17 protein-coding genes (1 of these 17 running past the window's edge) are annotated in these 57,671 nt (G+C 74.8%); 11 read left to right on the top strand and 6 right to left on the bottom strand.

Annotated elements, in window-relative coordinates; translation table 11 throughout:
• The 10 genes from ABFY07_RS35805 to rfbB all read left to right on the top strand — a co-directional run.
• Positions 1-3,573, top strand: a 3,573-nt coding sequence (locus tag ABFY07_RS35805) for an SDR family NAD(P)-dependent oxidoreductase (protein ID WP_346178504.1), incomplete at its 5' end; no start/stop codon positions are given.
• An 11-nt stretch (positions 3,574-3,584) separates the two neighbouring features.
• On the top strand, positions 3,585-10,157 hold the full coding sequence (locus tag ABFY07_RS35810; protein ID WP_346178505.1) for an SDR family NAD(P)-dependent oxidoreductase: 6,573 nt from the start codon (positions 3,585-3,587) through the stop codon (positions 10,155-10,157).
• A 27-nt stretch (positions 10,158-10,184) separates the two neighbouring features.
• Complete coding sequence (locus ABFY07_RS35815) at positions 10,185-12,566, top strand: type I polyketide synthase (RefSeq protein WP_346178506.1); 2,382 nt, start codon at positions 10,185-10,187, stop codon at positions 12,564-12,566.
• A gap of 14 nt (positions 12,567-12,580) precedes the next feature.
• Positions 12,581-13,522: a nuclear transport factor 2 family protein gene (locus ABFY07_RS35820; RefSeq protein WP_346178507.1), complete on the top strand. Its 942-nt coding sequence runs from the start codon at positions 12,581-12,583 to the stop codon at positions 13,520-13,522.
• A gap of 64 nt (positions 13,523-13,586) precedes the next feature.
• Positions 13,587-15,023, top strand: a complete 1,437-nt coding sequence (locus ABFY07_RS35825) for an NAD(P)/FAD-dependent oxidoreductase (RefSeq protein ID WP_346178508.1) — start codon at positions 13,587-13,589, stop codon at positions 15,021-15,023.
• 62 nt (positions 15,024-15,085) lie between these two features.
• The gene (locus ABFY07_RS35830; protein WP_346178509.1) at positions 15,086-15,400 is read left to right on the top strand and encodes an acyl carrier protein; all 315 of its coding nucleotides are present in this window, start codon (positions 15,086-15,088) and stop codon (positions 15,398-15,400) included.
• 69 nt (positions 15,401-15,469) lie between these two features.
• Positions 15,470-16,348, top strand: coding sequence for an alpha/beta fold hydrolase (locus ABFY07_RS35835; RefSeq protein ID WP_346178510.1), 879 nt, complete (start codon positions 15,470-15,472; stop codon positions 16,346-16,348).
• 1 nt (position 16,349) lies between these two features.
• Positions 16,350-21,311 (top strand): type I polyketide synthase, encoded by a 4,962-nt coding sequence (locus ABFY07_RS35840; RefSeq protein ID WP_346178511.1) that lies wholly within the window; start codon positions 16,350-16,352, stop codon positions 21,309-21,311.
• A complete protein-coding gene (gene rfbA / locus ABFY07_RS35845) occupies positions 21,312-22,220 on the top strand; it encodes a glucose-1-phosphate thymidylyltransferase RfbA (protein ID WP_065957879.1) in 909 nt (302 codons plus the stop codon).
• The gene (rfbB, locus tag ABFY07_RS35850; protein ID WP_346178512.1) at positions 22,217-23,212 is read left to right on the top strand and encodes a dTDP-glucose 4,6-dehydratase; all 996 of its coding nucleotides are present in this window, start codon (positions 22,217-22,219) and stop codon (positions 23,210-23,212) included. Before rfbA ends, rfbB begins: the two co-directional genes overlap by 4 nt.
• Here rfbB and rfbH read toward each other — a convergent pair.
• Genes rfbH through ABFY07_RS35865 form a run of 3 tightly spaced genes read right to left on the bottom strand, consistent with a single transcriptional unit; the run spans position 23,193 to position 26,476 of the window.
• Complete coding sequence (gene rfbH / locus ABFY07_RS35855; RefSeq protein WP_346178513.1) at positions 23,193-24,497, bottom strand: lipopolysaccharide biosynthesis protein RfbH; 1,305 nt, start codon at positions 24,495-24,497, stop codon at positions 23,193-23,195. The genes rfbB and rfbH overlap by 20 nt on opposite strands.
• A complete protein-coding gene (locus ABFY07_RS35860; protein ID WP_346178514.1) occupies positions 24,494-25,534 on the bottom strand; it encodes an NAD-dependent epimerase/dehydratase family protein in 1,041 nt (346 codons plus the stop codon). The genes rfbH and ABFY07_RS35860 overlap by 4 nt, the downstream gene beginning before the upstream one ends.
• Positions 25,535-25,558: 24 nt before the next feature.
• Entirely contained in the window at positions 25,559-26,476 is a 918-nt protein-coding gene (locus ABFY07_RS35865; RefSeq protein WP_346178515.1) for a putative sugar O-methyltransferase, read from the bottom strand.
• A gap of 215 nt (positions 26,477-26,691) precedes the next feature.
• Here ABFY07_RS35865 and ABFY07_RS35870 point away from each other — a divergent pair, with 215 nt between their 5' ends.
• The gene (locus ABFY07_RS35870; protein WP_346178516.1) at positions 26,692-27,993 is read left to right on the top strand and encodes an activator-dependent family glycosyltransferase; all 1,302 of its coding nucleotides are present in this window, start codon (positions 26,692-26,694) and stop codon (positions 27,991-27,993) included.
• Positions 27,994-28,055: 62 nt separating this feature from the next.
• Here the strand turns inward: ABFY07_RS35870 and ABFY07_RS35875 are convergent, their stop codons facing one another.
• The 3 genes in view from ABFY07_RS35875 to ABFY07_RS35885 are tightly spaced (at most 45 nt apart) and all read right to left on the bottom strand, a layout consistent with a single transcriptional unit that may run on beyond the window.
• On the bottom strand, positions 28,056-38,504 hold the full coding sequence (locus tag ABFY07_RS35875) for a type I polyketide synthase (protein WP_346178517.1): 10,449 nt from the start codon (positions 38,502-38,504) through the stop codon (positions 28,056-28,058).
• 45 nt (positions 38,505-38,549) lie between these two features.
• Positions 38,550-50,384 carry an SDR family NAD(P)-dependent oxidoreductase gene (locus ABFY07_RS35880; RefSeq protein WP_346178518.1) on the bottom strand — a complete coding sequence of 3,945 codons (11,835 nt, stop codon included), beginning with the start codon at positions 50,382-50,384 and terminating at the stop codon, positions 38,550-38,552.
• A 22-nt stretch (positions 50,385-50,406) separates the two neighbouring features.
• Positions 50,407-57,671 carry the 3' portion of an SDR family NAD(P)-dependent oxidoreductase gene (locus ABFY07_RS35885; protein WP_346178519.1) on the bottom strand. Its footprint extends 4,747 nt past the window's final position, so only the last 7,265 of its 12,012 coding nucleotides appear in the window; the start codon falls outside the window, past its right edge — the gene reads right to left on this strand; the stop codon is at positions 50,407-50,409.

The raw sequence follows: 57,671 nt of genomic DNA on the forward strand, positions 1-57,671 counted from the left end.
GCCTTCACCGCGGGCCTGTCCGTGGACTGGAAGGCCTGGTACGGCGTGGACCCCGCCCCCGACGCACTGACCGGGGCCACCACCCCGGCCCCGCCCGTGCTCGACCTGCCCACCTACGCGTTCCAACGCCGGCACTACTGGATCGACCCCTCCACCATCGGCGGCCAGGGCGACCCCCACAGCCTCGGCCTCGCCTCCGCCGACCACCCGCTGCTCGGCGCCGCCGTCCGGGTCGCCGAGAGCGAGGAGGTGGTGCTGACGGGCCGGATCTCGACCGCCGGACACTCCTGGCTGGCCGACCACGCGGTGGCCGGCTCGGTGTTCCTGCCCGGCACGGCGTTCGTCGACCTCGCCGTGCGGGCGGGGGACGAGGTGGGCTGCGACCGCGTCGAGGAACTGGTCCTGGAAACCCCCCTCGTCCTCCCCGAGGAAGGGGCGCTCCAGCTCCAGCTCGTCGTCTCCGCGCCACGCCAGGACGGCGGCCGCGGCTTCACCGTCCACGCGCGCGCCGACGGCCCCGACGACACCGACCGGCCGTGGACCCGGCATGCGAGCGGCACCCTCACCACGGGTGCCCGGCCGGACGACTTCGACTTCACCCAGTGGCCCCCGGCCGACGCCGAGCCGCTGTCCCTGGACGGTCTCTACGCCGGCCTCGCCGAGGCGGGCTACGGCTACGGGCCGGCGTTCCGCGGTCTGAAGGCCGCCTGGCGCCGCGGGGACGAGGTGTTCGCCGAGGCCGCGCTCGCCGGTGAACTGCACGGGGAGGCCGGACGGTTCGGCCTGCACCCCGCCCTGCTGGACACCGCGCTGCAAGCCGGCGGCATCGGACAGGGCGGCCCGCCCGACGGGCGGATGCTGCTCCCGTTCACCTGGAACGGCGTGTCGCTGTACGCCACCGGCGCCTCGGCGCTGCGTGTCCGTATGGTCCCCAACGAGACGGCCGACGGGGTGTCGCTGAGTGTCGCGGACCCCTCGGGCCGTCAGGTCGCCTCCGCCGACGCGGTGGTCTTCCGCCCGGTCTCCCTGGAGCAGCTGAGCCGGGGCGGTTCCGAGCCCGACTCGCTCTACCGCGTCGAGTGGATCTCCGTCGAGCCCGGGCCGGAGGCGCTCGCCGACCGCGCCTGGGAGGTGGTGGGCGCCGACGGCCTCGGCATCACGGACGCGCTGGAACGCGCCGGACACGCCGTGCGCGCCACCACGGACCTCGAGGAGGCGGCGCGGTACGTCGACGACGGCGCCCCCGCGCCCGACCTGATGGTGCTGCCCTGCGCACCCCTCGCCGACAGAGCGACCGCCCTCGACCCCGGCCTCGCCACCGCGGTCCACGACGAGACCGCGCGGCTTCTCGGGGTCGTGCAACGCTGGCTCGCGGACGAGCGGTTCGCCGTCTCCCGGCTGGTGGTGGTCACCCGTGGCGCCCAGTCGACCAGCGGCGACGAAGGGGTCACCGACCTGGTGCACTCCGCCCTCTGGGGTCTGGTGCGCTCCGCACAGCTGGAGAACATCGACCGGTTCGTCCTGGTCGACCTGGACGGCACCGACCCGGACGCGGCGGCGCTGCTGCCCGGCGCCCTCTCCGCCGCCCTCGGGGCGGGCGAGCCGCAGGTGGCGGTGCGCCAGGGCGGAGTCGTCTGCCCGCGGCTGGCCCGCACCGGCCAGGACACCGCCCTCACCCCGCCGGACCTGCCCGCCTGGCGTCTGGACACCACCGACGCCGACGGCCCGGAAGGCCTCGCCCTGGTGCCCCACCCCGAGGCGGCGGCGCCGCTGGAGAAGGGCCAGGTCCGCATCGCCGTGCGGGCCGCGGGCCTGAACCTCCACGACCTCCGCACCGGCCCGGACACGCGTCCCGACCGCGGCGCCCCGGTCGGCGAGGGGGCCGGGGTGGTCGTCGAGACCGGGCCCGAGGTCACCGGGCTCGCCCCCGGCGACCGTGTGATGGGAGTCTTCCCCCGTGCGTTCGGCCCGCTGGCCGTCGCCGACCGGGACAGCGTCGTACCCCTGCCCGCCGGCTGGTCGTACGCCGACGCCGCCACCATGCTGGCCTCGACCGAGGTGGCCCCCGGGCGCGTCGGCGAGATCCTCACCGAGGTCGTGGACCTCATGGAGCGCGGCGTCCCGCGGCCCCTCCCGGCGAGGACCTGGGACCTGCGCCACGCCCCCGACGCGTTCCGGTACCTCGGCCGGGCCCGGCGTCCCGACAAGGTCGTGCTGACCCTCCCGGCGCCCCTCGACCCCGAGGGCACCGTACTGATCACCGGCGGCACCGGCACGATCGGCGGCGTGGTCGCCCGCCATCTGGTCACCACGCGGGGCGCCCGTCACCTGCTGCTGACGAGCCGCCGGGGCGCCGAAGCGCCCGGCGCCGCCGCGCTGCGCGACGAACTGACCGCCCTGGGCGCCGAGGTGACGGTTGCCGCCTGCGACGCCGCCGACCGCGACGCCCTGACGGAGCTGCTGGCGGACATCCCCGCGGCGCATCCGCTGACCGGCGTCATCCACGCCGCCGGCGTGATCGACGACGGCACCATCCCCTCCCTCACCGGCGAGCGGCTGCGCGCGGTGCTGCGGCCCAAGGTGGACGCGGCGGTCAACCTGCACCAGCTGACCCGGGAGAAGGACCTCGCGGTCTTCGTGCTGTTCTCGTCGACCGGCGGCGTGACCGGCGTCGGCGGCCAGGGCAACTACACGGCGTCCAACGCCTTCCTGGACGCGCTCGCCCAGGACCGCCGCGCCGCCGGGCTCCCCGGCCAGTCGCTCTCCTGGGGGTACTGGGAGCAGACCAGCGGCATCACCGGCACCCTGGACGAGCGCGACATCGCGCGCATGGAGCGCTCCGGTATCCGGGCGATGTCGTCCGAGCAGGGCCTGGCCCTGTTCGACGCGGCCGAGCGCCGGCCCGAAAGCCTGCTGGTGCCCGCCCGCCTCGACCCGGAAGCGCTGCGGGACCTCGCCGACGCCCATGTCCTGCCCCGCGTCCTCAGCGGCCTGGTGAGGCAGCCACCCGCCCGGCGCGCCGCCGCGGCGGGGCAGGCCGCCACCGGGGACGGCCCGACGATGGCGGAGCGCCTGGCGGGCCTCTCGGCGGCCGAGCAGGGCCGCACCCTGCTGGAGCTGGTGCGGCGCAATGTGGCGGCCGTGCTCGGACTCGGCGATGTCCTCGCGGTCGATCCGACACGGCCCTTCAAGGAGATCGGTTTCGATTCACTGACCGCGGTGGAGCTGCGCAACCGGCTCAGCCGGGCCACCGACACCACGCTGCCCTCCACCCTCGTCTTCGACATCCCCACCCCCGCGCTGCTCGCCGAGCACCTGCGGGAGCAACTGGTCTCCGAGGGGCTGAGCGGGTCGGAGGCCCTGATCCAGGAACTCGACCGGCTGGAGGACCACGTCGACCTGCTCCTCGACGACGGGGAACGGGACGCCGTGACGGCCCGCCTCGAAGCGCTGCTGGCGCGGTGCCGCCAGAAACCCACGGCTGCGGAGGGCCACGGCGTCGCGGAGCGGCTCCAGGACGCCTCGGCCGACGAAGTACTCCAGTTCATCGACTCCCACCTGGGAAGGGCCTGAAAGAGGACGCCATGGCGAACCAGGAACAGCTGGTCGACTACCTCAAACGGGTGGCGACCGACCTGCATGACACTCAGCAGCGCCTCCGCGAGGTGGAGGCCCGGGACCGCCGGCCGATCGCGATCGTCGGCATGGCCTGCCGGTTCCCCGGTGGCGCGGACACGCCGGAGGCCCTGTGGGAGCTGGTGTCCGAGGGCCGCGACGTGATCTCCCCCATGCCCGACGACCGGGGCTGGGACCCCGGCATGTTCAACGACTCGGGCGAGACCGGCACCAGTTATGTGCGCGAGGGCGGATTCGTCCACGACATCGCCGACTTCGACGCCGACTTCTTCGACATCAACCCGCGCGAGGCGCTGGCCATGGACCCCCAGCAGCGCCTGCTGCTGGAGACCTCCTGGGAGGCCATCGAGCGCGCCCGCATCGACCTGACCTCGCTGCGCGGCAGCAAGACCGGGGTCTTCGTCGGCGGCAGCACCGTCTACTACGCGGGGAACGCCGCGGGCGTGCCGCAGGACGTCGCCGGGTACCTGGCCACCGGGCTGGCCGCCAGCTCGATGTCCGGCCGCATCTCCTACACCTTCGGCTTCGAGGGCCCCTCCTTCACGGTGGACACCGCCTGCTCCTCGTCCGGGGTGGCCCTGCACCTGGCGGTGCAGGCCCTGCGCAGGGGAGAGTGCTCCCTCGCGCTGGCCGGCGGGGTGTGCGTGATGGCGACCCCCGGCACCTACCTGGAGTTCAGCAAGCTGAACGGGCTCGCGGCCGACGGCCGGTGCAAGGCGTTCGCGGCGGCGGCCGACGGCTTCGGGCCCGCCGAGGGGGTGGGCGTTCTGCTGGTGGAACGGCTCGCGGACGCCGAGCGCCTCGGGCACCCCGTGCTCGCCGTGATCCGCGGCTCCGCGATCAACCAGGACGGCGCCTCCAACGGCCTCACCGCGCCCCATGGCCCCGCCCAGGAACGCGTCATCCGCGCGGCGCTGGCCGACGCCCAGCTGTCCCCCCGGGACATCGACGTGGTGGAGGCGCACGGCACCGGCACCTCGCTGGGCGACCCCATCGAGGCACAGGCGCTGATCGCCGCCTACGGCCGGCGGCGCGCCGACGGCGGCCCGCTGTGGCTGGGCTCGGTCAAGTCCAACATCGGGCACACCCAGGCCGCCGCCGGCATGGCCGGGGTGATCAAGATGGTGCACGCGTTGCGCGAGGGCCTCCTGCCGCGCACCCTGCACGTGGACGAACCCACCCCTCAGGTGGACTGGTCCGAGGGCACCGTGCGGCTGCTCACCGAGGCGCGGCCGTGGCCCGAGACCGGCGGTCCACGCCGGGCCGGCGTGTCCTCCTTCGGCATGAGCGGCACCAACACCCACGTCATCCTCGAACAGGCCCCGCCGGCCGAGGAGCCCGCCCCCGCCGCCGAGTTGCCGGTCGTCCCGTGGCTGGTGTCCGGGCGTGGCGAGGCGGCGCTGCGCGCCCAGGCCGCCCGGCTGCGGGACTTCCTCGCCGAGCGGCCGGAGGCGAGCCCCACCCGCGTCGGGATCGCCCTGGCCGGCTCGCGCGCCGCGCAGTCGCACCGCGCCGCCGTGGTCGCCGCCGACCGCGGCGCCCTCCTGGCCGGGCTGGGCTCGCTGGCCGAGGGAACCCCCGCCGGCCACGTCGTCACGGGCGCGGTGAACCCCGGCGCGACGGCGTTCGTCTTCCCCGGCCAGGGCTCGCAGTGGGCCGGCATGGCCCTCGCCCTGGCCGACGCCTCACCGGTGTTCGCCGAACACTTCCGCCGCTGCGCCGAAGCGGTCGAACGGCACACCGACTACACCGTGGAGTCGGTGCTGCGAGCCGATCCCGGCGCCCCCTCGCTGGAGCGGGTGGACGTGGTCCAGCCCGTGCTGTGGGCCGTGATGGTGGCCCTCGCCGAGCTGTGGCGTTCCCACGGAGTGGAGCCCGCGGCCGTGGTGGGCCACTCCCAGGGCGAGATCGCGGCGGCGTGCGTCGCGGGCGTCCTGTCGGTGGACGACGCCGCCCGCGTCGTGGTGCTGCGCTCCCAGGTGCTTCCCGAGCTGTCCGGCCGTGGCGGCATGGCCTCCGTGGCGCAGCCCGTCGAGCTGGTGGAGAAACACCTGGAGCGCTGGGACGGGCGGCTGAGCGTGGCCGCCGTCAACGGCCCCTCCTCGACCGTGGTCTCCGGCGACGCCGACGCCCTCGAGGAACTGCTGGAGGGCTACGAGGCCGACGGCGTGCGCGCCCGGCGCGTCCCGGTGGACTACGCCTCGCACTGCGCCCACGTCGACGCGCTGCGCGACCCGCTGCTCGAGGCCCTGGCGGGCATCGAGCCGAAGGCCGGCACCGTCCCGCTGTACTCGACCGTCACCGGGCGGCGTATCGACGGCACCACCATGGGCGCCGACTACTGGTACACCAACCTCCGCCGGCAGGTGAGGTTCCAGGAGGCCACCGAGGCGCTTCTGGCCGACGGGCACGGCGTGTTCATCGAGTGCAGCCCGCATCCGGTCCTCACCATCGGCGTGCAGGAAACCATGGACCAGTCGGGGGCCAACGCCACGGCCCTCGGCACCCTGCGCCGGGACGAGGGGGGCTGGGACCGCTTCCTCCTCGCGCTGGGCCAGGCCCACGCCCATGGCGCCACGGTGGACTGGAGCGCGGTGTTCCCGGACGGGACCAGCCCCGCCGACCTGCCCACCTACGCGTTCCAGCGGCGGCGCTACTGGCTGGACGCCACCGCCGGCGCGGCGGGCGACCCCACGAGCCTCGGCCTCGCGCCGGCCGACCACCCGCTGCTGGGAGCCGTCACCGTCCTCGCCGAGGGCGACGAGGTGGTCCTGACCGGCCGGCTCGGCCTGGACACCCATCCGTGGCTGGCCGACCACGCGGTGGCCGGCGCGGTGCTGGTGCCCGGCGCCGTGTTCGTGGAACTGGCCGTCAGGGCCGGTGACGAGGTGGGCTGCGACCGCCTCGAGGAAATGGTGCTGGCGAGCCCGCTGGTCCTCCCCGAGCAGGGCGGCTTCGACCTCCAACTCGTGGTGGGCGGCCCCGACGAGGACGGCCGCCGCACGCTCGGAGTGTACGCCCGCCCGTCCGGGTCCGACCGGCCGTGGAGCCGGCACGTCACCGGCGTCCTGGCGGCCGGCGGGGCCGCCCGGCCGTTCGACCTCGCCCAGTGGCCGCCCGAAGGTGCCCAGCCCGTGCCCGTGGAGGGCTGCTACGACCAGCTCGCCGAGGGCGGCTACCGCTACGGCCCCGCCTTCCGCTCGCTGCGCGCCGTGTACCGGCGCGAGACGGAGGTGTTCGCCGAGGTCGTCCTCCCGGAGGAGCAGCGCGGGAAGGCCGCCGCGTTCGGCATCCACCCCGCTCTGCTGGACGGCGCGCTGCACGCCAGCGGACTGAGCGCGGTGCGCGGCGACAGCGAAGGCCGGATGGCGCTGCCGTTCGCCTGGAACGGCGTGTCGCTGGCCGCCACCGGCGCCGAGTTGCTGCGCGTCAGACTCGCGCCGGTCGGCGACGACGGCATGTCCGTCCAGGCCACCGACGCCTCGGGACACCCGGTGATCTCCATCGAGGCCCTGGTGACGCGGCCGTTCACGGCCGAGCAACTCCCGGGCGGCGGCGAGGACACCGGGGACACGCTCCTCCGGGTGGCGTACACCCCCCTGACCGGCCCCCGGACCGGCGCCCCCACCGACGACTGGGCCGCGATCGCCACCGGCACCGAGCCCACCCACCACGGAGTGCGCCGCTACGAGGACCTCGACGCGCTCGCCGCCGCGGTGGACGGCGGCCTGCCCGCCCCGCCGGCGGCCCTGCTGCCCTGCGAACCGGTGCCGGACGACGGGGACCTCCCCGGCACGCTGCGCCGCCGGCTGGGCGAGGTGCTGCACACCGTCCAGCGCTGGCTCGCCGACGAGCGGTTCGCCGCCTCCCGGCTGGTGGTGGTCACCCGCGGCGCGGTCGCCGCCGCCGAGGGCGAGGACGTCACCGACCTCGTCCACGCCCCGGTGTGGGGCCTGATCCGCTCCGCGCAGTCCGAGCATCCGGACCGGCTGGTCCTGGTGGACCTGGAGGGGCCCGAGCTGCCGGAGGCGGTCGCCGCGGCGGTGGCCGCCGGCGAGCAGCGGATCGTCGTCCGCGACGGGACGGTGCGGGTCGCCGGCCTGGTCCCCGCGGCCTCCGGCGGCGCGCTGACGCTGCCGGAAGACCCCGACTGGCGGCTGGACATCGCCGGGCCCGCCACGCTGGAGAACCTGGGCCTGGTGGCGGCGGAGGAACCCGGGCCGCTCGCCCCCGGCCGGATCCGCGTCCGGGTCCGCGCCGCCGGCGTCAACTTCCGGGACGTGCTGATCGCGCTCGGGATGTACCCGGGCGACGGGGCGTTCCGCGGCAGCGAGGGCGCGGGGGTGGTGGTCGAGGCGGCCCCGGACGTCACGTCGGTGGCCGTCGGCGACCGCGTGATGGGCATGTTCCAGGGGGCCTTCGGCTCGACCGCCGTGGCGGACGCCCGCTCCGTCGTGCCCGTCCCGGCGGGCTGGACCGACGAGCAGGCGGCGGCCGTGCCGATCGCGTTCGTGACCGCCTGGTACGGGCTGGTGGACCTCGCCGGGCTCAAGGCGGGCGAGTCGGTCCTCGTCCACGCCGCCACCGGCGGCGTGGGCACGGCGGCCGTGCAGATCGCCCGCCACCTGGGCGCCGAGATCTACGCCACCGCCGGCCCGGGCAAACACGCCGTGCTGGAGGCGATGGGCATCGACGAGGCCCACCGCGCCTCCTCCCGCGACCTGGACTTCGAGGACACCTTCCGCGCCGCCACCGGCGGCCGCGGCGTCGACGTGGTCCTCAACAGCCTCACCGGCGAGCACACCGACGCGTCCCTGCGCCTGCTGGCCGAGAAGGGCCGGTTCGTGGAGCTGGGCATGACCGACGTCCGCGACCCCGAGCAGCTCGCCGGGCCGTACCCCGGCGTCCGCTACCGCGTCCTCGACCTGAGGGAGCCGGGAGAGGACGGCATCGGCCGCATGCTGACCGGGATCCTCGGCCGGTTCGCGCGCGGCGAGCTGACCCACCCCGCGGTCCGCGCCTTCGACATCCGCCGGGCGCGCGACGCGTTCCGGCTGATGAGCCGCGCCGCTCACATCGGCAAGATCGTGCTGACGCTGCCGAGGCCGCTCGACCCGGAGGGCACGGTCCTGGTCACCGGTGGCACCGGCACCCTGGGCGGCCTGATCGCCCGCCACCTGGTGACCCGTCACGGGGTGCGGCACCTGCTGCTGACCAGCCGCCGGGGCCCCGAGGCACCCGGCGCCCCCGCCCTGCGCGAGGAGCTCGCCGCGCTGGGCGCCACCGTGACCGTCACGGCCTGCGACGCCGGCGACCGCGAGCGGCTCGCCGAGGTGCTGGCCGCCGTCCCCGACGCCCACCCGCTGACCGGGGTGGTGCACTGCGCCGGCGTGCTCGACGACGGCATGGTCGAGGCGCTGACCCCCGAGCAACTGGCCCGGGTGCTGCGGCCGAAGGCCGAGGCCGCGCTGCATCTGCACGAGCTCACCCAGGGCGCCGACCTGGCGCTGTTCGTGCTGTTCTCCTCCATCGTCGGGGTGTACGGCAACCCCTCGCAGGCCAACTACGCCGCCGCCAGCACCTTCCTGGACGCCCTGGCCCACCACCGCCGGGCCCACGGGCTGCCCGCGCAGTCCCTGGCCTGGGGGATGTGGGAGGAGACCAGCGCGCTCACCGGCGAGCTGGACGACGGCACCCGGCAGCGCATCCGCCAGGCCGGTATGGATCCGCTGCCCACCGAACAGGCCCTGGCGCTGTTCGACCGGTCGTACGCCGCGGGCGACGCGCTGCTGGTCCCGGTCCGGCAGTCCGCGGCGGCCTCGCGTGGCGGCCCGGCCGCCGGCCGCGGCAGGGCACGGCGGGTCGCGGACAGCGGCGTGGCGGGCAGCGGCGGCCCGTCGCTGGCGGACCGGGTCGCCGCGCTGCCGGAGGCGGAACGCGACCGCTGTGTGCTGGAGGCGGTGCGCGCGCACATGGCGGCCGTCCTCGGCCACGGCTCGGCCGGCGAGATCGCCCCCGACCGGACGTTCAAGGAGCTGGGCTTCGACTCGCTGACCGCCGTCGAGCTGCGCAACCGGCTCTCGGCCGCCACCGGCCTGCGCCTGCCCGCCACGCTCGTCTTCGACTTCGCCGACCCCGTGGCGCTGGCCGAGCACCTGCGCGAGCGGATCGCCCCGCCCACCGAGCTGGGCCCGCCCACCGAGCTGGGCCCGCCCACCGGTCCGAGCGCCCCCGCCGACCCGAGCCCGCCCCCCGGCCTGCCGGAGGGCCCGTCCACCGATCCGCGCGAGAGCCGGGTCCGGCAGGTGCTGGCCGCCGTCCCGCTGCGCCGGCTGGAGGAATCCGGCCTGCTGGAGGCACTGCTGCGGCTGGGCGACGAGGGGCCCGGGGAAGCGGACACCACGGGGGCGCGACCCGCGGACGGACCCCGCGACGACACCCTCGCCCCCGATTCCGCGGACATCGCCTCCATGGACCTCGAGGAACTGGTGAACGCGGCCTTGCGCAACGACGAGTCCTGACGTGTGCCGTCCCTTCGGAGGAATGTCATGACAGTGGCCGACGCCAAGGTCGTCGAGGCCCTGCGCACCTCGCTCCTGGAGGCCGAGCGGCTGCGCAGGGAGAACGAGCGGCTGCGCGCGGCACCCCGGGAGCCCGTCGCCATCACCGGGATGGCCTGCCGCTACCCCGGGGGTGTCGAGTCGCCGGACGACCTGTGGACACTGCTGACCGAGGAGCGGGACGCGATCGGCGCCTTTCCCACCGACCGGGGCTGGGACCTGGACGGCCTGTGCGGGCCGGACGCCCACCCGGATGTGCGCAGCGCGGTCGGGGAGGGAGGCTTCCTCGGCGACGCCGGCGTGTTCGACCCGGCGCCGTTCGGGATCTCCCCGGGCGAGGCCGCGGTGATGGACCCTCAGCAGCGGCTGCTGCTGGAGACCACCTGGGAGGCGTTCGAACGGGCCGGGATCGACCCGCGGTCGGTCCGCGGCGGGCGCTGCGGCGTCTTCGTGGGCACCACCGGCCAGGATTACACCCCGCACCTGAAGGACGTCCCCGACGAGCTGCTCGGCCACCTCGCCTCCGGCGGGTCGCGCGCCGTGCTCTCCGGCCGCCTCGCCTCCGTCTTCGGCCTCGAAGGGCCCACCGCCACCCTCGACACCGCCTGTTCCGGTTCCCTGGTGGCGCTGCACCTGGCCTGCCAGTCGCTGCGCGGTGGCGAGTGTTCCATGGCCCTGGCCGGCGGAGTCACCGTGATGTCCAGCCCGGAGACGTTCATCGGGACCGGCCGGGGGATAGGGCTGCCCGCCGCCACCCGCTGCCGCTCGTTCGCCGACGGGGCCGAGGGGATCGCCTTCGCCGAGGGGGTGGGCGTGGTGCTCCTGGAGCGCCTCTCCACCGCCCGCGCGCACGGGCGGCCCGTGCTCGCCGTCATCCGCGGCAGCGCGATCGGCCAGGAAGGCACCAACAACGGCGTGAGCGCGTCGAACGGCCCCGCCCAGCAGCGGCTGATCAGACAGGCGCTGGCCGCCGCGGGGCTCCAGCCGCACGAGATCGACGCCGTCGAGGGTCAGGGCACCGGCGGCCTGCTCAGTGACGCGGTGGAGGCCCAGGCGCTGGCGTCCGTCTACGGAGCGGACCGCCCGGCCGACCGCCCGCTGCTGCTGGGGGCGGTGAAGTCCAACCTCGGCCACACGCAGGGGGCCAGCGGCATGGCCGGGGTGATCAAGACGGTCCAGGCCATGCGCCACGGCGTCCTGCCGCGCACCCTGCACACCGAGGTGCCCTCACCGCACATCTCCTGGAAGCGGGGCCGGATCCGGCTGCTCACCGCCGCCACGCCCTGGCCCGGGACCGGCCGGCCACGGCGGGCCGGGGTGTCCGCGTTCGGATTCGGCGGCACCAACGCACACGTCATCCTCGAACAGGCGCCGCACGAAGACGAGCCGTCCCCGGCACCCGAAGCGGAAGGAGGGCCGGGGAGCGCCGGCGTGGTGCTCTGGCCGCTCTCCGGCTGCGACCCCGACGCGCTGCGCGCCCAGGCGGCCCGGCTGCTGGCCCACCTCGACGAGCGGCCCGGCCTCCGGCCGGACGACGTCGGACTGTCGCTGGGGACGTCCCGGGCCGCGCTGGAACACCGCGGCGTGGTCGTCGGCGAGAGCCGCCAGGAGCTGCTGGACGGACTGCGGGCCCTGGCCGAGGGAACACCCGCGCCCCACGTCACGCGGGACGTGATCGGACGCCGGCCCCGGCTCGTCGTCCTGTTCACGGGCCACGCCCCCGCGCCCGGCACCGGCAAGCAGCTGTACGACGCCTTCCCGGCGTTCGCCGGCGCGTTCGACACGGTCTGCGCCGCGCTCGACGCCCACCTGGGCTTCCCCGCCCGGGACGCGATGCTCACCGGCGCGGATCCCATCTCGGTGGCCGTCCCCGGCCCGGCCCGGGCCTTCGCGATCCAGGTGGCGCTGTTCCGGCTGGTCGAGTCGTGGGGGACGCGGCCCGGCGCGGTGCGCGGCCACGGCATCGGCCGCCTCGCCGAGGAGCACGTCAGCGGGCGGCTGCCACTGCCCGACGCCTGCGCGGCGCTGACCGGCCCGCACGAGGACCCGGGCCCGCCGCGGGACTTCGCCGGCCAGGTCCGCGACCTGGCCGGAGACGGCACGGTCTACCTGGAACTGGGCGGCCACGAGGTGGCCGGACTCCTCGACGGCGCGGGGGCGCACGCGGTGGCCGCGCTGCGGCCCGGCGTCGCGGAGGTCACCTCCGCTGCCGCCGCCCTCGCCCGGGCGCACGCCCGCGGCGCCGCCGTGGACTGGCGGGCGGTGTTCGGGCCCGGCGCCCGCCGCGTCGAGCTGCCCACCTACGCCTTCCGGCGCGGACGGTACTGGCGCGCCGTGTTCGACATGAGCCTGGTACGGCCCGACCGGTAAGCAGAGGAGACACGGTGCTCAACGAGCGCACCCGAAAGAAGATCGCACGCGAACACAGCCGGCGCCTCAGCGAGGGCGACATCGACGGGCTTCTCGGCCTGTACGCCGAGGACGTCACGTTCGAGGCCCCCGTCGGGGCCGGCCGCCTGGCCGGCCACGAGGCGCTCCGCGCGCACTTCGAGAGCGCCGTCGCCGGAAACGTCGACGAGACGATCGTGGAGTCGGTCGTGGGACAGGACGGCACACACGTGCTGTCCCGGATCACCGCGGTCATGGACTACCGGCCCAGCGGCCCGCTGTACGCCGACCGCGGCTGGCTGCCCGCGCCCGAGGGCGCGGAGCCGACCGCCCTGCGCTGCCACTACGCGTTGCTGCTGCGCGTCGGCGAGTCCGGCCTCATCGAGGACATGCGAGCGTACTGGGGCAAACCCGACCTGGAGACCTCGGTCGACGGCAGGTCGGGGCCGTTCGCCGGGCCTTCGGTGATCGACCCCGACGAGGCGGCCCTCAGGGAGCTGCCCCACAACTACCTCCGGCTGCTGCAGAAAGGGGACGTGGAAGGGACCGTCGCCCTGTTCACCGACGACATCGTCTTCGAGGACCCGGTGGGCGGCCTCTTGCTGCGCGGCAAGGACGCCCTGCGCGAGCACGCGTTCCGGGGCTCCGAGGGCAAGGTGCACGAGATGCTGGGCCGGCTCGTCACGTCGATGGACGGACGGTTCGTGGTGGTCCTGGGGGACGCCCGGGTCTACGTCCCGGCCCGGATGCGCATGCGCATGATCACCATCTGTGAGGTCAACGAGGACCGCCTGGGCGCGCACATCCAGGGGTTCTGGGGCCTCACCGACATGACGATCGGGATCCCCGACGACGACACCGCACCGGAGCCGGCGCCGGACACCGCGCGGCGGCCGGAACGGAAAGACGCACTTAAGCCGTTCGGGACACCCTCGTAATGGGCGCCCTGGGCGAAAGGCCAGTGTCCGCGCAGACGAGCCCGCTCCGAGAGGACTTGGTGCCATGACCACACCGACACGTGCCGTTGTGCTGGGCGGCGGATGGGCCGGCATGCTCACCGCCCATGTGCTGGCCCGCCACCTGGAATCCGTGACCGTGGTGGAGCGTGACATCCTGCCCGACGGGCCGCACCACCGTAAGGGGCAGCCCCAGGCCCGCCACGTCCACGTCCTGTGGTCCAGCGGCGCGGGCATCGTCGAGAACCTGCTGCCGGGCACCTCCGAACGGCTGATGGCGGCCGGCGCCCGCCGGATCGGCTTCCAGCGCGACCTGGTGACCCTGACGGCCTGGGGCTGGCAGTACCGCTTCCCCGCGACCGCGTACGCCATGATGTGCACCCGCCCCCTGCTCGACTGGGTGGTGCGCGACCAGATCCTCTCCGGCGGCCGGATCGAGGTGGAGCACGGCACCGAGGCCGTCGAGCTGGCCGGGGACCGCTCCCGGGTCACCGGGGTGCGGGTTCGGGACACGGGCGGCGGCGAGCCCAGGCTGCTGGAGGCCGACCTGGTGGTGGACGCCACGGGGCGCGCCTCGCGCCTCGGCCACTGGCTGGCGGCCCTCGGCCTGCCGGCCGTCGAGCAGGACGTGGTCGACGCCGGCATCGGCTACGCCACCCGCATGTTCAAGGCGCCCGAGGGCGCGGACGGAAACTTCCCCGCGGTCCAGGTCGCAGCCGATCCCCTCACCCGGCAACCGGGCCGCTTCGGCGTGGTCTACCCGCAGGAGGGCGGTCGCTGGCTGGTCACCCTGACCAGCACGCGCGGTGCTCCGCTGCCCAGCGACGAGGACGAGTTCACCGGCTACGCCAAGGTGTTGCGGCACTCGATCGTCAGCGACCTCATGAGCGTCGCCGAGCCCATCAGCCCCATCTTCCAGTCGCACTCGGGAGCCAACCGGCGCATGTATCCCGAGCGGATGCCGCGGTGGCCGGAGGGCCTGCTGATCCTCGGCGACTCGCTGGCGGCGTTCAACCCGGTCTACGGCCACGGCATGAGCGCGGCCGCCCGCGCCGCCGAGGCCCTGGACAAGCAGCTGGCCCGCGACGGCTTCGGCGAGGGCGGCACCCGGCAGGTCCAGCGCGCGCTCAGCGAGGTGGTCGACGACCCCTGGATCATGGCCGGGCTCAACGACATCCAGTACGTCAACTGCCGCAACCTCTCCAGCGACCCGCGGCTGACCGGCCCGGACGTCGCCGAGCGGCTCAGGTTCTCGGACTTCCTCTCCGGCAAGTCGATCCGCTCGCCGAAGGTGTGCGAGGTCACCACCGGCGTGCTGAGCCTGAACGCGCCGCAGAAGGCCCTCGGCGACTCCCGCTTCCTGTCGCTGCTGCGCACCGACACCAGCTACCCGGAGCTGGTCGAACCGCCGTTCCACCCCGAGGAGCTGGAGATGGTCGGGCTCAAGCCGTCCGGCATCGCCGCGAAGGGCGCCCTCGGCTAGCCCACCGCACCAGACCACGACGTACTCCCGCCAGCCCGATACGACACCGAGAGGGTGCAGCCATGGAACCCCACGAGGAAGCCACTCACGACGAGCAGTTCGCCGCGCGTCTCGCGTCCGCGACACCGGAGGAACGCCAGCGGCTGCTGGCCGGGCAGGTGCTCCACCGGGCCTCCGAGGTCCTCGACGTCCCCGCGCTGGACGAGGAGAGCAACTTCCTGGAGAACGGCCTGAGCTCGCTGAGCGCCGTGCAACTGGCCAAGAGCCTGATGAGCGACACCGGCCTCGAGGTCCCCCTCGTCGCGATCGTCGAGCACCCCACCTCCACCCTGCTCGGCAAGTACCTCGCGGAGACCTACGAGGCGGATGCGGCCTAGCCCGCGCCGCGATACCGCTCGACCGGTCACCGTCTCAACCCCTCTCCCAGCAGGCAAGGGATCCCCGCCATGAAGCTGTCCGTCCCGGTAGACCACGCAGTGCATGTGAACGTGCGGCACCGGCCGGGCCGCGACGGTCGGCCGTTCCTGCTGCTCCACGGGCTGGGGTCCAACGCCCGGCTGTGGGACGAGGTCGCCGACCTGCTCGCGGCCGCCGGCCATCCCGTCTACGCGCTCGACATGCGCGGACACGGTGACTCCGACCTGCCGGAGCACGGGTACGACAACGCCACCGCCGTGGCGGACCTGGTGGCCGTCTGCCGCGAGCTGCGGCTGACCGGAGCCCTGTTCGCCGGCCACTCCTGGGGCGGAAACCTCGCGGTGCGGCTCGCGGCCCAGCACCCCGAGCTGGCCGCGGGCCTCGCGCTGGTGGACGGCGGCTGGATCGGCTTCGTCGACACCTCCCGTTACGCCCCCACCCGGGAGAAGAGCGTGGAGCTCGCCGGATGGTGGCGCGACGTCACCGGAACCACCGAGGAGACCATGCGGGAACTCCTGCGGGGCCTCCACCCGAGGTGGTCGGAGACCGCCGTCTCGGCGAGCCTCGCCGACATGGTGCGAGGGCCGGACGGGCTGCTCGTGCAGCGGCTGCCGCTGGAGCACTACATGTCGCTCGCGGACAGCATGTGGCAGGACCCGCCCGCCCGCTGGTACCCCGACATCACGGTGCCCGTCCTGCTGCTCGTCGCCCTGCCCGCCCACGCCGCGTCCTGGGGCAGCTACGCCCGGAAGTGGGTGGCGGAGGCCGAGGCGGCCATCCCGCGGGCGGAGTCCCGCTGGTACGTCGACACCGACCACAACCTCCACGTGGAAGAACCCGAGCGGGTGGCCGGTGACCTGCTCGACCTGGCGCGCCTCGTGGACAAGCCGGCGCGGGAACGGCCCTGACATGGCGAACGACGAGAAGAAGCTCCTCGACTACCTCAAGCGCGTGACGGCCGATCTGCGCGAGACCCAGCGCCGGCTGAAGGACGTCGAGTACGCCCGCCACGAACCCGTCGCGATCATCGGCATCGGCTGCCGGTTCCCCGGCGGTGTGGAGTCCCCCGAGGACCTGTGGGACATGGTCGCCGCCGGCCGCGAGGGCACCGGCGGCCTGCCCGCCGACCGGGGCTGGGACCTCGAAACGCTCTACGACCCCGAACCCGGGCACCCGGGCACCAGCTATGTCCGAGCGGGCGGCTTCCTCCGCGACGCCGACCGGTTCGACGCCGCGTTCTTCGGGATCAGCCCGAACGAGGCGGTCACCATGGCCCCCCAGCAGCGGCTGGCGCTGGAGCTGGCCTGGGAGGCCGTCGAACACGCCCGCATCGACCCGCACACCCTGCGCGGGAGCGCCACCGGCACCTACCTCGGCTGCGACGGCCTCGACTACTTCCTCAACTCCTTCCAGGTGCCCGAGGGCGCGGCGGGCCAGCTGACGACCGGCAACTCGCCGAGCGTGGTCGCCGGACGCGTGGCGTACACCCTCGGCCTGGAGGGCGCCGCGGTGACGCTGGACACCGCCTGCTCCTCGGCGCTGGTCGCCATCCACCTGGCGTGCCAGGCGCTGCGGGAGGAAGAGGTGACGCTGGCGCTGGCCGGCGGGGTGTACGTGATGTCCTCACCGGCACCGCTGATCGGATTCAGCGAGCTGCGCGCCCTGGCCCCCGACGGCCGTGCCAAGCCCTTCTCGGCGGACGCCGACGGCATGAACCTCGCCGAGGGAGCCGGCGTCGTGCTGCTGGAGCGGCTGTCCGACGCCCGCCGCAACGGACACGAGGTGCTCGCGGTCATCCGCGGCTCCGCCGTCAACGAGGACGGTGCCAGCAACGGTCTGACCGCGCCGAACGGGCCCTCACAGCAGCGCGTCATCCAGCAGGCGCTGGCCAACGCCCGGCTCTCGCCGGCGGACGTGGACGCGGTGGAGGCACACGGGACGGGCACCGGCCTCGGCGATCCGATCGAGGCCCAGGCGCTGCTGGCCACCTACGGCCAGGAGCGGCCCGCGGAGCGGCCGCTGTGGCTGGGGTCGGTCAAGTCGAACATCGGGCACACCCAGATCGCCGCCGGCGCCGCGGGCGTCATCAAGATGGTCATGGCGCTGCGCCACGCCACGTTGCCGCGCTCCCTGCACATCGGCACGCCCACCCCGCACGTGGCCTGGGACTTCGGCGCGGTGCGGCTGCTCGACGAGGCCGTCGGGTGGCCCCGCGCCGAGCGGCCCCGGCGGGCGGGCGTGTCCGCCTTCGGTTTCTCGGGGACCAACGCGCACCTGATCCTGGAAGAGGCACCCTCGGACTCACCCCCCGCCGCTGAACCCGCCGCGCCCGCGGAGGGACACGCCGGGATCGTCACGCCCTGGGTGCTGTCCGCGCGCAGCGCGTCCGCACTGCGCGGCCAGGCCCGGCGGCTGCTCGACGCGGCGGCCGACGCCGACCCGCGGGCGGTGGGCTGGTCACTGGTGTCCACGCGCTCGGTGTTCGAGCACAGGGCGGTCGTCACCGGATCCGACACCGGGACGCTGCGGGAGCGGCTCGGCGCGCTGGCGGCGGGGGAGCCGGCGCCCGGAGTGGTGACCGGCGCGGCGGGCGCGCCGGGCGCCGGAGTGGTGCTGGTGTTCCCCGGCCAGGGCTCCCAGTGGCCCGGGATGGGCGCCGAACTGCTCGCCTCCGCACCGGTGTTCGCCGCCCGCATCGCGGAGTGCGAGGCGGCGCTCGCCCCGTATGTGGACTGGTCCCTGACGGATGTGCTGCGGGGCGCGGACGGCGCCGCCGACCTCGGCCGCGTCGATGTGGTCCAGCCGGTGCTGTGGGCCTCGATGGTGTCCCTGGCCTCCCTGTGGGCCCACCACGGCGTCACACCCGCGGCGGTCGTCGGGCACTCCCAGGGCGAGATCGCGGCCGCGTGCGTCGCGGGCGCGATGTCGCTCCAGGAGGGCGCCCGGGTGGTGGCCCTGCGCTCGCAGGCGCTGCGGGCGCTGGCCGGCCGAGGCGCGATGGCCTCCCTCGGCGTGGACCCGGACACGGCCGACCGGCTCGTCGCCGACCTGGGCGACGCGGCGTCCGGCGTGGGCGTGGCGGCGCTCAACAGCCCGTCCTCCACCGTGGTGTCCGGCCCGCCCGACGCGGTGGCGGCCGTCGTCTCCGCCTGCGAGGCCACCGGCGCGCGGGCCCGCGCCATCGACGTGGACTACGCCTCGCACGGCCCCCAGGTGGACGAGATCGCCGACGATGTGAGGTCCCGCCTCGCCGGGGTCCGCGGACAGGCCACGGACGTCGTGTTCCATTCGACCGTGACCGGCGGCCCCCTGGACACCACCACCCTGGACGCCGACTACTGGCTGAGGAACCTGCGCCGGCCCGTCCGGCTCACCGAGGCGGTCGACGCGGCTCTGGCCGCGGGACACCGGATGTTCATCGAAGTCAGCACCCACCCCGTGGTCCTCCCGGCGCTCCAGCAGTGCTTCGAGTCCGCGCAGGCCGCCGCCGTGGCGCTGGGCACCCTGCGGCGCGACCAGGGCGGCCCGGAACAGCTGGCCACCGCGCTCGGCCAGGCGTTCACCGCCGGAGCGCCCGTCGACTGGCGACCCTGGTTCGCCGGCCCGCCCGCCCCCCGGACCGTGGCCCTGCCCACCTACGCGTTCGACCGCGAGCGCTACTGGCTCCCCCCGGCCCGTGCCACCCGCGGCGACGGCACCCAGGACCCCGCCGAGGCAGAGCTGTGGGGCGCCATCGAGGACCACGACATCGAGGCGCTGAAGCGGCTGCTGGAGCCGGACGGCGGCGCCGGCGACGCCGAGGACGTCACGGAGGACATCGAGGCGCTGCGCCCCGCCCTGCCGGTGCTGTCCACCTGGCGCCGCCGCCACCGCGAACGCGTCACCCTGGCGTCATGGCGCCACCGGATCCGGTGGACGACGCTGCCCGAGCCCTCCGGGCCGGCGCCGAGCGGCACCTGGCTGCTGCTCGTCCCCGCCGGTCACGAGGAGCATCCGGCGGTGCGGACGGTGACCCGGGCCCTGACCGAGCACGCCGCCGACGCCGCCACCTGCCTCCTGGACCCCCTCGCCACCGGCCGCCCGGAACTCGCCGAACGGCTGGCCGCCCTGGCCTTGGACCACGCCCCCGCCGGGGTGCTCAGCCTGCTCGCGCTCGACGAGCGCACCCGCCCCGAGCACCCGGCCCTGCCCGCCGGGCTCGCCGCCACCGTGACGGCCGTCCAGGCGCTCGGCGACGCGGGGATCACCGTGCCGCTGTGGTGCGTGACCCAGGGCGCGGTGTCCACCGGCCACGACGACGTGCTGTCGCACCCCCTCCAGGCCCAGACCTGGGGCCTGGGCCGGGTGGCCGCGCTGGAACACCCCGACCGGTGGGGCGGCCTGGTGGATCTGCCGGCCGAGCCCGACGAGCGGACCGAGGCACGGCTGGCGGCCCTGCTGGCCGGCCCGCCGGCGGACGGCCGGGCCGAGGACCAGGTGGCGATCCGGGCCGGCGGGGCGCTGGCGCGCCGCCTCGTCCAGGCGCCCCCCGGGCGGCCCGCCGACCGGGCGTGGCAGCCCCGCGGCAGTGTGCTGATCACCGGCGGCACCGGAGGCGTCGGCGCGCTGCTGGCCCGCTGGGCGGCCGAACGCGGGGCAGCGCACCTCGTCCTCACCAGCCGGCGGGGCCCCGACGCGCCCGGCGCCGGGGAACTGGCCGCCGAACTGCGCGGCCTGGGCGCCACGGTGACCCTCGCGGCCTGCGACGCGGCCGACCGGGACGCCATGCGGGGCGTACTGGACGCGATCCCCGCCGAACACCCGCTGTCCGCCGTCATCCACGCCGCCGGGGTCAGCGAGCAGAACCTCATCGCCGACGTGGACGACGAACACCTGAGCCGCACGCTCGCCCCCAAGGCGCTCGCGGCCCGGCACCTCCACGAGCTCACCCGGCACCTCGACCTCTCCGCGTTCATCCTGTTCTCCTCGGTCTCCGCGGCCTGGGGCAGCGGGCAGCAGGCCGCCTACGCCGCCGCCAACGCCTACCTGGACGCCCTCGCCGAGCACCGCCGCGGCCTCGGCCTGCCCACCACCTCAGTGGCCTGGGGGCTGTGGGGCGAGGTGGGCATGGCCACCGCGCCCGAGGAGGTCGACGCCTTCCGCCGCCGCGGCATCCACCCCCTCGACCCCGCCCTGGCCGTCGCCTCCCTCCAACAGGCGGTCGAACGCCGGGAGACCAGCGCCGTGATCGCGGCGGTCGACTGGCGGCGCTTCCTCACGGGCTTCACCGCGCTGCGCCCCAGCCCCCTGCTGTCCGACCTCCCCGAAGCCGCCGAGGCGCGCGCCGGGGAAGCGGGCCCGGCGAAGGAGGAGGCCGATCCGCTGCGGCGCAAGCTCGTCGGCCGCACACCGGCCGAGCAGCACCACATCCTCGTACGGCATGTGCAGGCACACGCGGCCGGCACCCTCGGCCACGCCTCGGCGGACGCCGTACCGCCCACCAAGCCGTTCCAGGAGCTGGGCTTCGACTCGATCACCGCCGTCCAGCTGCGCGACCGGCTGGGCGCCGGCACCGGGCTGCGGCTGCCCACCACGGTGCTGTTCGACTACCCGACGGCCGAGGAACTCGCCCGCCACCTGTACGACCTGCTCACCGCCGACGCGGCCTCCGGCGAAGAGCGGATCATGGCGCAGCTGGACGGCTGGGACGCCGCCGGCGCGCCGGACGCCGTCGACGAGGCCGCCCGCTCCCGGATCGCCGCCCGACTGCGGCTCCTGGCCGACAAGTGGAGCGACACCGCCGACGGCGCCACCGGGTCCCACGACGACCTGGAATCGGCGTCGGCGGAAGAGATATTCGACCTGATCGCCACCGAATTCGGGAAGCACTAGATGAAGGGCATCATTCTCGCGGGCGGAAACGGAACACGGCTTCAGCCCCTGACCCTGGCGGGGTCGAAGCAGCTCGTGCCCGTTTACGACAAGCCCATGATCTACTATCCGCTGTCCGTCCTCATGTTCGCGGGCATCCGCGACGTCCTGATCATCAGCCGCCCCACCGAACTGCCCCAGTTCCGCCAGCTCTTCGGCGACGGCCGACACCTGGGGCTGAACATTTCCTATGCCGTCCAGGAAAAGCCGCGGGGAATCGCCGACGCCTTCCGGGTCGGCGCGGATCACATTCGCGGTGAGGAGTGCGCGCTGATTCTGGGCGACAACCTCTTCCACGGCGCGAATCTGCCCGCGCTGCTCCGCAGAAGCGTGCAGCGGCTGCGCGGATGTGTGCTGTTCGGGCACGAGGTCGCCGATCCCCGGCAGTTCGGCGTCGCCGAAATCGACGACCGCGGCAGGTTGCTGTCCATCGAGGAGAAGCCGGAGCGGCCCCGGTCGAACCTGGCCATTCCCGGCCTGTACTTCTTCGACGGCGGTGTCGTCGACGTGGCCAAGCGCCTGGTCCCCTCGGCCCGGGGCGAACTGGAGATCACCGATGTGCTGCGGGCCTATCTGGAGGAGGGCAGGGCCGACCTGGTGTGGCTCGGCAGGGGCGTCACCTGGCTGGACACCGGCACCCACGAGACCCTCCTGGACGCGGGCCGCATGGTGCGCGACGTACAGCACTACCAGGGCACCCGGCTCGGCTGTGTCGAGGAGATCGCCATGTACATGGGATTCATCGAACCCGACGACTGTCACGCGCTCGGCGCCGAGATGAGCAACTCGCCCTACGGCCAGTACGTCATGGACCGTGCGCGCTCGTACCGGGACGGCCTGCCGCCCCTGCGGTTCCTGGAGGAAATATGAGGCTTCTCGTCACCGGCGCCGCGGGGTTCATCGGCTCCACCTACGTGCGCGGGCTCCTGGCGCGGGGCGGTGCCGGGCGGGGCCCCGCCGTCTCCCATGTCACGGTGCTGGACAAGCTCACCTACGCCGGGACGCTGAGCAACCTCGAGACCGCCGACCCCCGGCTGACGTTCGTCCACGGCGACATCTGCGACGCCGAGCTGGTCGACACGCTCATGAAACAGGCCGGTCAGGTGGTCCACTTCGCCGCCGAATCCCATGTGGACCGCTCCATCACCGGCGCCGACGCGTTCGTGCGCACCAATGTCGAAGGCACCCATACGCTTCTGGAGGCGGCCCTGCGGCACGGTGTGGAGCGTTTCGTCCACGTCTCTACCGACGAGGTCTACGGCTCGGTCGAGACCGGGACCAGCCCCGAGACCGCGCCCCTGGACCCCAATTCGCCCTACGCCGCCTCCAAGGCCGCCTCGGACCTGATCGCCCTCTCCTACCACCGCACCCACGGGCTGGATGTGCGGGTCACCCGGTGCAGCAACAACTACGGGCCCCACCAGTTCCCCGAGAAGATCATCCCGCTGTTCATCACCAACCTGCTGGACGGCGAGGACCTGCCGCTGTACGGCGACGGGCTCAATGTGCGCGACTGGCTGCACGTCGAGGACCACTGCCACGGCGTGGACCTGGTGCGCACCAAGGGACGTCCCGGCGAGATCTACAACATCGGCGGCGGCACCGCGCTGACCAACCGGGAGCTGACCGGCCGGCTGCTGGAGGCCTGCGGCGCCGACTGGAGCCGCGTACGCCACGTCGCGGACCGCAAGGGACACGACCGGCGCTACGCGGTCCGGGACGACAAGGCCAGGGAGGAACTCGGCTACCGCCCGCGGCACGACTTCGCGGCCGGGCTGGCCGAGACGGTCGCCTGGTACCGGGACAACCGCTCCTGGTGGGAGCCGCTCAAACGCTCCGCGCTCACCGGTGGCTCCCGATGAACTCGGTGATGGAGGAGACCATGAAGTCGATCATCTCCTCGGTCAGCCCCGGATAGACGCCCACCCAGAACGTGTGCTCGGTGACGATGTCGCTGTTCGCCAGATCGCCGCACACCCGGTGCGGCGCTTCGGCGTGCGCGGGGTGGCGCGTCAGGTTCCCGGCGAACAGCCGGCGGGTGCCGATCTTGCGGGACTCCAGGAAGTCGACCAGCTCGGCGCGGCTGAACGGGGCCCGCGGATCGACGGTCAGGACGAACCCGAACCAGCTCGGATCGGAGCGCGGCGTCGCCTCCGGCAGGATCAGCCACGGCAGCCCGTCCAGCCCCTCGCGCAGCCGCCGCCAGTTGCTCCGCCGGGCCGAGCAGAACGCGTCGAGCTTGTCGAGCTGGGTCAGCCCGAGCGCCGCCTGGAGGTCGGTCGACTTCAGGTTGTACCCGACGTGGGAGAAGATGTACTTGTGGTCGTAGCCGGCCGGCAGGGTGCCCATCTGGTACCCGAACCGCTTGCGGCAGGTGTCGCTCTCGCCCGGCTCGCACCAGCAGTCCCGGCCCCAGTCCCGCAGCGACTCCACGATCCGCGCCAGGACCAGGTTCGAGGTCAGCACACAGCCGCCCTCCCCCATGGTCAGATGGTGTGCGGGGTAGAAGCTGACGGTCGTCAGATCGCCGAACGTCCCCGCCGGCCGCCCGTCGTAGGTGGAACCCACGGCGTCGCAGGTGTCCTCGATCAGGACCAGGTCGTGGTCCTGGGCCAGCCGGGCCATCTCCGTGGCCTCGAAGGGGTTGCCCAGCGTGTGCGCCATCATGATCGCCCGGGTGCGCGGCCCGATCGCCTCCGCCACCCGCTCGGCCGTGGCGTTGTACGTCCCCAACTCGACGTCCACATAGACCGGGACAAGCCCGTTCTGCAGGATCGGATTGACGGTGGTGGGGAAGCTCGCCGCCACCGTGACGACCTCGTCGCCCGGGCGTAACCGGCGGTCGCCCAGCAGATGGGAGGTGAGCGAGGAGAGCGCCAGGAGGTTCGCGGACGACCCGGAGTTCGTCAGGTGCGCCTTGCGGCGCTTCATCCGGCGCGCGAAGGCCGACTCGAACTTCCGGGAGAGCTTGCCCGCGGCGATCCGCATCTCCAGCGCGGCCCGCACCAGCGCGACCCGGTCCTCCTCGTCGAGCACCGCGCCGGAGGGCCAGATCTCGGTGACCCCGGGGATGAAGCCCCGCCCCTCCTGGCTGTCCTGGTGGTACTTGCGCACCTCGTCGAGGATGCGCTCGACCCGTTCGCTCATCTGCTGTCCTTCCCATGGCTGTTCCGGGGTCCGATGGCCGTCGCCGCTCCTGCCGCCGCGGGCCGCGGCGCGCCGACGGCGGCGAGCAGATCGCGCAGTGACTCCCGCAGGGTCCGGCGCGGCGCCCAGCCCAGGAGCCGCCGCGCACGTCCGATGTCCAGTCGCTGCCAGGCCGCGTCGGAACGCGTCCGGCGCAGCACGGGGTCCTCGACGACCCGCACCGGGCGCCCGCTGAGGGCGATCATCAGGTCGACCAGCCGGCGCACGGGCACCGCCTGGCCGCTGCCGATGTTGACGACGGCGCCGGTGACGGCGGCGACCGGCGCCAGGGCCGCCGCGACCACCGCGTCGGCCACGTCCCGGACGTCCACCAGGTCGCGGTGGTCGCGCAGGGGTGCGAGCCGCAGCTCGTCGCGGCCGGCCGCCAGATGCGCGGCCACCGCCCCGGCCAGGCTGCTCGCCGGGGCGCCCGGGCCGCAGGCGACGGAGACCCGCAGCACGGTCCCGGCGACACCCAGCTCGGCGGCGGCCCGCAGGACGGCCTGCGAGCCGCTCAGCTTGGTACGGCCGTAGACGGTGGTCGGGGCGGGCGGCCAGTCCTCCGCGATCGCGGTCCCCGGGCGGGCCGGGCCGTACTCGTAGGCGCTGCCCAGATGGATCAGCCGCGGCCGGTCCGGTATGCGGGCGACGGCCCCGGCCAGCCGGCCGACCAACTCGCTGTTGGCCTCGGCCATCTGCCGTTCGCCGCCGCCCCACACCGCGCCCGAGGCGTTCACCAGCACCCGGGCCCCCGCATCGGCGCACAGCCGGGCCAGCTCGTCGGGCCCGGCCGCGGTCAGATCCAGGCGCACCGAACGGCAGCCGTCGTCGTCCACACCGTCGGCCGCGCCGCGCGAAACCCGCACCACCTCGGCGCCCGCACCACCGAACGCGGAGCATATGTGCCGCCCCAGGTAGCCGGAGCCGCCCAGCACCAGGACCGGCGTACCGGCCAGCGTTCGGTCACCGCGGGGTGGGGGCACCGGTGAGGCGGCCATGATTCCCTCCTGGGAAGACGGGGGCTATCGTAGGCCGTTGTCGATCTTCTTGTAGAGGGCCTGCCAGAAGTAACTCCAGGGCAGGCCACGCGAGTTGGCGGCGCACCTCCATCCCTCGCCGGGCAGATAGGCCTCGATGAACGTCGGCACGGCCGCCGCCACGGCCTGGCTGTCATGGATGTCGAGCACCTGCCGCAGCGGCCCGGTCTCCATGGCCAGCCGCACGGCCTCCTCGCCCTTCTGGTGGCCGTCCATGCTCTTGTCCCGGAACTTGCCGACCGGGTTCTTCACGAAGAACGCCCCGCACCTCTCGTCGATCAGGCGCAGATACGCCTCGACGGTGTCCGGGGTCATCTCCGTGAAGGAGTGCACGTTGACGCACAGGTCGAAGGGGTCCTGGCCCAGCCCCCTGCCGATGTCCTCCACCTGGACGAACCTCAGCTTGGAGAACTGCTTCTCGTCCAGGACCTCGCGAAGATACGCCCTGCTCAGCTTGAGGGTGTTCGTCAGGTCGACGATGGTGTAGGAGGCGAGGTCGTAGTTGGAGAGCATCGCATGGCACGTACGGCCGTACCCGGCGCCGATCTCCAGGACGCGGGCGCCGCCCAGGTCCAGTTCCTTCTCGATGAAGCCCAGTTCGAGCGCCGCCTGGAGATAGTCCAGGCAGACGCTCCTGCCCTCGTAGCGAACGGTGACCGGGTCTCCCACGTCACGGTTGCGGACATTCTCGATCTTCGACCATTCGTCGTCGCTCAGCCGCGTGGCCAACTCGTAGACGAGGGCCCTCAGATACCTGATTCCGTTGGTCGTCGGATCCCACAGCGCGATATTGAAATTCCGGCGGTCCGACTTGAAGCCGGTCAGATCGGCCGACGCCTCCTCGGTAACCCAGAGTTCATTGATGCGCTCCCACTGCCGGCTGGCCTGATAACTCTGAGCCATACCGCTCTCCTCGTCCGTTTGGCGTTGGTCACATCCCGGCGGTACCCAGTCTTCCGGGCGCGGCTAAAGGCGGACTAACGCCGGTCGAGTACGTGCAAGGCCCCCTTTAGGGGCGTCGTTAGGATAAACGTGAGTGCGGCCGATGACGAAGGCACACAGGCGAGGAGAACGAACTGGTTGCCATCGCGGGTAACCAGAGAGGAGAGATGCCGGCCATGCGTGTCCTGCTCGTCACCATTCCCTGGCGGACCCACTTCCAGTTCTGTGTGCCGATGGCCTGGGCCCTGCGCACCGCTGGCCACGAGGTTCACGTGGCCAGCGGCCCCGACCTCACCGACGTCATCGTCCAGTCAGGACTGACGGCGGTCCCGGTCGGATCGGAGGAGCACTTCCTGCGGAAGGCGCACCAAGCGCAGACGGAAGCGTCCGAAGCGACATGGGGTGGAATTCACCACCCCATCGATCTGGGCGAGAACCGCGAAGAGATGTTTCCGCTGAGCTACCTGAAATCGCTCTGCGCCACCTCCACCGAAGTGGCCAAGGCCATCAACGACTCGATGATCGACGACCTGGTCGCCTACTGCCGCTGGTGGAAGCCCGACCTGGTCATCTGGGAATGGCTGAGCCACGCGGGGGCGGTCGCCGCCGCCGCGGTGGGAGCGGCACACGCGCGGATGCCGATCGGCATCGAGGTGGAGGCCCGTATGCGCCGCCACTTCCTGAAGCTGCTGGCGCGGCAGGAGCCGGCGGACCGCGGGGACCCCATGGCCGAATGGCTCGGCGCCTGGGGGGAGAAGCACGGTTTCGAGTTCCGCGAAGAGCTGGTGACCGGCCAGTTCACGATCGACCAGGTGCCGGACTCCATGAGACTCAAGGCCAATGTGCCGCAGGTCTCCGTCCGTCATGTGCCGTACAACGGCCGTGCCGTCGCGCCGGAGTGGATCCGCCACGAGCCGCCGGCGCCGCGTGTCCTCGCCACCTTCGGGATGAGCATGTGGGACATGTCCAGTTCGCAGCCCGTCTCCAGTTACCAGATGGTCTCCATCGACCAGCTGCAGGACTGGCTGGACTCCCTGGCCGATCTCGACATGGAACTCGTGATGACCCTGCCCGGGAGAATCCAGGAAAAACTGAAGCACGTCCCCCGGAACACCAGGCTTGTCGATTTCGTCCCGCTGCACCTCGTCATTCCGTCCTGTGCGGCGGTGATTCACCACGGCGGACTTCCCGCCTTTTGCAGCTCGCTGGCGCACGGCGTCCCCCAGCTCATGGTCAGCCGTATGGCTCCGGACGCCTCGGTGCGAGGCGCACGGCTGGAAGAGGCCCAGGCGGGCGGGTGGATCCCGCCGGAGCGCATGACCGGAAAGCGAATCCGGAACCACCTGGCGAAGCTGCTGGAAGACCCCTCCTACCGGGCGGGTGCCGAGCGGCTCCGCCAGGAGGTGCTGACCCAGCCGTCCCCCAACGAGGTGGTCCCCGAACTGGAACGGCTGGCGGCGGAGTTCGGCTCTCGCTGACCGTCCCGGCTCACGGTCGCCGGAGCCCCTGACCCCGCCGGGGTCAGGGGCTCCGGCGTTGCTCAGGACTCCCCGAACTCGCGGTCGATGAGGGCGAACATCTCGTCCGCTGACGCCGTCTCCAGATCGTCCCCGCCGGTCTCCTCGCTCGGTTCGAGCGCGCCGTCCCCGTCGGCGTACCGCCACAGCAGCAGCCGCAGTCGGTGCGTCAGCCCGGCGCGGCGCGGGTCGTCCGCGTCCAGGGCGGCGAGCGTCGCCTCGATCTCGTCGAGCTGCGCGGCCGCCGGCTCGTCCGCCGGCTCCGCCGGCAGGACCTGCGAGACCAGATAGCCGGCCAGCGCGGTCGGCGTCGGATAGTCGAAGACCAGCGTGGCGGGCAGGGTCAGGCCGATGGCGCCCCGCAGCCGGTTCCGGAACTCCACGGCCGCCAGGGAGTCGAAGCCCAGCTCCTTGAAGGGCTGCTCCGGATCGACCGACTCCGCCGCCGGATAGCGCAGCGCCCCGGCCACATGGGCGCGCACCAGGGCCAGCAGCGTGCCGGCCCGCGCCTCGGGTGGCTGGGCCGCCAGCCGGTCCCGCAGGGCCGTCAGGCTCTCGGAACCCTCGTCGTCCGAGGAATCCAGCACCGCTTGCCACGCCCGCCGGGCCGCCGGGATCTCGTCGAAGAGGCGGGTCGCCCGCGCCATGGTGAACAGGGGCACGAAACGCTCCCAGTTCACCTCCGCGATCACCGCGTGGACATCCCCCCGGGCGCCGCCCTCACCGCCGCTCTCCCCGCCGCCCCGGTCGGTGCCCTGGCCGGCCCCGGCCTCGCTCTGCTCGAGCGTCCGCCGCAGCGCGGCCAGCGCCGGAGCCGGCCGCAGGGTCAAAAGCCCCTGCCGCTCGGCTCGCTCCGCCGCCCCCGGATCCTGTGAACCGTCCCACACGCCCCACGCCAGCCGGACGACATGCCCGCCCGCCGCCTGGCGCCGCCGCGCCCACGCGTCGAGATACGCGTCGGCCGCCGCCCGGGCACCGTGCCCGCCACCGCCCCAGACCGCGGCGATGGACGAGAAGACCACCACCGGGTCGTCGGGCTCCAGACCGCACAGCTCCGCGAGCCGATCGGCTCCCCCCACGGCGTCGGACAGCGCCTCGGCCAGCTCGTCCGGGGAGAGCTCCGCCAGCGGCGCCCAGTCACCCGGCGCCCCGGCGTGCACGACCGTGCGGACCCGCAGCCCCGAGGCCGCGAGCCGGTCGGCAAGCTCCCGGCGGGCCGCCGGCTCGGACGGCACGCCGTCCACCACCGTCGCCTCCGCGCCCAGCTCCGCCAGCTCGGCCACCAGTTCCACGGCACCGGGCGCGGCCGGGCCGTCCGGCGCCGGCAGCACGATGCGCTTGGCGCCGCCCGCCGCCAGCCACCGCGCCACGAGGGCCGCCGCTCCGGTGACCCCGCCGGTGACGAGGACGCCGTCCTGGGGCGTCCACGCCCGCTCCTGGGCCGGGGCCCGGGCGTCCAGCGGGGCGGGCAGCAGCCGCCGCCCGAACGCCCCGCCCGCCCGCAGCGCCACCTGGTCCTCCCCGTCCCGCCCGGCCAGTACGGCGCACAGCAGGCCGGGAGCGAGGTCCGCGGCCGAGGCCGGCAGGTCGACCAGCCCGCCCCACGCCGCCGGATGCTCCAGCGCGGCCACCCGGCCCAGCCCCCAGACCTGGGCCTGCGCCGGGGCCTCGGGCGCTTCGTCGTCATCGACCGCCACCGCGCCCCGCGTGGCGCACCACAGGGGCGCGTCGAGCCCCGCCTCCAGCAGGGCCCGCAGCAGGACATGGGTGCCCGTCACACCGCCGGTCACGGCGGGGAACGCCGCGTGCGGCCGTTCGTCGAGGGGCAGCAGGGACAGCACCCCCGCCGGGGACGGGCCCTCGGCGTACAGCGCCCGCAGCGACGGGGCGAGCCCGGCCGCGTCGGCCCGGCCGTCCGTCACCAGCCGCCGCACCTCGCCGCCGCCCGCCGTGAGGGCCCGCTCGCAGGCGTCGGCCCACGCGTCGGCGCCCTCCGGCGGCACGACCAGCAGCCATGGGCCCGCCAGGGCCGCCGGGCCCAGGTCCGGCAGGTGGCGCCACCCGACCCGGTAGCGCCAGGAGCTCACGGTCGCCCGCTCATGGCGTTCCTGGTGCCAGCGCGACAGCGTCGGCAGCACGGCACCGAGCGACGAGCGCCGCCCGTCCTCCTCGCCGATGCCCAGCGTCTCGGACAGCGCCGGGAGATCCTGCGCCTCCACCGCGTTCCAGAACCGGACCTGCTCCTCGTCCGCCTCCGGTGGCGGGGCGTCCGCGAGGGCGTCGGGCAGCCAGTACCGCTCGCGTTGGAAGGGGTAGGTGGGCAGGTCGACGGTGGTGGGGGTGGGTCGGTCGGTGTACCAGGGGCGCCAGTCGAGGGGGGTGAGGGTGTGGAGGCGGGCGAGGGCGTGGGCCAGGGCTTCCGCGTCGGGCTGTTTGCGGGTCAGGGTGGGGATCAGCAGGGGAGGGTGGGCGGGTTGGTCTTCGAGGGTGTCGAGGGTGTTCTGTGCGGCGGGGATGAGTACGGCGTCGGGGCCGATCTCGACGAAGGCCGCTGTGTGCGGGGCGATGTGCGTGATGGCGGGGTGGAAGTGGACGGGTTGGCGGATGTGGCGTACCCAGTAGTCGGGGGTGGTGATGTCCTGGTCGGCCGGTTGGCCGGTGAGGTTGCTGATGAGGGGGATGGTGGGCTGCTGGTAGGCCAGTTCGGCGATGGCCCCTCGGAAGTCGTCCAGGACGGGTTCCATGAGGGGGGAGTGGAAGGCGTGGCTGACGGTCAGTGCCCTGGTCCTGCGGCCGCGTTCCTTCCAGGCGGTGGTGATATCGGTGACGAGGTCGGCCGGGCCGGAGATGACGGTGTTGGTGGGGGCGTTGAGGGCGGCGATGGTGACCTGGCCGTCGTACGGGGCGAGGGCTTCGGTGGCTTCTTCGGCGGTGGCTTCGAGTGCGGTCATGGCGCCGCCCGGGGGGAGGGTGCCGAGGAGGGTGGCGCGGGCGGCGACGAGGCGGCAGGCGTCCTCGAGGGAGAGCACTCCGGCGATATGGGCTGCGGTGATCTCGCCGATGGAGTGGCCGATCACCGCGTCCGGGCGTGCACCGCAGTCCTCGAGCAGCCGGGCGAGCGCCACCTGCACGGCGAAAAGGCCGGCCTGGGTGTAGGTGGTGTGGTCCAGCAGTCCGGCTCGCGGCCGGCCGCGCAGGACGACATCGGCCAGCGGGTGGTCCAGATGTGGGTCGAGCAGCGCGCACACCTCGTCGAAGGCAGTGGCGAAGACCGGGAAACGCGCGTGCAACTCGGCGCCCATGCCCGGGCGCTGGCTGCCCTGTCCGGAGAACAGCCACACGGCCGTGCCCGATGCCGGCGCGGCGCCGGGCATGGGGGTGACCAGCCCGGGATGGGGACGCCCGTCGGCCAGGGCGTCCAGGGCGGCTGCCATCTCCTGCTGGTCGCTGCCGACGATGACCGCCCGCCGTTCGAACACCGAGCGCGTCACGGCCAAGGCCCGCCCGACGCCCGCCACCGACAGGGGCTCGGCGGAGCGGCCATCGGCTCGTAGCCGCTCGGCGAGCGCCGCGGCCTGGGCGCGCAGGGCATCGTCGCTCCGGGCGGACAGCGGCCAGGGGGCGATTCCGGGCGCGGGAGTGTCGGCCACCGGCTGGGCTGTGTGCGGGGCCTGTTCGAGGATGAGGTGGGCGTTGGTGCCGGAGGCGCCGAAGGAGGAGACGGCGGCTCGGCGGGGTCGGTCGGCCTCGGGCCAGTCGGTGGCTTCGGTGAGGAGTCGGACGCTTCCGGCGGTCCAGTCGATGTGCGGGCTGGGTTCGTCGATGTGGAGGCTGGCGGGCAGCCGGCCGTGGCGCAGGGCCATGATCATCTTGATGACGCCGGCGGCGCCGGCGGCGGCCTGGGTGTGGCCGATGTTGGACTTGACCGAGCCGAGCCACAGCGGCCGGTCGTCGGGGCGGTCCTGGCCGTAGGTGGCCAGGAGCGCCTGGGCCTCGATGGGGTCGCCCAGCGTCGTCCCCGTGCCATGCGCCTCCACGGCGTCCACATCCGCCGGGCCGAGTCCCGCTCCGGCCAGGGCCTGGCGGATGACGCGTTGCTGCGCGGGCCCGTTGGGCGCGGTCAGGCCGTTGCTCGCGCCGTCCTGGTTGACCGCCGAACCGCGCAGCACGGCGAGCACCCGGTGCCCGTTGCGGCGCGCGTCCGACAACCGCTCCAGCAGCACCAGGCCGACACCCTCGCCGAAGCCGGTGCCGTCGGCGGCCGCGGCGAACGGCTTGCACCGGCCGTCCGGCGCCAGGCCCCGTTGCCGGGAGAACCCGGTGAACACATCGGGGGTGGCCAGGACGGTCACACCGCCCGCCAGCGCCAGGTCGCACTCGCCCTGCCGCAGGGCCTGGGCGGCCAGGTGCATGGTGACCAGGGACGACGAGCAGGCGGTGTCGACGGTGACGGCGGGGCCCTGGAGGCCGAGGGTGTACGCCACCCGGCCGGCGATGATGCTGCTGGTCCCGGAGAGCCCGGCGTAGCCGTCCAGCCGGGGGTCGCCGGGGGGCAGGCCGTTGCCGTAGTCGTGGTACATGACGCCGGCGTAGACACCGGTCAGGCTGTCCTTGAGGGTGTGCGGGTCGATGCCGGCCCGTTCCAGCAGCTCCCAGGAGGTTTCCAGCAGGACGCGCTGCTGCGGGTCCATCGCCAGGGCCTCGCGGGGGTTGATGCCGAAGAACGCGGCGTCGAAGCCGTCCGCGTCGTACATGAACGCGCCCTCGGAGGCGTAGGTGGTGCCGGGGTGGTCGGGGTCCGGGTGGAACAGGTTGGCCAGGTCCCAGCCGCGGTTGGCGGGGAAGGGCCCCACCACCTCCCGTCCCGCCGCGACCAGGTCCCACAGCTCCTCGGGGGTGGTCACCCCGCCGGGGAAGCGGCAGGCCATCGCCACCACCGCGATCGGCTCGTCGGCGGCCCCGGCCCTGGGCGCCACGGCCCGGGGTGACGCGGGGGAGGCGGTGGCGGTCAGGCGCTCCAGGAGGTGGTCGGCGAGGGCCAGGGGGGTGGGGTAGTCGAAGACGAGGGTCGGCGGCAGACGCAGCCCGGTGGCACCGGCCAGGCGGTTGCGCAGTTCGACGGCGGTCAGCGAGTCGAAGCCCAGCTCCTTGAACGCGGCCTCGTCGCGGATCGCCGCGTCGGAGGAGTGGCCCAGCACCACCGTGACCATCCGGCGGACCGTCCGCAGCAGCAGATCGCGCCGGGCGGTGGCGTCGAGCCCGGCCAGCCGCCCCGCCAGCGCGGGGCCGGTGGCATGGTGCTCCATGGCGCGGCGGCGGGCCGGCCTGGCCAGGGCGCGCAGCATGGCGGGGCTGTCCGGACCCAGCCGGGTGGCGTCGAGGTCGGCGGCCACCACCACGGGGTGGGTGACGCGCAACGCCGCGTCGAGCAGCCCGAGGGCACGAGACGTCGCCAGGGGGCGCATGCCGAGGGCGCCGAGGCGGGAGAGGTCGGCCTCGGTGAGGTGTTCGGTCATGGCGGAGGTCTGTTCCCACAGCGTCCAGGCGACCGAGGTCCCGGGCAGTCCGGCGGCGCGCCGGTGGGCGATCAGGGCGTCGGCGCAGGCGTTGGCCGCGGCGTAGCCGGCCTGGCCGGAGTTGCCGACGACGCCGGCGGCCGAGGAGAACACCACGAACATCCGCAGGGGCAGCTCGCGGGTGAGGGCGTGCAGCTGCCACGCGCCCGTGACTTTCGGCTCCCACACCCGGGCGAGCCGGTCCGCGTCCCAGGACTCCACCAGGGCGTCGTCGGTCACCCCGGCGGAGTGGACCACGCCGAGCAGCGGGTGGCTGTCGGGGATCGTCCGCAGGGTTTCCTCGAGCGCCGCGCGGTCGGCCACGTCGACCGCCGCCACCTCCACCTGGGCCCCCAGGGCGGTGAGCCGCCCCACCAGTTCGGCCGCCTCGGGGGCGTTCGGGCCGCGGCGGGACAGGAGCAGCACACGCTCCACGCCGTGCGCGCGGACCAGGTGTTCGGCGGCCGCCGCGCCCAGCACTCCCGTTCCGCCCGACACCAGCACCGTGCCGCCGGACAGCTCCGGGATGTCGGCCTCGGCCGGCGGGGCGGTGCGCACCAGACGCGGCACCAGCGTTCCGGCCGCGCGCACCACGACCTGCGGTTCGTCCGCGTCGATGGACCGGCGCACCGCCTCGGCCAGGCTCTCGCCCGCACCCGCGCCGGCATCCGCGTCGCCGCCCACGTCGAGCAGGGTGAACCGGCCCGGGTGCTCGGCCTGGACCGAACGGACCAGCCCCCAGACGGCCGCCCCACCCGGATCCACCGCACCCTCGTCGTCACCGGCCGACACCGCGCCCGAGGTGACCAGCGCCAGCCGGGAGTCCAGCAGCCGCGGTTCGGCCAGCCACTCCCGTATCAGGGCCAGGGCGCCGCCGACGGCGGCGAGGCCGTCGCCGGGCGTGGCCGTCGCGGACACCGGGTGGAGGACGACCGCCGGCACCGGGAGCCCGTCGTCCACCGCGGCGAGCAGCGCGCGCAGGTCGGCGTGGTCCGCCGCACCGGCGAGCCGTACGCCGCCGCCCACCGTGGCCCAACCACCGTCGGCCGGGGCCGGTGTGTCGCCCGTCCCGCCTCGCGCGGGCACCCAGTCCACGGCGAACAGGCCCTCGGCGGCGCGCGCGGCGCGGGCGCGCAGCTCGGCGACGCCGGTGGGGCGCGCGGCGACCGACGCGGCCTCGAGGACCGGGGCGCCGGTCTCGTCGGTCAGGGAGATCCGCTGCCCGTTGTCCATCGGGGATATCCGGACGCGTACCCGGCGGGCGCCCGTGGCCCACAGCGACACACCGCTCCACGCGAACGGCAGCCACACCTGGCCGGCGTCCGAGCCGTCCTCCCGGCCGCCGTCGAGGATCGTCGGGTGGGTGGCGGCGTCCAGCAGCGCCGGATGGATGCCGAACCGGTCGGCGCCCTCGCCGGCCGCCTCGGGCAGCGCGATCTCGGCGAGCAGATCGGCGCCGTCCCGCCACGCGGCGGTGAGGCCGCGGAACGCCGGGCCGTAGCCGTAGCCCCCGGCCGCGGCCCGCTCGTAGAAGTCCGTGACGTCCAGCGGTTCCGCCCCCCGCGGTGGCCAGGGGGCCGCCGGGGCGTCCGGCGGGGCGGCCGCGTACTCGGGGCCCTCGGGCGCCAGCACGCCCATGGCGTGGCACACCCATCCGTCGGGGGTCTCGGTGTCGAACTCGTCGGGGCGCGAGTACACGTCCACCGTCCGCCTGCCCTCGTCGTCGGCGGGCCCCACCGCGACGCGCACGCGCAGGGCCCCCGAGGCGGGCAGCACGAACGGGGTCTGGAGAGCCAGCTCCTCGACGGCGGCGCAGCCCGCTTCGTGAGCGGCCTGCAACGCCCACTCGACCATCGCCGCCCCGGGCAGCAGGGTGGTGTCGCCGACGACGTGGTCGGCGAGCCAGCCGGCGCCCGTCGCGGCGGGGAGACGTCCGGTCAGCACCATGCCGCCGTCGGGCAGGCTGACCGCGGCGGCCAGCAGCGGATGGTCGACAGCGCGCAGACCGGCGGCGGACACGTCCCCCGCGCCGCTGCCGTCGACGGGTATCCAGTAGCGCCTGCCCTGGAAGGGGTACGTGGGCAGCTCGACGGGACGGGGCGCCCGGTCGGCCGGGAACCACGGGCGCCAGTCGACCTCGACCCCCGCGGCGTGGGCCTGGGCGAGCGCGAGGGCGAGCTGGGGCGCGCCGCCGTGGTCGCGGCGGAGGGTGGCGAGGGAGGTGGCGCGGGTGCCGGACTCCTCGAAGATGTCCTGAAGGCTCGTGGACAGGATCGGGTGCGGGTTGCAATGGATGAAGGCCCGGTATCCGTCGGCCAGCAGACGGCTCACGGCGTCGGCGAAGCGGACCGGCCGGCGGAGGTTGTCGAACCAGTACTCGGTGCCGAGTTCCGCGGTGTTCAGCCGTTCCGCGGTCACGGTGGAGTAGAACGCGATCTCGGACTCGACCGGTGTCACCTCACGCAGGGCGGAGACGATGTCGTCGTGGATGCGGTCCACGTGGGGGCCGTGGGAGGCGTACTCGACGTCGATGGTGCGGGTGCGTGCGCCACGCTCCCGGGCGGCCTCCAGGACGGCGTCCAGAGGGCCGGGGGAGCCGGAGACGACGGTGGCGTGCGGGCCGTTGACGGCGGCGACGGCGACGTCCCCGGCCGCGGCGCCGAGTCCGGCGAGGAGCCGCGCGGTGTCCTCCGCGCCCAGGCTGAGGGAGGCCATGGCACCGTGCCCGATCAGCGGGCGCAGCGCCTGGACGCGCAGGGCGATGATCCTGGCGGCCTCGTCGAGGGTGAGGGCCCCGGCGACGCACGCCGCGGCGACCTCGCCCTGGGAGTGCCCGACGACGGCCGCCGGGGTGATGCCGAAGCTCCGCCAGACGGCGGCCAGCGAGACGTGTACGGCCCACAGTACGGGCTGGACGACATCGTCCCGGCCGGGGTCCGTCGCCGGATCCGTGCCCCGCAGCACCTTTGTCAGCGACCAGTCCACGTACGGCGCCAGAGCCCGCTCGCACTCGGCGATCCGGGCGGCGAACACCGGTGAGGCGTCCAGGAGTTCCCGGGCCATGCCCGGCCACTGGGCCCCCTGGCCGGGGAAGACGAACACCGGGCCGGCGCCGATCGGGCCCGCCGCCCCGGTGACGACCGCCGGGTCGGGCTCGTCGGCGGCCAGCCTGGCCAGACCGTCGAGCAGCGCCGCCCGGTCCGTGCCGACGACCACGGCCCGGTGCTCGAACCGGGCGCGTGTCGTCGCCAGCGACCAGCCCACGTCCGCCACGTCGGCGGCCGGATCGCGCTCCACCGCCTCGGCCAACCGCCCCGCCTGCTCCGCCAGCGCCGCCTCGTCCCGCGCGGACAGCACCCACGGCACCACACCGCCCGCCACCACGGCCTGGCGCGCCGATGCCGCCCCCTCGGCGTCCTGGGCCGCCTCGCCCGTGCCCGCCTCAGGTGTGCCCGTGCCGATCGTGCCCGTCTCGCTCGTGTCCGTCTCGCTCGTGTCCGGAGTCACCGGAGCCGCCGGAGCAGCGGCCGGAGCCGGGTCGGGCGCCTGCTCGATGATCACATGCGCGTTGGTGCCGGAGACGCCGAACGACGACACCCCGGCCCGGCGCGGGTGGTCCGTCTCGGGCCACTCGACCGGCTCGGTCACCAGGCGTATGGCCCCCGAGCTCCAGTCCACATGCGGCGTCGGCTCGTCGATGTGCAACGTCGCCGGAAACACCCCGTGCCGGATCGCCATCACCGTCTTGATCACGCCCGCCACCCCGGCGGCGGCCTGCGGGTGACCGATGTTCGACTTGACCGAGCCCAGCAGCAGCGGCCGGTCGGCCGGCCGCCGCTGCCCGTACGTCGCGTGCAGGGCGTCGGCCTCGATCGGGTCGCCGAGCCGGGTGCCCGTGCCATGCGCCTCCACCGCGTCCACCTCGGCGGACGACAGGCGGGCGTTGAGGAGCGCCTGACGGATGACGCGCTGCTGCGACGGCCCGTTGGGCGCCGAGAAGCCATTGCTCGCGCCGTCCTGGTTGACGGCCGAGCCGCGGATGACGGCGAGCACCTGGTGGCCGTTGCGGCGGGCGTCGGACAGCCGCTCCAGGAGGACGAGCCCGGCGCCCTCGCCCCACCCGGTGCCGTCGGCGGCGGCGGCGAACGGCTTGCAACGTCCGTTCGGCGCCAGGCCGCGCTGGCGGGCGAAGCCGATGAACACCGCGGGCGAGGACATGATGGTCACCCCGCCGGCCACCGCCAGGCCGCACTCGCCCTGCCGCAGCGCGTGAATCCCCTGATGCATGGCCACCAGCGACGCCGAGCAGGCCGTCTCCACCGTCAGGGAGGGACCCTCGAGGCCGAAGGTGTACGACAAACGGCCCGACAGCATGCTGGGGGCGACGCCCACATACCCCTCGGACTCCTTGCGCACGGGGCCGCTCGGCGTGCCCGAGGCCATGGTCGCCGCGCCGATGAAGACGCCGGTCCGGCTTCCCCGCAGACCCGTCGCGTCGAGACCGGCCCGCTCGAACAACTCCCAGGCCACCTCCAGCAGCTTGCGCTGCTGCGGGTCCATGACCAGCGCCTCCCGGGGGCTGATCTCGAAGAAGCCCGCGTCGAACGTGTCGGCGTCGCGCAGGAACCCGCCCTCGCGCGCGTACGTCGTGCCGGGGTGGTCGGGGTCGGGGTGGTACAGGCCCTCCAGGTCCCAGCCGCGGTCCGCGGGGAACGGCCCGATCACATCGCCCCCGGAGGCCACCAGGTCCCACAACGCCTCGGGCGAATCCACCCCGCCGGGGAACCGGCAGGTCATCGCGACGATGGCGATGGGCTCCTGGTGCCGCTCCTCCACCTCGCGCAGACGTCGCCGCGTGTCGTGCAGGTCCGTCGCCACACGCTTGAGGTAGTCGACAAGCCTCTCTTCATCCGGCATGTGCAGTCACGACCTTCATACGCGTCGAAGCGAGCAGATGAGCCGTCACGAGGGACCGAGTTCGTTGTCGATGAACGCGAGAACCTCGTCGGCGGTGGCGAGCGTGAGCCGGTCGGCCGCGTTGTCCTCGGCCGACGGCGCGGACGCCGCCTTCCATTGGGCCAGCAGACCCTCAAGCCGATCTGTCACCGCCCGTGCGTCCGCCTCCGGCAGATCGAGGGCCGACAGCGTGGACTCCAGCCTCGCCAGCTCGCCGAGCACCGGGTCCACACCGCCCGGGGTCGCCGGCCCCCCGTCCGCCACCAGCCGGCCGCGCAGGTAGTCGGCCAGCGCCTTCGCCGAGGGAAAGTCGAAGACGAGCGCGGCGGGCAGCCGCAGCCCGGTCGCGGCCGAGAGCCGGTTGCGCAGCTCGACGCCGGTCAGGGAGTCGAAGCCGAGATCCTTGAACGGGGCCTCCTCCCGGACGCGCTCGGGATCCGCGTGGCCGAGCACCGTCGCGGCGTTGCCGCGCACCAGCGTGAGCAGCTGCTGCCGCTGCTCCGCCTCCGGGAGCCCGGCGAGCCGGCGTGTCCAGTCGTCGGGGCCCTGTACGGCCGTGGCGGCCCGCCGCGCGGCCCCGCCTGAGCGGGTGGCCAGGCCGCGCAGTGCGGCCGGGAGGATGGCGACCGGCTGCGCGGCCAGCGCGGGTACGTCGAGGTTGAGCGCCACGAGCTGCGGGTCGCCGTGCCGGTGTGCGGCGTCGAACAGCGCCAGCGCGTGGTCGGTGGCCAGCGCCCTGACACCGGCGCGGCCCATCCGAGCCACGTCGGCTCGGCTGAGTTGCCCGGTGATGTCGCTGGTGGTGGCCCACAGGCCCCAGGCGATGGAGGTGGCCGACAGGCCGGCGTGCCGCCGCTGGGCGGCGAGCGCGTCGCAATAGGCGTTGGCGGCGGCGTAGTTGGCCTGCCCGGGGTTACCGAGGGTGCCGGAGACGGAGGAGTACAGGGTGAACATGGCCAGGGGGAGGTGCCGGGTGGCCTGGTGGAGGTTGGCGGCGCTCGCCGCCTTGGCGGCCCAGACGCGCCGGAGGGTGTCGGGGGTCTGGGAGGTGACCACGGCGTCCTCGACGATGCCCGCGGTGTGGATGACGCCGGTGAGGGGGTGAACCGGGTCGATGGCGTCCACGACCTGCCGCAGGGCCTCCGGGTCCGACGCGTCCGCGGCGGTGATGCGGACGGTGGCGCCCAGCTCGGCGAGGCGGTCCGCCAGGTCGGTGGCGCCGGGGGCGTCGGGTCCGCGGCGGCTGAGGAGGTGGAGGTGGGTGATGTGGTGGGCGGTGACGAGGTGTTCGGCGATCAGGCCGCCGAGCACACCGGTGCCACCGGTGATCAGAACCGTGCCGTCGGGATCGAGGGCGGGAGGGACGGTCAGCACGAGCTTGCCGGTGTGATCGGCCCGGCTCATGCGGCGGAGCGCCTGACGGGCCCTGGCCAGCGGCCACGCCCGCACCGGCAGGGGCGCCAGGACACCCTCGTCGAACAGCGCCCCCAGCGCCGCCAGCATGGGTTGGACGCGCTCCGGCCCGGCGTCCGGGACCAGGTCGTAGCCGCGGTAGTCCACACCGGGGAAGTCCTCGGCCGGCTGTTCGGGGTCGCGCGCGCCGGCCCGGCCCGGATCCAGGAAGCGGCCGCCCTCGGCCAGCAGGCGCAGCGAGGCGCCGGCCTGGTCGCCGGTGAGGCCGTTGAGGCTGTTGAGGACCACGTCGACGCCGCGGCCGCCGGTGGCGGCGCGGAAGGCGTCCTCGAAGTCCAGGTCGCGGGAGGAGGCGCGGTGGGCCTCGTCGATGCCCATCGCCTCCAGCACATGGTGCTCGGCGGGGTCGGCCGTGGCGTACACCTCGGCGCCCAGGTGGCGGGCGATCCGCACCGCGGCCGTGCCCACGCCGCCGGTGGCGGCGTGGACGAGGACCGACTCGCCCGCCCTGAGGCCCGCGAGCTCCACCAGGCCGTACCAGGCGGTGAGAAACGCCACGGGGGCGCCCGCCGCCTGGCTGAAGTCCCAGGCACCCGGCATCCGGGTCACCATCCGCGCGTCGGCGACGGCGACCGGGCCGAACGCGCCGTCGAAGACGCCCATGACGCGGTCGCCCGGGGCCACGTCGGTGACGTCGGGGCCCACCTCCAGGACGACGCCCGCGCCTTCGCCGCCGAGGCGGGTCTCGCCGGGTACCCCGCCCGTGGCGATCAGGACATCGCGGAAGGTGACGCCGGCCGCGCGCACCTCGATGCGTACGCGCCCGGCCGCCGGCTTCTCCTCCGCCTCGGTGAACGGCACCGGCGCCACGGCGTCGAGCGACGCGGCGCCCACCGGGGTCGCGGCCTCCAGCCGCCAGTTCCGCCGGTCTGTGGGGAGGGGCAGCGTGGCCGAGGCGGTCGCGCGGACGAGCCGGGGCACCAGGACCCGGCCGCCGCGGAGCGCCACCTGCGACTCGTCGAGGTCGAGCGCACAGCGGACCGCCTCGGCCACGCGGCCGTCGGCCTCGGCAAGGGCGTCGGGACCCAGGACCGGATCCGTGCCCAGGCCCGTGTCCGGCTCTGTGCCCAGGTCCGTGTCCTGGTCCGTGTCCTGGTCCGTGTCCTGGTCCGTGTCCGGGCCCGTGTCCAGGAGGACGAACCGGCCCGGGTTCTCCGTCTGGGCACTGCGGACCAGGCCCCAGACGGCCGCCGCTACGGGATCGACGTGCGTTTCCCCGTCCACGGCGACGGCGGCGCGCGTCATCACCACCAGCCGGACATCGTCGGGCCGCGGCTCGGCCAGCCAGTCCTGCACCAGGGCCAACGCCCGCTGGACGGCCTCCAGCTCGCCGCCCTCCCCCTCCCCCTCCCCCTCCGCCACCGGCGCCTTGACGAGGACCACCCCCGGCGCCGCCGCGGTGGCCTCCGACCGGTCGGCCGGCGGCGACGCCGGCGTCCACTCCAGACTGAACAGCCCCTCGGACAGGGGTTGCCGCGGGGCCTCGAGCCGGGCCGGCCGGACGGCGACGGCGTCCGCGGTGAGGATCGGCCGGCCGGCGGTGTCGGTGAGCGCGACGCGGTGCTCGTGGTCGCCGTGGGGGGTGACGCGGACCCGGGCGTGGGTGGCGCCGGTGGCGTGCAGGGTGACGCCGCTCCAGGAGAACGGCAGCCAGACCTGGTCGCCCGGGGAGTCCGTGACGGCGAGGAGGGGGTGCAGCGCGCTGTCGAGAAGCGCGGGGTGGATGGCGAGGGTGCCGGTGGAGTCGTCGGCCACGGGCAGGGCGATGTCGGCGAGCAGGTCCTCGCCGTGGCGCCACAGCGCCCGAAGTCCCCGGAGGGAGGGCCCGTACGCATAGCCGTTCGACGCGGCGCGGTCGTAGAAGCCGGTGAGGTCGACGGGCTCGGCGCCGGCGGGCGGCCAGGCCGCTTCCCCTTCCGCCGGCGGCTGCCGGTCGTCCGCGGGTTCCCCCGCCAGGGTGGCGGTGGCGTGCCGGGTCCACTCGGCCCCGGCGTCGGACCGGGCGCGCGCGTACAGGTGGAGGGTGCGGCGGGCGTCGTCATCGGCGGCGCCGATCACGACCTGAAGATCGAGATGTGCGGTGGGGTGGAGGACGAGTGGGTGGTGGAGGAGAAGCTCCTCGACGTGGGGGCTGCCGGTGTCCTCGGCGCAGCGGAGGGCGAGTTCGAGGACGGCGGTGCCGGGCAGCGCGACGGTTCCCGCGATGGCGCGCTCGGTGAGCCAGCTGTCGTGGCCGGCCGGAGGGACGCTCCCGGTGAGCACCAGGCCGCCGTCCGCCAGAGCCGCCGCGGTGTCCAGCAGCGGGTGGTCCAGGCCGGTGCCCCCGGGGGTGGCGCCGCCGGAAGGGCGGGGGGCGATCCAGTAGGGCCGGCGCTGGAAGCGGTAGGTGGGCAGGCCCACGGTCCTGGGGGCCGGATCGGTGCGGAACCAGGGCGTCCAGTCCACCGGGGTGTGACCGGTGTGCAGGGCCGCCAGGCTGTGGGCCAGGGCGGACACATCGGGTTGCCTGCCGGTGAGGGTGGCGAGCGCGGTGGCGGTGGTCTCCTCGGGGAGGGTGTGGTGAACGGCGTGGGTCAGCACGGGAGCGGGGCCCAGTTCCAGGAAGACGGCCGTGTCCTCGGCGAGGTGGGTGATGCTCTGGTGGAAGCGGACGGGCCTGCGGATGTGCCGGGCCCAGTAGTCGGGTGTGGCGATGTCCTCGCCCGCGGGCTCGCCGGTGAGGTTGCTGATGAGCGGAATGCGGGGCGCGCGGAAGGCCAGGTGGCCGATGGCCTCGGTGAAGGGGGCGAGGACGGGCTCCATCTGGGGGGAGTGGAAGGCGTGGGAGACCGGGAGGGCCCGGGTCTTGCGGCCTCGCTCCCGCCAGGCGGCGGTGAGCGCGGCGACCTGGTCGGCGGGGCCGGAGACGACGGTGTGCGTGGGGGTGTTCAGCGCGGCGACGGCCAGGTCGGGATAGTCGGCCAGGGTGGCGGTGATCTCCTGTTCGTCGGCGTTCACGGTGGCCATGGCGCCGCCGGACGGGAGGCCGCCCATGAGGGTGGCGCGGGCGGCGACCAGGCGGGCGGCGTCCTCCAGGGAGAGCACACCGGCGAGGTGGGCGGCGCTGATCTCACCGATGGAGTGTCCGGCGACCGCGTCGGGCGCCAGGCCCATGTCGCCCAGGAGACGGGCGAGGGCGATGTGGAGGGCGAAGAGCCCGGCCTGGGTGTAGGTGGTGTGGTGGATCAGGTCGCCGTGTGCGGGGTCGGTGGCGAAGACCACGTCGGCGAGCGGGTGTTCGAGGTGGGGGTCCAGGAGCGCGCGGACCTCGTCGAAGGCCTCGGCGAAGGCGGGGAAACGCCGGTAGAGGTCGGCGCCCATGCCGGGGCGCTGGCTGCCCTGTCCGGAGAACAGCCACACCGTCTTCCCCGGAGTGTCCGGAGCGGTGCCACCGGGGGTGGAAAGGCCGGGATGGGGAGACCCGTCGGCCAGCGCCTCCAGAGCGGCGGCCATCTCCTCGCGGTCCTCCCCGATGATCACGGCCCGCCGCTCGAACACCGCCCGTGTGGTGGTCAGGGACCATCCCACGTCCGCGACCGACGCGCGGTCGTCGGTCCGCAGGTGCTCGGCGAGCGCCGAGGCCTGCTCGCGCAGGGCCTGCTCGTCACGCGCCGAAAGCGCCCAGGGCGTCACGCCGCCCGCGACGGCGGGCGCGGCGGCCGGTTCGGGCGCGGGGCCGGGCGGTGGGGGCGCCTCTTCCAGGATCACATGAGCGTTGGTGCCGGAGGCGCCGAAGGAGGACACGCCGGCGCGCCGGGGGTGGCCGGTCGCGGGCCAGTCGGTGGCCTCGGTGAGGAGCTGGACGTGTCCGGCGGTCCAGTCGATGTGCGGGCTGGGTTCGTCGATGTGGAGGCTGGCGGGCAGCCGGCCGTGGCGCAGGGCCATGATCATCTTGATGACGCCGGCGATGCCGCTGGCGGCCTGGGTGTGGCCGATGTTGGACTTGACCGAGCCGAGCCACAGCGGCCGGTCGTCGGGGCGGTCCTGGCCGTAGGTGGCCAGGAGCGCCTGGGCCTCGATGGGGTCGCCGAGGGTGGTGCCAGTGCCATGGGCCTCGACGGCGTCGATGTCGGCGGGGCCCAGACCGGCGTTGGCGAGGGCCTGGGCGATGACACGCTGCTGGGAGGGGCCGTTGGGAGCGGTCAGGCCGTTGCTCGCACCGTCCTGGTTGATCGCGGAGCCGCGCAGTACGGCGAGCACCTGGTGGCCGTTGCGGCGGGCGTCGGAGAGCCGTTCGAGCACGACGAGCCCGGCCCCCTCGCTCAGGCTGGTGCCGTCGGCGGCGGCGGCGAACGGTTTGCACCGGCCGTCGGGCGCCAGGCCGCGCTGCCGGGAGAACCCGGTGAACGGATCGGGGGTGGCCATGACGGTCACGCCGCCCGCCAGCGCCAGGTCGCACTCGCCCTGGCGCAGGGCCCCGGCGGCGAGGTGCATGGACACCAGGGAGGATGAGCAGGCGGTGTCGACGGTGACGGCGGGGCCCTGGAGGCCGAGGGTGTACGCCACCCGGCCGGAGATGATGCTGCCGATGCTGGAGAGCATCGTGTAGCCGTCCAGGCGGGGGTCGCCGGGGGGCAGGCCGGTGGCGTAGTCGTGGTAGATGACGCCGGTATAGACGCCGGTCAGGCTCTCCTGGAGGGTGTGCGGGTCGATGCCGGCGCGTTCGAGGGCCTCCCAGGCGGTTTCCAGGACGAGGCGCTGCTGGGGGTCCATCGCCAGGGCCTCGCGGGGGTTGATGCCGAAGAAAGCCGCGTCGAAGCCGTCGACGTCATAGATGAACGCGCCCTCGGAGGCGTAGGTGGTGCCGGGGTGGTCGGAGTCGGGGTGGAACAGGTTGGCCAGGTCCCAGCCGCGGTTGGTGGGGAACGGACCCACCACCTCCCGTCCCGCCGCGACCAGGTCCCACAGCTCCTCGGGGGTGGTCACCCCGCCGGGGAAGCGGCAGGCCATCGCCACCACCGCGATCGGCTCGTCGTCCGCGCCGCCGGTCCGGGCCGGCGGCGGTGCGAGAGGCGAGGACACGGGCGTGCCGGCGGTCAGGCGGTGCAGGAGGTGGTCGGCGAGGCCCCGGGGGGTCGGGTAGTCGAAGACGAGGCCGGCGGGCAGGCGCAGCCCGGTGGCCTCGGCCAGCCGGTTGCGCAGCCCGACCGCTGTGAGGGAGTCGAAGCCCAGCTCCTTGAAGGCGGCCTCGGGCCGGATGGCCGCGTCGGAGGAGTGGCCCAGGACCACGGCGGCCGTCCGGCGCACCGTTTCCAGCACGACGTCACGCTGTCCGGAGGTGTCGAGACCGGCGAGGCGTGAGGCCAGGGCGCTTGCCACCGACCGCCGTTCCGCGGCGCGGCGCCGGGCGGGCCGGGCCAGGGCGCGCAGCAGCGCGGGGACCGCGGGGCCCGGTCGGGTGGCGAGCGGGTCTTCTTGCGGGTCCGCGGCCAAGGCCACCGGGCGGGTGAGGTGCGGCGCCGTGTCGAACAGGTGCAGGGCGTGGGGTGTGGCCCGTTCCCCCAGGGTCCAGGCCAGGCCGACGCCCGGGAGCCCGGCGGAACGCCGGTGGGCGATCAGCGCGTCGGCGCAGGCCCGGGCGGCGGCGCAGCCGGCCTGGCCGGGGCCGGCCACCACGTCGGTGACGGCGACGGAGGAGAGCACCGCGAACATCCGCAGCGGCAGGTCACGGGTGAGGGCGTGCAGATTCCACGCGCCGGTGGCCCTCGCCGCCCAGGTCCGCGACAGCCGCTCCTCGTCCCAGGCCTCCAGCGGGGCCGCGTCGGCCGCCTCGGCGATGTGCACGACGCCCACCAGTGGGTGGCTGTCGGGAATCGCCTCCAACGCCGCCGCCAGGGCGGTGTGGTCGGCGACATCGGCCGCAGCCGCCTCCACCTCCGCCCCCAGCGCCGTCAGCCGCTCGGCCAGGGCGGCCGCCTCGGGGGCCTGGCCGCCGCGGCGGGAGAGCAGCAGCAGCCGCGGGGCGCCGTACGCGCGCACCAGGTGCTCGGCGACCACGCCGTGCGACGGACCGGGCTCACCGGCCACCACCACCGTGCCGCCGGAGAGATCGACCCCCGGGCGCTCCCCGGGCCGCTCGACGGCACGCAGCAGACGGGGAACCGAGACCGCGCCCGAACGGACCGCGATCCGCGGCTCGTCCGCGTCGATGGCCCGGCGGACCGCCTCGGCCAGCCTTTCGCTCCCGCTCGCGGCGGCGGCGGCGTCGGAGTGGGTGCCGGTGCCGGTGCCGGTGCCGGTGTCTGTGTCTGTGTCTGTGTCTGTGTCTGTGTCGACCAGCGTGATCCGGCCCGGGTGCTCGGCCTGGACCGCCCGGACCAGGCCCCAGACGGCCGCGCCACCCGGATCCGGGGGCCCGTCCTCCTCGCCGGCCGAGACCGCGCCGGAGGTGACCAGCACCAGCCGGGCGTCCGGTGACCGGGGCTCGGCCAGCCAGTCCCGGATGAGCCCCAGCGTGCGCCGGACAGTGGCCAGACCCGTCTCGCTCCCGGTGCCGGAGTCGGCCGCCGGTGCCACGGTGCGGACAACCAGGTCCTCGGTCTCCGCCGGCTCGGGCCGGTCCTCCGGCGGCGGCAGCGGCAGCCACTCCACCGTGAACAGGCCGCCCGCGCCACGCCGTTCGGCGGCCTTCAGCCAGTCGTCCCCGGCCGGGCGCAGCGCGACCGAATCCACGCTGAGCACGGGGGCGCCGGTCGGGTCCGCCACGACGACGTTCAGCTCGCGGCCTTCGCCGTCCTCCGACCGCCGCGCGCGGAGCCGGACCCGAACGCCCGTCGCGCCGCCCGCGTGCAGCGACACACCGCTCCAGACGAACGGCAGCCACAGCGGGCCGTCGGCCCGCCGGCGGTCCAGCGCCACCGGGTGCAGGGCGGCTTCGAGCAGCGCGGGATGGATGCCGAACCCGTCGGCGCCCTCCCCGGCTCCCTGGTCCAGGGCCACCTCGGCGAGGAGATCGGGGCCGTGCCGCCACACCGCCTGGACGCCCCGGAACGTCGGGCCGTACCGGTAACCGGCCGCCTCGGTGCGCGCGTACAGGTCGGCGATGTCCACCGGCTCGGCCCCGTCGGGCGGCCAGGCGCCGGTGAGCTCCGTCCCGGCCGTCGTCCCAGTCCTCGTCCCGGCCGTCGCGCCGGGCGCGAGGGTGCCCGTCGCGTGGCAGGTCCAGATGTCCCGCTCCCCGGGTCCCTCCGGTGTGCCGGACGCGGGTTGGGAGCAGACGCGCAGCTCGCGGCGCCCGTCCTCGTCGGGGGCGTCCACCACGAGCTGGACCCGCAGCTCGGAGGTGGCCGACAGGGTCAGGGGCACCTGGAGGGTCAGCTCCTCGATCCCGCCGCAGCCCGCCTCGTCGGCCGCCCGCAGCGCCCACTCCACCAGGGCCGTGCCGGGCAGCAGGACCACGCCCGCGACCTCGTGCTCGCCCAGCCAGCCGGCGTCACCGGCGGCCGGAAGACGCCCGGTCAGCAGGAGCCCGCCGTCGGCGAGCCCCGTCGCGGCCGACAGCTGCGGGTGTTCCACCGGCCGCAGGCCGGCCGCGCTGACATCGCCCGCCGTACGGCCCGCCGCCACCCAGTAGCGCTCGCGCTGGAAGGGGTAGGTGGGCAGGTCGGTGGTGGCGACCGGGGCGGTGGGATACCAGGGCCGCCAGTCGACGGCGAGCCCGGCGGTGTGGGCGTGGGCGAGGGCGCCCGCGAGGTCGAGAGGGCCGCCGTGGTCGCGGCGGAGGGTCGGGATGGTCGTGGCGGGCACGTCGGCGTCGTCGATGGCGTCCTGGATCCCGGGAGTGAGGACCGGGTGGGGGCTCACCTCGATGAAGTGGCGGTGGCGGTCGGCGAGCAGGGCGGTGAGGGTCTCGGTGAAGCGGACCGGCCGGCGGAGGTTGGTGAACCAGTACTCGGCGTCGAGCGGGGCGCCCGCCGGCGGCTGGGCGATGACCGTGGAGTAGAAGGGGACGGTGGGCGCGGTGGGCGCCAGATCGGCGAGTTGCGCGAGGACGGTGTCGCGGATGCGATCGACGTGCGAGCTGTGGGAGGCGTAGTCCACGTCGATGGCGCGGGTCCGCGCGCCCTCGGCCTCGGCCGCCGCCAGGACCGCGGTGATCTGCTCGGGCGGCCCGGAGACGACGGTGGAGCGGGGGCCGTTGTGGGCGGCGACGGCGACGCCCTCGGCCGCCTCGCCGAGGCCGGTCAGCAGGCGGGCGGTGTCCTCGGCGCCGAGGGTGAGGGAGGCCATGGCGCCGTGTCCGGCGAGGGCGCGGAGGGCCTGGCTGCGCAGGGCCACGACCTTGGCGGCGTCGTCGAGGCTGAGGGCCCCGGCCACGCAGGCGGCGGCGATCTCGCCCTGGGAGTGGCCGATGACGGCGGCCGGGGTGATGCCGAAGTCCTGCCAGAGGCCGGCCAGGGAGACCATGACGGCCCACAGGGTCGGCTGGACGACATCCACGCGCGCTGGGTCGGTGGCGGTGTCGGTGCCGCGCAGCACGGCGGTGAGCGACCAGTCCACGTACGGCGCCAGGGCCCGCTCGCACTCCGCGATCCGGGCGGCGAAGGCGGGGGAGGAGTCCAGCAGGCCGACGGCCATGCCGGACCACTGGGAGCCCTGGCCGGGGAAGACGAAGACCGGACCTTCCTCGGGGTCGAGGGCGGCGCCGCGGATCAGGCCGGGGTGTTCACCGCCGGCGGCAAGGGCCTCCAGGGCGGCGGTGAGATCGGGCAGCCGGGTGCCGGTGACCACGGCGCGCTGGTCGAACGTGGCGCGGGTGGTGGCCAGGGACCAGGCCACCTCGGTGGGCGAGACGTCCGGGGCGTCGGCGACGGCCCGGACCAGCCGGCGCGCCTGGTCGGCCAGGGCCTCCCGGGTACGGGCCGAGAGCACCCAGGGCACCACGCCGCCCAGGACGGCCGGCCCGCCGGCGCCTTCCGCCTCCGGCCCCGGGGACGGGACCGGCTCAGCCGCCTCCTCCAGGATGACGTGGGCGTTGGTGCCGGAGATGCCGAACGCGGAGACGCCGGCCCGGCGCGGGCGGCCGGGGGCCGCCGGCCAGCCGACCGGCTCGGTGAGCAGCCGCACCGTGCCGCTGCTCCAGTCCACGTGCGAGGTGGGCTCGTCGACGTGGAGGGTGGCCGGCAGCGAGCCGTGCCGCAGGGCCATCACCATCTTGATGACACCCGCGATCCCGGCGGCGCCCTGCGTGTGCCCGATGTTCGACTTCACCGACCCCAGCCACAGCGGACGGTCCTCCGGCCGCTCCTGGCCGTAGGTGGCCAGCAGCGCCTCGGCCTCGATCGGGTCGCCGAGCGTGGTGCCCGTGCCATGGGCCTCCACCGCGTCCACCTCGACGGCCGCCAGCCCGGCGTTGGCCAGCGCCTGGCGGATCACCCGCTGCTGCGAGGGCCCGTTGGGGGCGCTCAGCCCGTTGCTCGCGCCGTCCTGGTTCACCGCCGAACCCCGGACGACCGCGAGCACCCGGCGCCCGTGGCGCCGGGCGTCCGAGAGCCGCTCCAGCAGCACCAGGCCCGCGCCCTCGGAGAAGCCCGTACCGTCGGCCGCGGTGGCGAACGGCTTGCACCGCCCGTCCGGGGCCAGGCCGCGCTGCCGCGAGAACTCCGTGATCACGTTCGGGGTGGACATGACCGTCACCCCGCCGGCCAGGGCCAGGTCGCACTCGCCGTGCCGCAGCGCCTGGACCGCCAGGTGCATGGCCACCAGGGACGACGAGCACGCCGTGTCCAGCGTGACCGCCGGGCCCTCCAGGCCCAGGGTGAAGGCGATACGGCCGGACACAACGCTGAGCGCGTTGCCCGTCAGCAGGAAGCCCTCGGCGCTCTTCTCGATGTGCGGCGTGCCGAACCCCGGCACACCGCAGCCCGCGTAGACGCCGGTGGAGCTGCCCTTGAGGGCGGTCGGGTCGATGTGGGCGCGTTCGAGGAGTTCCCAGGCGGTTTCCAGGAGAAGCCGCTGCTGGGGGTCCATGGCGAGGGCTTCGCGGGGGCTGATGTTGAAGAAGGAGGCGTCGAACCGGTCGGCGTCGTGGACGAAGCCGCCTTCCTGGATGTAGCTGGTGCCGGGGTGGTCGGGGTCGGGGTGGTAGAGGGCGGTGAGGTCCCAGCCGCGGTTGGTGGGGAAGGGGCCGATGGCGTCCGCGCGGGTGTCCACGAGCTGCCACAGGTCTTCGGGGGAGTCGATGCCGCCGGGGTAGCGGCAGGCCATGGCGGTGATGGCGATGGGTTCGTGGTGGCGTTGTTCCGCTTCGCGCAGGCGCTGTTTGGCCTCGCCCAGATCGAGGGTGACCCGCTTGAGGTACTGACGCAGCTTGTCTTCCGTGGACGACATGGTTCCTCCCCCTCACTCCTCGTCAGGACGAGCCGAGTTGCTGATCGATGAGCGCGAACATCTCGTCGTCCGACGCCGACTCCAGCGCCTCGCCGTCGATGTCCTTGGCGCCGGCCGTTCGGCCCTCCAGCCGCGACAGCAGGGCGTGGAGCCGGCTCGCGATCGTCTCCCGGGACTTCCCCTCCACGTCATGGCTGTTCAAGGTGGACTCCAGCCTGGCCAGGTCGCCCAGGACGGGCGCGAGCGGATCGACCGCCGTGGCGGTCCGGTCCTCGGGCGCCAGTTTTTGATCGAGATAGCGGGCCATGGTCTCCGCGTCGGGGTAGTCGAAGACGAGCGCGGCGGGCAGCCGCAGCCCGGTCGCGGCCGAGAGCCGGTTGCGCAGTTCGACGGCGGTCAGCGAGTCGAACCCCAGCTCCTTGAACGAGTCGGCCGCCCGTACGGCCGCGGGGTCGCTGTGGCCGAGCACCGTCGCCGCGTGGGTGCGCACCAGGTTCAGCAACTCGCGGTGGCGTTCGGCGTCGGAGAGCGTGGCCAGCCGGCCGGCCCAGTCGGTGGACCGCGCGACGGCCGCGGCGCGCCGCACGGGTGCGCCCGCGGCGGCGATGCCGCGAAGCAGGGCCGGCACGGCGTCGGACGGCTGAGCGCCGAGCGTACGCGGATCCAGGTCGAGCGCCAGCACGGAGGCGCTGCCGTGGCCCAGGGCGGCGTCGAACAGCGCCAGTGCCATCGGCGTGGACAGCGGGGTGAAACCGGTGCGGCTCATCCGCGCCAGGTCGGCGCCCGCCAGATGTCCGGTCATGCCGCTGGCGGCCTCCCACAGGCCCCAGGCGATGGAGGTGGCCGGCAGGCCCGCCCGCTGCCGCCGGGCGGCCAGCGCGTCGCAGTAGGCGTTGGCGGCGGCGTAGTTGGCCTGCCCCGGGGTGCCGAGGGTGCCCGCGGCGGAGGAGAAGATCACGAACTTGGCCGGCGGGAGGTGCCGGGTGGCCCGGTGGAGGTTGGCCGCGGCCGTCGCCTTCGCCGCCCAGACCGACGCCAGCCGGTCCGGGGTCTGCGCGGTCAGCACCGCGTCGTCGAGGACTCCCGCCGCGTGGATGACGGCGGTGATGGGGTGGTGGGGGTCGATGGTGTCGAGGGTGTGTTGGAGGGCGTGGGGGTCGGTGGTGTCGGTGGCGGTGATGTGGACGGTGGCGCCGAGTTCGGTGAGGCGGGCTTTGAGGTCGGTGGCGCCGGGGGCGTGGGGGCCGCGGCGGCTGAGGAGGTGGAGGTGGGTGATGTGGTGGGTGGTGATGAGGTGTTCGGCGATGAGGGCGCCGAGGGTGCCGGTGCCGCCGGTGATCAGGGCGGTGCCGTGGGGGTCGAGGGCGGGGGGGATGTCGAGGACGAGTTTGCCGGTGTGTTTGGCCTGGCTCATGTGGCGCAGTGCCTGTCGGGCCTTGGCCAGTGGCCATGCCTGGACCGGGGGCGGGGTGAGGACGCCCTGGACGAAGAGGCCGGCCAGCGTGGACAGCATCTCCGACACCCGGTCGAGACCGGCGTCCGGAACCAGGTCGTAGAAGCGGTAGCGGACGCCGGAGTACGCCTCCGCGATCTGCCCGGCGTCCCGCTTGTCGGTCTTGCCCATCTCGATGAACCGGCCGCCCCCGGCCAGCAGGCGCAGGGATGCGTCGGTGTGCTCGCCGGTGAGGCTGTTGAGGACCACGTCGACGCCGCGGCCGCCGGTGGCGGCGCGGAAGGTGTCCTCGAAGTCCAGGTCGCGTGAGGAGGCGCGGTGGGCCTCGTCGATGCCCATCGCCTCCAGCACCTGGTGCTTGCCGGGGCCGGCGGTGGCGTAGATCTCGGCGCCCAGGTGGCGGGCGATCTGCACGGCCGCCGTGCCGACGCCGCCGGTGGCGGCGTGGATGAGGACCGACTCGCCCGCCTTGAGCCCGGCGAGGTCCACCAGCCCGTACCAGGCGGTCAGGAACGTCGTCGGGACCGCCGCCGCCTGCCGGTCGGTCCAGCCCGGCGGGATCGGCACCAGGGCGCGGGCGTCGGCGACGGCCACGGGCCCGAAGGCGCCCTCGAACAGACCGAGGACACGGTCGCCGACGGCCACCGAGGTGACGTCCTCGGCCACGTCGAGCACCACGCCCGCGCCCTCGCTGCCCCGGAACACCCCCTCGTCCGGGTACATCCCGAGCGCGATCAGCACATCCCGGAAGTTGATGCCGGCGGCACGCACGGCGACGCGCACCCGACCCGGGGCGAGCGGCTCCAGCACCTCCGGACAGGCCACGACCGACACGCCGTCGATGGTGCCGGTGTCCTCGCACGCCAACCGCCAGGCGGCCGTTCCCGGAGGCGGCGTCAGCTCCGGCGCCGCCGCCCGCTCGAGCCGTGGTGTCAGCACGAGCCCCCCGCGCACCGCCACCTGCGGCTCGTCCAGGGCCACCGCCCGTGCGACGGCGTCCCGCACCTCCTCGGGCCCGGCGTCGTCGTCGATGTCGCACAGCAGGAAGCGGCCCGGGTTCTCCGCCTGCGCGCTGCGCACCAGGCCCCACACCCCGGCCGCCGCCGGGTCGGGGCCCGGGGCGTCGGGATGCTCGTCGGCCTCCCCGGCCGCCACCGCTCCCCGGGTGACGAACACCAGCAGGGCGTCGGCCGGCACCGGTTCCGCCAGCCACCGCCGCGCCAGCTCCAGCGCGCCGGCGGCCGGTTCGTCGCCCTCGGCCGCCGGTACCCCGACGAGCACCGTCCGGGGGACGGCCTCCCGCGCGTCGTGCGCGGCGAGCAGGGCGTCGAGGTCGGCGTAACGGGGCGGCCCGGCCTCCGGCGAGGCGAACGGGAGCGGGCCGCCGTCCAGCGACGCCCACCCCTCGGCGGACCGCTCCGGCGCCCCCGCTGCCGCCGCAGGCGGCCCCAGCGGCACCCACGCCACGGTGAACAGCCCGTCCACCTTCCGTGCGCCCGCCTCGCGCAACTGCCGGGCGCTCGTCGGGCGTACGGTCACGGACTCGGCGCTGAGCACGGTCTGGCCCGCCTGGTCGGCCACCACGAGCCGGAAGCCGCCGTCCAGGGGAGACATGCGGACCCGGGCCGCGCGGGCGCCGGTGGCCCACAGCGACACCCCGCTCCAGACGAACGGCAGCCGCAGCCGCCCGTCGTCCCCCCGGCCGTCCAGCGCCACCGGGTGCAGCGCCGCGTCGAGCAGCGCGGGGTGGATGCCGAACCCGTCGGCGCCCTCGTGGGCCGCCTCCGGCAGCACGACCTCGGCGAGCAGGTCGGCGCCCTGCCGCCAGGCGGCGGTCAGCCCCCGGAAGGCCGGGCCGTAGCCGTAACCGAGCGCCTCGGCGCGGCCGTAGAAGTCCGCCACGTCCACCGGCTCGGCGTCCCGCGGCGGCCACACCGCCTCCGGCGCCCCCTCCGGGGCGCCCGGCGCCCTCGGGGCGAGCTGTCCGGTGGCGTGGCAGGTCCAGGGCGACGAGCCGTCCGCGTCCGGCCGGGAGTGCACCCGCACCCCACGGCGGCCCTGCTCGTCGGGGGCGTCCGCCACGACCTGGACCCGCAGCCCGCCGGACGCGGGCAGCGCCATCGGCACCTGGAGCGCGAGCTCCTCGATCCCGCCGCAGCCCGTCTCGTCGGCCGCCCGCAGCACCCACTCCACCAGGGCCGCGCCCGGCACCAGAGGGGTCCGGGCGACGACATGGTCGGCGAGCCAGCCGCCACTGGCGGCGGCGGGGAGCCGGCCGGTCATCACCAGGCCGCCGTCGGCCAGTTCGACCGCGGCACCGAGCTGGGCGTGGGCCACCGAGGTGAGCCCGGCGCTCCGCAGGTCACCCGGTCCGCCGTCCAGGCCGAGCCAGTAGCGCCGGCGCTGGAAGGGGTAGGTGGGCAGGTCGGTGGTGACGCGCGCGTCGGCGGGATACCAGGAGTCCCAGGCGATCGGCAGTCCCGTGGTGTACGCGCGGGCGACGGCGAGGGCGAGCTGGTGGGGCCCGCCCTGGTCGCGCCGGAGGGTGGGGATGGCGGCGGCGGGGACACCGGCCGCCTCGAAGGCGTCCTGCATGCCGGGGATGAGCACCGGGTGGGGGCTGACCTCGATGAAGTGGCGGTGTCCGTGTCCGATGAGGGCGGTGAGCGTGTCGGCGAAGCGGACCGGCCGGCGGAGGTTGGTGAACCAGTAGCCGGCGTCGAGCCCCGAGGTGTCCAGGCGCTCGGCGGTCACCGTGGAGTGGAAGGCGATGTCGGAGCCGGTGGGCGTCAGACCGTCCAGGGCGGAGACGATGTCCTCCCGGATGCGGTCCACATGGGGCCCGTGGGAGGCGTAGTCCACGTCGATGGTGCGGGTCCGCGCGCCGCGCGCCCCGGCGGCCGCCAGGACGGCGGCGATCCGCTCCGGCGTGCCCGAGATCACGGTGGCGGCGGGGCCGTTGGCGGCGGCCACGGTGACATCGCCCGCCCGCTCGGCCAGCTCCTCCAGGAGCCGTGCGGTGTCGTCGGCGCCGAGGGTGAGGGAGGCCATGGCGCCGTGGCCGGCGAGGGTACGGAGGGCCTGGCTGCGCAGGGCCACGACCTTGGCACCGTCGTCGAGGGTGAGCGCGCCTGCCACGCAGGCGGCGGCGATCTCGCCCTGGGAGTGGCCGACGACGGCGGCCGGGGTGACGCCCATGTGCTGCCACACGGCGGCCAGGGAGACCATGACGGCCCACAGCGTGGGCTGGACGACGTCCACGCGCTGCGGGTCGGTGGCGGTGTCGGTGCCGCGCAGCACGGCGGTGAGCGACCAGTCCACGTACGGCGCCAGGGCCCGCTCGCACTCCGCGATCCGGGACGCGAAAACGGGCGAGCCGTCCAGCAGCTCCACGCCCATGCCCCGCCACTGCGACCCCTGGCCCGGGAAGACGAACACCGGGCCCGCGGGGGCGACCGTCGCCTCTCCCGAGACGACCGCGGGATCGGGTTCGTCCGCGGCCAGCTTCTCCAGACCGGCCAGCAGCGACTCCCGGTCCTCCGCCACCACCACCGCCCGGTGCTCGAACACCGACCGCGTCGTCGCCAGCGACCAGCCCACCTCGGCCACCTCGGCCGCCTCGGCCGAGGGGAGCCGCCCGGCCACGTTGGCGGCCTGCTCCCGCAGCGCCCCGGCGGTCCGGGCGGACAGCACGAACGGCAGGACGCCGCCGAGGGCGTCCGGCCGCGGCCGCTCCGCCGGCGGTTCCGCCCGGTCGGGTGCCTGCTCCAGGATGACGTGGGCGTTGGTGCCGGAGATGCCGAAGGAGGAGACGGCGGCCCGGCGCGGCCGATCCGCCTCGGGCCAGTCGGTGGCCTCGGTGAGAAGCCTGACCGCGCCCTGGGCCCAGTCGACGTGGGGGCTGGGCTCGTCGACGTGGAGCGTGGCGGGCAGCCGGCCGTGACGCAGAGCCATCACCATCTTGATGACGCCGGCGGCGCCGGCGGCGGCCTGGGTGTGGCCGATGTTGGACTTGACCGAGCCGAGCCACAGCGGCCGGTCGTCGGGGCGGTCCTGGCCGTAGGTGGCCAGGAGCGCCTGGGCCTCGATGGGGTCGCCCAGCGTCGTGCCCGTGCCGTGCGCCTCGACGACATCGACCCCGGCCGGGTCCACCCCGGCCGTGGCCAGGGCCTGGCGGATCACCCGCTGCTGGGAGGGGCCGTTGGGCGCGGTCAGGCCGTTGCTCGCGCCGTCCTGGTTGACCGCCGAACCGCGCAGCACGGCGAGCACCCGGTGCCCGTTGCGGCGCGCGTCCGACAACCGCTCCAGCACCAGCAGCCCGGCGCCCTCGCTCCACCCCGTGCCGTCGGCCGCGGCGGCGAACGGCTTGCACCGCCCGTCCGGGGCCAGGCCGCGCTGCCGGGAGAACTCGATGAACGTGTTCGGCGTGGCCATCACCGTCACGCCGCCCGCCAGCGCCAGGTCGCACTCGCCCTGCCGCAGCGCCTGCGCCGCCAGGTGCATCGCCACCAGCGACGACGAACACGCGGTGTCCACCGTCAGCGTCGGCCCCTCGAGACCGAAGGTGTAGGCCACCCGGCCGGACGCCACGCTCGGCGTGGAACCGGTCATGATCTGGCCCTCGTAGCCCTCCGGGATCCGGCCCAGGAACCGCGCGCCGTAGTCGTCGTACATGATGCCGGTGACCACCGCCGTCCGGCTGCCGCGCAGCGCCGCCGGATCGATGCGGGCGTGCTCGAACGCCTGCCACGCCGTCTCCAGCAGCAGCCGCTGCTGCGGGTCGGTGGCCAGCGCCTCCCGGGGGCTGATCCCGAAGAACTCCGCGTCGAACAGGGCGGCTTCCCGCAGGAAGCCGCCCTCCCTGGCATAGCTCTTGCCCGTCCGCTCGGGGTCGGGGTCGTACAGCCTGGCCACGTCCCAGCCGCGGTCCTCGGGGAACGGCCCGATCGCGTCCACCCCGTCGGACACCAGCCGCCACAGCTCGTCCGGGGAGTGCACATCGCCCGGGTAGTGGCAGGCCATGCCCACGATCACGACCGGATCGGCGGCACCCCCGGTCCGGGCCGCAGCTCCCGGCCCCGCCGGGAGCGGTGCGGCGGCCGCGGCGGCGCCGAGCAGCTCGGTGCGCAGATGGCGCACCAGGGTCTCGGGGGTCGGGTAGTCGAAGACGGCGGTGGCCGGCAGGCGCACCCCCGTGGCCTCGTGGATCGCGTTGCGCAGCTCCAGCGCGGTCAGCGAGTCGAGGCCGAGCTGCTGGAAGGTCCGGCCCAGTTCGAGGGAGTCCGGCTCGGGGTGGGCCAGGACGGCGGCGACCCGCTCCCGTATCAGCTCGCCGATCACCCGGTCCTGTTCGGCCTCGGGCAGCCCGGCCAGCCGGCCGGCCCAGGAGCGGGAGGGGGACGCCTCGGCCGGGGTGGCCGTCCGTACGGGCCGGCGCACCAGGCGGCGCAGCGGCCCGGGCAGGGTCCCGGCGGCGGCCTGTTCGCGCAGCACGGCCGGTTCGAACCGGGCGGGGACCAGCACGGGCAGCGCGGTGGCGAGCGCCGCGTCGAACCGGGCCAGGCCAGCTTCCCCGGACATCGCGGCGGTGCCCGAGCGCGCCATCCGGGCCACATCCGCGGAGGCGAGGTGTTCGGTCATCCCCTCGTCCACCCCCCACAGGCCCCAGGCCAGCGAGGTCGCCGGGCCGCCGGCGGCGCGGATGTGCTCGGCGAGGGCGTTGAGGAACGCGTTCGCCGCGCCGTAGTTGCCCTGCCCGCCGCTGCCCAGCACGGACGCGGCGGACGAGAACAGCACGAAGGAGGCGAGGCCCGCGTCCCGGGTCAGCCGGTGCA

The organism is Streptomyces sparsogenes subsp. cuspidosporus (genome assembly GCF_039532705.1).
In the GTDB taxonomy this organism is placed as follows: Bacteria; Actinomycetota; Actinomycetes; order Streptomycetales; family Streptomycetaceae; genus Streptomyces; species Streptomyces sparsogenes.

Bases quoted from the DNA above. Each gene is read 5' to 3' on its own strand.
- ABFY07_RS35810 (WP_346178505.1), top strand. From the start codon at position 3,585: ATGGCGAACCAGGAACAGCTGGTCGACTACCTCAAACGGGTGGCGACC.
- ABFY07_RS35815 (WP_346178506.1), top strand. From the start codon at position 10,185: ATGACAGTGGCCGACGCCAAGGTCGTCGAGGCCCTGCGCACCTCGCTC.
- ABFY07_RS35825 (WP_346178508.1), top strand. From the start codon at position 13,587: ATGACCACACCGACACGTGCCGTTGTGCTGGGCGGCGGATGGGCCGGC.
- ABFY07_RS35830 (WP_346178509.1), top strand. From the start codon at position 15,086: ATGGAACCCCACGAGGAAGCCACTCACGACGAGCAGTTCGCCGCGCGT.
- ABFY07_RS35835 (WP_346178510.1), top strand. From the start codon at position 15,470: ATGAAGCTGTCCGTCCCGGTAGACCACGCAGTGCATGTGAACGTGCGG.
- ABFY07_RS35840 (WP_346178511.1), top strand. From the start codon at position 16,350: ATGGCGAACGACGAGAAGAAGCTCCTCGACTACCTCAAGCGCGTGACG.
- rfbA (WP_065957879.1), top strand. From the start codon at position 21,312: ATGAAGGGCATCATTCTCGCGGGCGGAAACGGAACACGGCTTCAGCCC.
- rfbB (WP_346178512.1), top strand. From the start codon at position 22,217: ATGAGGCTTCTCGTCACCGGCGCCGCGGGGTTCATCGGCTCCACCTAC.
- rfbH (WP_346178513.1), bottom strand. From the start codon at position 24,497: ATGAGCGAACGGGTCGAGCGCATCCTCGACGAGGTGCGCAAGTACCAC.
- ABFY07_RS35860 (WP_346178514.1), bottom strand. From the start codon at position 25,534: ATGGCCGCCTCACCGGTGCCCCCACCCCGCGGTGACCGAACGCTGGCC.
- ABFY07_RS35865 (WP_346178515.1), bottom strand. From the start codon at position 26,476: ATGGCTCAGAGTTATCAGGCCAGCCGGCAGTGGGAGCGCATCAATGAA.
- ABFY07_RS35870 (WP_346178516.1), top strand. From the start codon at position 26,692: ATGCGTGTCCTGCTCGTCACCATTCCCTGGCGGACCCACTTCCAGTTC.
- ABFY07_RS35875 (WP_346178517.1), bottom strand. From the start codon at position 38,504: ATGCCGGATGAAGAGAGGCTTGTCGACTACCTCAAGCGTGTGGCGACG.
- ABFY07_RS35880 (WP_346178518.1), bottom strand. From the start codon at position 50,384: ATGTCGTCCACGGAAGACAAGCTGCGTCAGTACCTCAAGCGGGTCACC.